At 45.4% G+C, this 57,671-nt stretch carries 49 protein-coding genes (1 of these 49 running past the window's edge); 36 read left to right on the forward strand and 13 right to left on the reverse strand.

What is annotated here, in order from left to right; genetic code table 11:
- The first annotated feature begins 38 nt into the window (after window positions 1-38).
- The 7 genes from J7E78_RS20040 (at window position 39) to J7E78_RS20070 (ending at window position 12,083) form a co-directional block, all read left to right on the forward strand.
- The gene (locus J7E78_RS20040) at window positions 39-569 is read left to right on the forward strand and encodes a hypothetical protein (RefSeq protein WP_215077895.1); all 531 of its coding nucleotides are present in this window, start codon (window positions 39-41) and stop codon (window positions 567-569) included.
- 144 nt (window positions 570-713) lie between these two features.
- Window positions 714-1,802 (forward strand): restriction endonuclease-related protein, encoded by a 1,089-nt coding sequence (locus J7E78_RS20045; RefSeq protein ID WP_215077896.1) that lies wholly within the window; start codon window positions 714-716, stop codon window positions 1,800-1,802.
- Window positions 1,799-4,888: a pPIWI_RE_Z domain-containing protein gene (locus J7E78_RS20050; RefSeq protein WP_215077897.1), complete on the forward strand. Its 3,090-nt coding sequence runs from the start codon at window positions 1,799-1,801 to the stop codon at window positions 4,886-4,888. The genes J7E78_RS20045 and J7E78_RS20050 overlap by 4 nt, the downstream gene beginning before the upstream one ends.
- The gene (locus J7E78_RS20055) at window positions 4,885-7,425 is read left to right on the forward strand and encodes a pPIWI_RE module domain-containing protein (RefSeq protein WP_215077898.1); all 2,541 of its coding nucleotides are present in this window, start codon (window positions 4,885-4,887) and stop codon (window positions 7,423-7,425) included. The genes J7E78_RS20050 and J7E78_RS20055 overlap by 4 nt, the downstream gene beginning before the upstream one ends.
- Window positions 7,426-7,607: 182 nt before the next feature.
- Window positions 7,608-10,022 (forward strand): dynamin family protein, encoded by a 2,415-nt coding sequence (locus J7E78_RS20060; RefSeq protein ID WP_215077899.1) that lies wholly within the window; start codon window positions 7,608-7,610, stop codon window positions 10,020-10,022.
- Window positions 10,019-11,002: a YjcZ-like family protein gene (locus J7E78_RS20065; protein WP_215077900.1), complete on the forward strand. Its 984-nt coding sequence runs from the start codon at window positions 10,019-10,021 to the stop codon at window positions 11,000-11,002. The genes J7E78_RS20060 and J7E78_RS20065 overlap by 4 nt, the downstream gene beginning before the upstream one ends.
- Entirely contained in the window at window positions 10,986-12,083 is a 1,098-nt protein-coding gene (locus J7E78_RS20070) for a patatin-like phospholipase family protein (protein ID WP_215077901.1), read from the forward strand. Before J7E78_RS20065 ends, J7E78_RS20070 begins: the two co-directional genes overlap by 17 nt.
- 156 nt (window positions 12,084-12,239) lie before the next feature.
- Here J7E78_RS20070 and J7E78_RS20075 read toward each other — a convergent pair whose 3' ends face one another.
- Window positions 12,240-13,067 (reverse strand): helix-turn-helix transcriptional regulator, encoded by an 828-nt coding sequence (locus J7E78_RS20075; RefSeq protein ID WP_215077902.1) that lies wholly within the window; start codon window positions 13,065-13,067, stop codon window positions 12,240-12,242.
- Between the two features lie 411 nt (window positions 13,068-13,478).
- On the opposite strand from J7E78_RS20075, the gene J7E78_RS20080 reads away from it, so the two are divergent.
- Both J7E78_RS20080 and J7E78_RS20085 read left to right on the forward strand, forming a co-directional pair.
- A complete protein-coding gene (locus J7E78_RS20080) occupies window positions 13,479-14,255 on the forward strand; it encodes a sugar phosphate isomerase/epimerase family protein (protein ID WP_215077903.1) in 777 nt (258 codons plus the stop codon).
- A gap of 55 nt (window positions 14,256-14,310) precedes the next feature.
- Complete coding sequence (locus J7E78_RS20085) at window positions 14,311-15,330, forward strand: Gfo/Idh/MocA family protein (RefSeq protein WP_215077904.1); 1,020 nt, start codon at window positions 14,311-14,313, stop codon at window positions 15,328-15,330.
- A gap of 261 nt (window positions 15,331-15,591) precedes the next feature.
- Here the strand turns inward: J7E78_RS20085 and J7E78_RS20090 are convergent, their stop codons facing one another.
- Window positions 15,592-16,539 (reverse strand): aldo/keto reductase, encoded by a 948-nt coding sequence (locus J7E78_RS20090; RefSeq protein ID WP_215077905.1) that lies wholly within the window; start codon window positions 16,537-16,539, stop codon window positions 15,592-15,594.
- A 20-nt stretch (window positions 16,540-16,559) separates the two neighbouring features.
- Window positions 16,560-17,564, reverse strand: a complete 1,005-nt coding sequence (locus J7E78_RS20095) for a Gfo/Idh/MocA family protein (protein ID WP_215077906.1) — start codon at window positions 17,562-17,564, stop codon at window positions 16,560-16,562.
- A gap of 118 nt (window positions 17,565-17,682) precedes the next feature.
- On the opposite strand from J7E78_RS20095, the gene J7E78_RS20100 reads away from it, so the two are divergent.
- From J7E78_RS20100 to J7E78_RS20110, 3 genes are all read left to right on the forward strand, one after another.
- Complete coding sequence (locus J7E78_RS20100) at window positions 17,683-18,522, forward strand: helix-turn-helix transcriptional regulator (protein WP_215077907.1); 840 nt, start codon at window positions 17,683-17,685, stop codon at window positions 18,520-18,522.
- Between the two features lie 106 nt (window positions 18,523-18,628).
- Window positions 18,629-19,036, forward strand: a complete 408-nt coding sequence (locus tag J7E78_RS20105) for an RrF2 family transcriptional regulator (RefSeq protein ID WP_215077908.1) — start codon at window positions 18,629-18,631, stop codon at window positions 19,034-19,036.
- A 211-nt stretch (window positions 19,037-19,247) separates the two neighbouring features.
- The gene (locus tag J7E78_RS20110) at window positions 19,248-19,697 is read left to right on the forward strand and encodes a nuclear transport factor 2 family protein (protein ID WP_215077909.1); all 450 of its coding nucleotides are present in this window, start codon (window positions 19,248-19,250) and stop codon (window positions 19,695-19,697) included.
- Between the two features lie 195 nt (window positions 19,698-19,892).
- Here J7E78_RS20110 and J7E78_RS20115 read toward each other — a convergent pair whose 3' ends face one another.
- Window positions 19,893-21,272, reverse strand: a complete 1,380-nt coding sequence (locus J7E78_RS20115; RefSeq protein ID WP_215077910.1) for an MFS transporter — start codon at window positions 21,270-21,272, stop codon at window positions 19,893-19,895.
- 205 nt (window positions 21,273-21,477) lie between these two features.
- Between J7E78_RS20115 and J7E78_RS20120 the strand changes: the two genes are divergently transcribed.
- A complete protein-coding gene (locus J7E78_RS20120; protein ID WP_215077911.1) occupies window positions 21,478-21,801 on the forward strand; it encodes an ArsR/SmtB family transcription factor in 324 nt (107 codons plus the stop codon).
- 272 nt (window positions 21,802-22,073) lie between these two features.
- Complete coding sequence (locus tag J7E78_RS20125) at window positions 22,074-22,265, forward strand: Spo0E family sporulation regulatory protein-aspartic acid phosphatase (protein ID WP_215077912.1); 192 nt, start codon at window positions 22,074-22,076, stop codon at window positions 22,263-22,265.
- Between the two features lie 45 nt (window positions 22,266-22,310).
- Here the strand turns inward: J7E78_RS20125 and J7E78_RS20130 are convergent, their stop codons facing one another.
- Window positions 22,311-23,189 (reverse strand): carbohydrate ABC transporter permease, encoded by an 879-nt coding sequence (locus J7E78_RS20130; RefSeq protein ID WP_211084928.1) that lies wholly within the window; start codon window positions 23,187-23,189, stop codon window positions 22,311-22,313.
- A gap of 34 nt (window positions 23,190-23,223) precedes the next feature.
- A complete protein-coding gene (locus J7E78_RS20135) occupies window positions 23,224-24,189 on the reverse strand; it encodes an ABC transporter permease (protein ID WP_397330599.1) in 966 nt (321 codons plus the stop codon).
- Window positions 24,190-24,463: 274 nt separating this feature from the next.
- Here J7E78_RS20135 and J7E78_RS20140 point away from each other — a divergent pair, with 274 nt between their 5' ends.
- The 3 genes from J7E78_RS20140 (at window position 24,464) to J7E78_RS20150 (ending at window position 29,564) form a co-directional block, all read left to right on the forward strand.
- The gene (locus J7E78_RS20140) at window positions 24,464-26,224 is read left to right on the forward strand and encodes a sensor histidine kinase (RefSeq protein ID WP_215077913.1); all 1,761 of its coding nucleotides are present in this window, start codon (window positions 24,464-24,466) and stop codon (window positions 26,222-26,224) included.
- A complete protein-coding gene (locus tag J7E78_RS20145; RefSeq protein ID WP_215077914.1) occupies window positions 26,199-27,791 on the forward strand; it encodes a response regulator transcription factor in 1,593 nt (530 codons plus the stop codon). The genes J7E78_RS20140 and J7E78_RS20145 overlap by 26 nt, the downstream gene beginning before the upstream one ends.
- A gap of 120 nt (window positions 27,792-27,911) precedes the next feature.
- Window positions 27,912-29,564 carry an extracellular solute-binding protein gene (locus J7E78_RS20150; protein ID WP_215077915.1) on the forward strand — a complete coding sequence of 551 codons (1,653 nt, stop codon included), beginning with the start codon at window positions 27,912-27,914 and terminating at the stop codon, window positions 29,562-29,564.
- A 224-nt stretch (window positions 29,565-29,788) separates the two neighbouring features.
- Here J7E78_RS20150 and J7E78_RS20155 read toward each other — a convergent pair whose 3' ends face one another.
- Window positions 29,789-30,031, reverse strand: a complete 243-nt coding sequence (locus J7E78_RS20155) for a DUF7662 domain-containing protein (protein WP_215077916.1) — start codon at window positions 30,029-30,031, stop codon at window positions 29,789-29,791.
- Window positions 30,032-30,223: 192 nt separating this feature from the next.
- On the opposite strand from J7E78_RS20155, the gene J7E78_RS20160 reads away from it, so the two are divergent.
- The 3 genes from J7E78_RS20160 to J7E78_RS20170 all read left to right on the forward strand — a co-directional run bounded on the left by J7E78_RS20160 (window position 30,224) and on the right by J7E78_RS20170 (window position 35,262).
- Window positions 30,224-31,939 (forward strand): DUF6138 family protein, encoded by a 1,716-nt coding sequence (locus J7E78_RS20160; protein WP_215077917.1) that lies wholly within the window; start codon window positions 30,224-30,226, stop codon window positions 31,937-31,939.
- A gap of 89 nt (window positions 31,940-32,028) precedes the next feature.
- Window positions 32,029-33,081, forward strand: a complete 1,053-nt coding sequence (locus J7E78_RS20165; RefSeq protein WP_215077918.1) for a hypothetical protein — start codon at window positions 32,029-32,031, stop codon at window positions 33,079-33,081.
- Between the two features lie 222 nt (window positions 33,082-33,303).
- Entirely contained in the window at window positions 33,304-35,262 is a 1,959-nt protein-coding gene (locus J7E78_RS20170; protein ID WP_215077919.1) for a hypothetical protein, read from the forward strand.
- A gap of 75 nt (window positions 35,263-35,337) precedes the next feature.
- Here the strand turns inward: J7E78_RS20170 and J7E78_RS20175 are convergent, their stop codons facing one another.
- Window positions 35,338-36,036 carry a stalk domain-containing protein gene (locus J7E78_RS20175; protein ID WP_215077920.1) on the reverse strand — a complete coding sequence of 233 codons (699 nt, stop codon included), beginning with the start codon at window positions 36,034-36,036 and terminating at the stop codon, window positions 35,338-35,340.
- 203 nt (window positions 36,037-36,239) lie between these two features.
- Window positions 36,240-36,446, reverse strand: coding sequence for a hypothetical protein (locus J7E78_RS20180; protein ID WP_017692174.1), 207 nt, complete (start codon window positions 36,444-36,446; stop codon window positions 36,240-36,242).
- Between the two features lie 335 nt (window positions 36,447-36,781).
- Between J7E78_RS20180 and J7E78_RS20185 the strand changes: the two genes are divergently transcribed.
- The 11 genes from J7E78_RS20185 (at window position 36,782) to J7E78_RS20235 (ending at window position 48,734) form a co-directional block, all read left to right on the forward strand.
- Entirely contained in the window at window positions 36,782-38,398 is a 1,617-nt protein-coding gene (locus tag J7E78_RS20185) for a copper amine oxidase N-terminal domain-containing protein (RefSeq protein WP_215077981.1), read from the forward strand.
- 187 nt (window positions 38,399-38,585) lie between these two features.
- Window positions 38,586-39,035 carry a disulfide oxidoreductase gene (locus J7E78_RS20190; protein ID WP_215077921.1) on the forward strand — a complete coding sequence of 150 codons (450 nt, stop codon included), beginning with the start codon at window positions 38,586-38,588 and terminating at the stop codon, window positions 39,033-39,035.
- Between the two features lie 19 nt (window positions 39,036-39,054).
- Window positions 39,055-39,498: a FixH family protein gene (locus J7E78_RS20195; protein WP_215077922.1), complete on the forward strand. Its 444-nt coding sequence runs from the start codon at window positions 39,055-39,057 to the stop codon at window positions 39,496-39,498.
- A 92-nt stretch (window positions 39,499-39,590) separates the two neighbouring features.
- Window positions 39,591-40,571 carry a LacI family DNA-binding transcriptional regulator gene (locus J7E78_RS20200; protein WP_215077923.1) on the forward strand — a complete coding sequence of 327 codons (981 nt, stop codon included), beginning with the start codon at window positions 39,591-39,593 and terminating at the stop codon, window positions 40,569-40,571.
- A gap of 161 nt (window positions 40,572-40,732) precedes the next feature.
- Entirely contained in the window at window positions 40,733-42,058 is a 1,326-nt protein-coding gene (locus J7E78_RS20205) for an ABC transporter substrate-binding protein (protein WP_215077924.1), read from the forward strand.
- Window positions 42,059-42,200: 142 nt separating this feature from the next.
- Complete coding sequence (locus J7E78_RS20210; RefSeq protein ID WP_215077925.1) at window positions 42,201-43,085, forward strand: carbohydrate ABC transporter permease; 885 nt, start codon at window positions 42,201-42,203, stop codon at window positions 43,083-43,085.
- Window positions 43,082-43,912: a carbohydrate ABC transporter permease gene (locus J7E78_RS20215; protein WP_397330600.1), complete on the forward strand. Its 831-nt coding sequence runs from the start codon at window positions 43,082-43,084 to the stop codon at window positions 43,910-43,912. The genes J7E78_RS20210 and J7E78_RS20215 overlap by 4 nt, the downstream gene beginning before the upstream one ends.
- Before the next feature lie 42 nt (window positions 43,913-43,954).
- Window positions 43,955-45,511, forward strand: coding sequence for a glycoside hydrolase family 32 protein (locus J7E78_RS20220; RefSeq protein WP_251035160.1), 1,557 nt, complete (start codon window positions 43,955-43,957; stop codon window positions 45,509-45,511).
- Window positions 45,512-45,595: 84 nt separating this feature from the next.
- Complete coding sequence (locus J7E78_RS20225; protein ID WP_215077926.1) at window positions 45,596-47,086, forward strand: alpha/beta hydrolase family protein; 1,491 nt, start codon at window positions 45,596-45,598, stop codon at window positions 47,084-47,086.
- Between the two features lie 25 nt (window positions 47,087-47,111).
- Window positions 47,112-47,513 (forward strand): MerR family transcriptional regulator, encoded by a 402-nt coding sequence (locus tag J7E78_RS20230; protein ID WP_215077927.1) that lies wholly within the window; start codon window positions 47,112-47,114, stop codon window positions 47,511-47,513.
- A gap of 165 nt (window positions 47,514-47,678) precedes the next feature.
- Window positions 47,679-48,734 carry a serine hydrolase domain-containing protein gene (locus J7E78_RS20235; protein WP_215077928.1) on the forward strand — a complete coding sequence of 352 codons (1,056 nt, stop codon included), beginning with the start codon at window positions 47,679-47,681 and terminating at the stop codon, window positions 48,732-48,734.
- Window positions 48,735-48,864: 130 nt separating this feature from the next.
- Here the strand turns inward: J7E78_RS20235 and J7E78_RS20240 are convergent, their stop codons facing one another.
- The 4 genes from J7E78_RS20240 to J7E78_RS20255 form a co-directional block, all read right to left on the reverse strand.
- Complete coding sequence (locus tag J7E78_RS20240) at window positions 48,865-49,542, reverse strand: M14 family metallopeptidase (protein ID WP_215077929.1); 678 nt, start codon at window positions 49,540-49,542, stop codon at window positions 48,865-48,867.
- Between the two features lie 96 nt (window positions 49,543-49,638).
- On the reverse strand, window positions 49,639-50,607 hold the full coding sequence (locus J7E78_RS20245; protein ID WP_215077984.1) for an ABC transporter ATP-binding protein: 969 nt from the start codon (window positions 50,605-50,607) through the stop codon (window positions 49,639-49,641).
- A gap of 22 nt (window positions 50,608-50,629) precedes the next feature.
- Window positions 50,630-51,430 (reverse strand): ABC transporter permease, encoded by an 801-nt coding sequence (locus tag J7E78_RS20250; protein ID WP_215077930.1) that lies wholly within the window; start codon window positions 51,428-51,430, stop codon window positions 50,630-50,632.
- Window positions 51,427-52,203 (reverse strand): ABC transporter permease, encoded by a 777-nt coding sequence (locus J7E78_RS20255; RefSeq protein ID WP_215077931.1) that lies wholly within the window; start codon window positions 52,201-52,203, stop codon window positions 51,427-51,429. Before J7E78_RS20255 ends, J7E78_RS20250 begins: the two co-directional genes overlap by 4 nt.
- 312 nt (window positions 52,204-52,515) lie before the next feature.
- On the opposite strand from J7E78_RS20255, the gene J7E78_RS20260 reads away from it, so the two are divergent.
- The 5 genes from J7E78_RS20260 to pssA form a co-directional block, all read left to right on the forward strand.
- Window positions 52,516-53,367, forward strand: coding sequence for a DegV family protein (locus tag J7E78_RS20260; RefSeq protein WP_215077932.1), 852 nt, complete (start codon window positions 52,516-52,518; stop codon window positions 53,365-53,367).
- A gap of 408 nt (window positions 53,368-53,775) precedes the next feature.
- On the forward strand, window positions 53,776-54,588 hold the full coding sequence (gene thiD / locus J7E78_RS20265) for a bifunctional hydroxymethylpyrimidine kinase/phosphomethylpyrimidine kinase (RefSeq protein WP_017692191.1): 813 nt from the start codon (window positions 53,776-53,778) through the stop codon (window positions 54,586-54,588).
- Window positions 54,589-54,839: 251 nt separating this feature from the next.
- Window positions 54,840-55,520, forward strand: coding sequence for a response regulator transcription factor (locus tag J7E78_RS20270; protein WP_215077933.1), 681 nt, complete (start codon window positions 54,840-54,842; stop codon window positions 55,518-55,520).
- Window positions 55,517-57,265, forward strand: coding sequence for a sensor histidine kinase (locus tag J7E78_RS20275; protein ID WP_215077934.1), 1,749 nt, complete (start codon window positions 55,517-55,519; stop codon window positions 57,263-57,265). The genes J7E78_RS20270 and J7E78_RS20275 overlap by 4 nt, the downstream gene beginning before the upstream one ends.
- A gap of 21 nt (window positions 57,266-57,286) precedes the next feature.
- On the forward strand, window positions 57,287-57,671 hold the 5' portion of the coding sequence (pssA, locus tag J7E78_RS20280; RefSeq protein WP_215077935.1) for a CDP-diacylglycerol--serine O-phosphatidyltransferase. Its footprint extends 161 nt past the window's final position; the window shows 385 of its 546 coding nt (coding positions 1-385); it begins with the start codon at window positions 57,287-57,289; its stop codon lies off the right edge, out of view.

Consider the following 57,671-nt stretch of genomic DNA (forward strand, 5'->3'; position numbering starts at 1 on the left):
CACTTTGAAGACACACCCTAGATCGAGTATCAAGTTATTTGGATAAAACGTTTAAAAAACAAATTGATGATTTAATTGAACGCCGAGGCATATACGAACAAGATAATGATGATAATCGTAACGGTGCCTTAATTAAGCAAGTTGATGCTAATCTCATAGACGTGGAAATGCGTAAGGAGCGGAGGTTGTCTCTAGTGCAAAGGCAAAAGAATATTGGGATGAAACCGCCAAAACGCATTGCTCAACTGGAAGTAATACCAAGAGGAAGATCCCAAAGAATTATTTGCGTAGATTACGTAGACATTATTCAGGATTACGAGCGACAAAATGGGCGGGGAAATACTAAGATTTTTAATCCATTCTCACTTGTTGACTTCTACAGTGAAAGATTTAATGGGGAACCACGATTTATTATCGGAACTGAAAACCAGGATTATCAACCATCTGAAGAATACCTTGAAGACTTAACTGATATCGTAGATTTTACGTATATGTATATCATTAAGGATAGGACTATACTCCGTGAGAAGAAACTGAGAGAAGTGATTCACAACTCTTTGGTAAATTAGAATGAATGTTTGGCTCCGACCATTATATATGGGAAGGGGCTTTTAAATTTTTTTCCGAAGCGAACATACATTCGAGACAGACATCTGTCACTGAATTCTTATATCTTTATATATAAAGTGATATCGGATGGGGTGAATCAAGACTTGGAAAATGTTAATGATAATTCAATGGACGATACAAGGAATGTGCTACTTTTGTTAGTCAGGGGTATTGCTGCTTGGCAAAATAACTATAGCAGGATACCGGACGAGTTATACGAAGGGATGATGAGGTTTATAGCTTTATCAGCCTCACCCCACACTAAGCCTCCTGTAGACATTTACCAGTTAATTCGTTTACTACATAAGCCCTCCAACGAATGGGGTATCCCCAACATCCAGAACTACTACCCAGAGAATGCTCCCCTGCTTGAAGAGTTTATTGGATTAACCGCCGAAGCGGATGAATTTCTTAATATGTACATCTCTCCGCAAGATGCTGAACAACAGTGCATGTTCAATATTCTCAAGTTTTGTCGCCAGAAAGGGACTGAGTTGCAACAAGATTATGTGAAGATTCGGACATTTTTTTCTAATTCACGAAATGCTGTACTCACCTTTTATGATTTATCTACCTTTGCTGCGGCATTTCGCCATGCCGAATTAACAGAGATGATCCATCAATGCTATGAGGATGTTACTGAAAGTTTAGTCAATTATAGAATATGCCCGCACTGTGGCTGGACAATGGAGTACAAGAAGGATCAATGGCGTTGCAACAAAGAGGATATTTGTCACTGGCTCGCTGACATGGAAAATTTGAAAACCTTTGATTTTAACAGTAATCGGGTGAAACGACTTCGACCTGGTATTCAGCGATATGTGTTGTTGCCGGGAATCTCTGAACTCCGTATAGCAGAGCGCTTGCTACGTAGGGGGTATGAAGTAGAACTTTACCCGAATCTGGATGAGTATGACTTATCCGTTAGGAAAAATGATCGACTAATCTATCTGGATGTGAAAGATTTCCGAGATCCCAGTACACTCGCGAATTTTTTCAATAGCCAGTCTGCTTCTTATTTGGAGAAGTATCATGAGAAGTGTTATATCGTGGTTCCTAAATATAGAAATGACCGTTATCCAATGTATGTCGATCGTAGTATGAATCGTTTGATAGAACCAGCGAAGGACTTTATTCGCATGATTACGGAAAAGGAATTAAACGTAATGCTTAAGGAGGCTCTATACGGATGAGGCAGACTTATTGGGATTTATCCGAGGGGATAGTCAAGTTATTTGAGTCGTTTTCGTTAGAGAAGTCAGATATTGCAGTGCTCATCAGCATGGAACTATTCATAACAGGGTGCCATCAAATTGATAGGAATTTATCTATTCAAGATGCCTGGTCGATCTTGGTGGGGTATAACGAGCCTGTACTGAAAGCGATGGCGCCCAAAGATACAGTGAATCGTTTGCGGATTTTGTTTCCGGAATTGAGACATAAAAGGACCCTTCACAAGCGATTACGAGCATACAGCACAATTAACGAGCAATATCGTCTATATCACCTGACGGAAGAAGGAAAGGCAACCCGATGTGAGCCACGTTTCATGAAGGAGCGTACTATCAAATATGAGGAACTATTAAGCCAACCAATTTCACGTCGTTTTAATACAATGGAATTCCCCAGTGAATCCAATCTCAAGTATTCTCGGAAGATCCGAGGAGGGAAATCCCAAAGTTACTCTTTTAGGATTCCTGAACCTCTTTTGGATTGTGTACCGGTACCTTTACCTGTTTATCGTGAAAAAAAGGCGCTTCAGTTATCTTTACCTTACAATGCTGTTGACATTGGTCGTGAAATGGATATTAGACTGCACCGTGAATCTTCTATGTGGGAAAGAAGAGCGCAAACTGTCACCTTACAGCCATTAAATAGAAGAGAAGAAAAGTTGAACTATAAAGGCAACGTTCATATTGGTGGGGGACTAGCTTCAGGAAAGTCAACGTTCATGATGTTGGAAGCCTATCGTTTAGTCAAGCAAGAGAATGCTACAGTTGGTTTTATAGAAGGAAGTGTGCCTCAAGTTCTGAAGCGAGTTCAGGAACTGCGCAATCTAGGTATTTATGCTGTTCCAGTGATTGGGAGGTCTTCAAGAAGGCACCATCAACAAAACTACTTACTGGCTAATAGTGAGAAGATTTTAGAGGTGAGTGACTGGGGGAACTCCGAATACAGTTCATTAGAACATTTATCAGATGTGTGTATGATCAAATCATTTGCCAAAGACTATGAGCCTATAGCAGATTATCCTTGTCTACGATTGGAGCAAGACTCATCATTGCGAAAATGTCCTTTGGCTGGGATGTGCGGAATATATCGTGACTTAGCAGATCTTAATAAAGCTGAGGTGTGGGTGACCACAACAGCTAGTGTGTTGAAGACACATATTCCTGCTATGCTCGACCCACTAGAGAGGACAATATATGAAGCAATGTATGATTTGTTAGATGTCATTTTTGTGGACGAAGCAGATCAGGTACAACAACAATTCGATGAAGCCTTCCTAACAGAATACAACGTGTTTGGATCACCGGATGATATCTTTGAGAAACTGCGGCGTGAATCCTATGAGTTAACAAGTGGCAACTACGGACAATATGCTGGGGATTCCATTATTAATGAATGGAATGATCGATTGCGAATGTTAGATTTGATGGTTTGGCGTATTTATACCAAGTTGGAGAAATCCCAAACTTTACGGCGAAAAATTCGAAACGAGCTAATTCGAGTTGCTGCACTTGCTAGTGAGATTAGTGATAAATTAGCAACGACGGATACAACTCAGAGACAAATTTTCAATATGTTGACGGCATATGCTCTAGACCCATATAAAGACCCCTTACTATCGGAACTTGCTAATCAATTGATAGAAACAGAAGACCATGCAGATAAAGAAGCCTTATTGAATGAACTCATTCAAAAAGTTGGGGGGCAGATGAAACCTAGAATAAAAAAGGAATTACTGTATGCTCAATTGGAATTCTTTCTTTATTTATCGCGTGCTGAGGAAAGTATTAAATATGTACTAACTGCCTTTCCTATGGTGCAGGCAAAACTTGGATTACGTATCGATTTTTCACCATTGTTCACGATGCAAAAAGATTTTCAACCCTTTATGAAAGAAGCAATGACTGGTATTACTCTGGGCTATAAATATGACCTTCCTGATGGGGCAAAGACGGGGAAGTTTAAATTGATAGAGTATACAGCGGTCGGCAGACTGTTATTACATGAGTGGAATCATCTCTACAGGGATAGCGATAATAAGGAGGGTCCTTCCGTTGTGTTTTTGTCGGGAACAAGTCACGCACCAGGGTCGGCACACTTCGATCTGTTCACTCCGACGAATTGGTTGCTGCAAGCCGATCGCAAAAGATCAAATATTGATATTTTCTATAAACCGGTATTGGATATGAATCGTGGAGAGTTCTATTCCATATCTGGAGAGCAAGACCAAGAAAGAAAAAGAGAAGCACTGAATGGTATGGTTAGGCATATTAAGCAAGATATTGAGTACGAGTTGCAGTATTGGCGTACGAAAGGGGCAGCCAGAAAGATTCTCTTAGTTGTTAACTCATATGACGATGTGGAAACAGTAGGGGCAGCATTCCAAAACGATTCACGCTGGACTGAGAGATATAAGCTACTTTCGAGGCAAGGTGATCTGAACGAGGATCAAGTTTCCAGGGTTCTTATTGAGTCCTTTAAGGATGAGACGGCAGAGGTACTAATCGTACCTATGTTGTCAGTGGGGAGAGGTTACAATATATTAGGAGAGGATGGGACTGCTTTATTTGGATCCGTTTTTTTTCTAGTTAGACCATACCCGATCCCTCATGATCTAAATTATCTGGTGCAGATGTTACATGCCTCTCTACCAGAGTATCTGAACCGTATTCGAATCCAAGGTTTGCATTATGACAAGGCAATGAACAACTTACGACATAAGAGTAGCTGGAGATTGGAGCAGATGTATCTGAAGCCAGACTACTGGTCTCTTTTAAGTGATCAAGATCGAATAATCATGGGATGGTACACCTTCGTACCCACATGGCAAATGATTGGAAGGCTGTTACGTGGTGGATTAGATGCTCGTGTATTCTTTTGCGATTCTAAATTTGCTGCTGAACCTACAGGTAATTCCGAAGGTCTATCTATGCTTGGAGTATGGCAATTTATTATGCATGATCACCAAGAAGATAGTTTATTTCAAAGTCTATACGGTTCTTTTATAGATGCAATAAATCGACTAGATTTGGGGGGAGAAATCGAATGAAAAGCCTAGAATTATTTGCACTAGAAATTAATGAAGACACTTTTTTTGATGAAACAGTTTATGTCATGTATATGCCTGACAGTTGGCGTAACTATTTTAACACACAAACAACAGCGGGAGGGTATAAGCTCGCCAGTAAAGTAGATTCACTTGGCAAGAAACTGCGAAGCATTTTTCCAGAGATTATTACAGGAAATATTAATTATAAAGTGCTTCAACAAAATATCCCTTGGATTGTTTCTACAAAAGAAATACCAGAGAAGTACATTAAGCAGTTAACATTAGGATGGTTTGCCTCGTTGCGGAAACAGTCCATTGCAGAACTTCCACCGGAGATTTCTAATGCGGAACTAGCATGGTCTATGAATACATTTGGTGAAATACATCAAAATGTGCAGAAATATGATTGGATTCCCGGCCTAGCAGCAGTTATGTTCTGCCAGAACCCCAGAGTCGTTGAACTGGCACCTGGGTTAAAGGAGGAATTACATTTCCATCATACATTCTTTAATGGAAAACATGAATGCGTGACTAAACCAATAATTAAATCATCATACTATGATCCATTTTCGTACGTAATTCAAGTTAGTCTACAATATCGTGGTGGGAAGTCGGATCAGTTACTTTTGGTGTTGAAGATAGGTAGAAGACGTTATTTGAAAAAACCTCAGATTGATGTACACAAGAACGAATGTTACTTGAAAAATAATCACGCTTGTTCTGTATTAATCTCAGTAGAAGACCCATATTCTATACATTCAAGCCGATCCTTTTCTCAATTTCAATTCGAACGAAAAAAGAAATTGGATGACAACAAAGAAAATAACAAATTTACCTCTTGGATATCGGATATAGATCGTATCTATTGGGACGTCATTCATGGCCAAGTTTTTGAACCGGATTTGATTTTGCTAGACCCACAACGTTATTTGCAGGGTTCTGAACAGATAACAGCTTGGGTAATTAATCATAATTCGTTTAACGGGAAAGGAAATTCGGTAAAACCAGGTTTGGGGCTTTCAGAAAAGAGCGGTTTATTTAACTGTTTTGCAGATTCTTTGTCCAAGCTTCAAATTATTCCGTTACCTCACGTATCCGAAATAGAACGATCAGGTTCTAAAATGAACGATCAGCGCCTACCGGCAATCGTGCATGAACAAGGGAAGCTTGTTATTGAGTTTTATGGGAGTAAGGAAATGTTCAATAGGATGGAAGAGCTATATATATCACAACAACAATCATTAGGCAAACATGCTAAATCACCTGAGGCCATATTTAATCAACACATTTCAAGTAATACGTATCTATTAAATAGTAATAACAATCTGATTATTGAGTTTGAGCATTATGCTGCTGATGAGATTGTTACTGAACTGGAGATAGACAGATATACCAAAGAAATGGCATATAATAAGCGAGTGAATCAAATTTTGAAAAAAATAGGTAATAAGAGCTATGGATCGGATATACGAACATTAGCCCTAGTGGAAATCAATAAAAAAGAAGAATTCCGAGACGGAGCCGATCCCAAACTTGCTGTTCGAGAAGCACTGAGAAAAGTTGGTAGATTGACTCAATTTATTCATCCATTGACGGACGAAAAAAAGATGGATGATTCACGTATGTTAAGTTCAATTTTGGATTTATATAATGATGTAGGGATATTAAGTAATAATGCAACCAGGCTTCCTGTGGACAAATGTGTCTTATCTTTTGATTTAATAAAATTGAATAATAAGTACTATCCTGTAGCCTCTAGAATGACAGGTACCGAGGTTTGTATGAAGATGCTGGGAGTAGAATCGTGGACCAGGCTAGGCGACGCTCCATTCTATGTTGACCATATCAAATCGTTAGACAAGCCAAAAAAAAGTAATAATACTGGTGCGATATTCTATCAATTCATGATATCTATACTAGAGGAAGAGTTAAGGTACTGGACTGGTGAGATTGTTGTGCTGTTAAACGCTTCTCTGAGAAATGGCTGGCTATCTTCGATCACTAACAGCAGAATTATTTACGATGAAACTCCCTTTTTGGATGGGCGATTACAAAACGAAACTCGCCTAAAATTTGTTCGTATCAATACCAATGAGGATGTGCCGCAGTATCGGATCATTAATACAACGAGAAAAGAAGCATTTAATAAGGAATCTGGAATTTTCAAAGACGCAGTAGGCATTTACTATGGGATCGGCGGAAGGCCCACGGCATGGTCCGGGGTGAAAAATAAAGATATCAAGTTCACTGCACCTTCTAAATTGCTATTGCAGCAGACCGCAGTTGAGTATATTCCACTTGGTCCATTCAGTGAGGAAGAGCGAGATCAATTAGCTATTTTGGTCGATCAGTTAAGAAGAATTGGTCTTACTTATGATAAGCATACGAAGTTACCTTATACGCTTAGAATTGTAGAAATTCTCAAGAAATACATGCATCATGATGAATGGAGATTTACTGCATCGTTAGATGAAGAGGTTGAAGTTGAGGCTGATGACGGAGTTCTGGTTACCAAAGAACTTGTTAATTTGGATTAGTATTGAGCTAGCCTCGCAATATGCGAGGCTTATTGTAATATTCACTGATAAAATAAATAGAATGTATGTTCGAGACAAGTCGTTGTCAAAAAGATAAGGTATCATATAAATATAAAAGATAGTGATAGTTATATTTACCCATTCACCTGATATAATAGACCTACAAATGTTTGGGGGGAAAGATGATGTATACCAATACAATGAATGCCATCGTCCAAGAAGTGATCAGACTTCTTAACCATCAGAGAAATCTATTGAAGGATATGTTGGACCAGGAAGAATTGTTGAAGAATGGACAGAGCCAAGAGCGTTCTGTGGATGTGGCACTGGCAGAACAATGGATAGAAACGCTTGAAGATGAAATAACCAAGGTAGACGGGCTGGAAATGACGCTGGCTGTAGTAGGCACGATGAAAGCAGGCAAATCAACCACAATCAATGCGATTGTGGGACGGGAAGTGTTGCCGAATAGAAATCTTCCTATGACAACGCTCCCCACCATCATTCGCCACAAAGTTGGTCAGACTACTCCGACCATCATGCTACCTAAACTAGAGCCTTTTAATCGTGCCCTTAGTTCTTTGCGTGCAGCGATGGAGCGTTTACCCGAAGGTGAAGTGAATCAGCTTTCATTTGCTTCTACGGAAGATGGCAAAAGCTTGATACAAGAAATTTTGACAGGGGATTTAAAGGAGCTTGAACCTAGTTATTCGGGCGCAGAAGGAATTTATTTATTCTTGAAAGTTCTTAATGATATCTCCCGTCTGTGTAATGAAGAGAAATTAAATGTAACCTCTCCGATCATAGAGTATTCATCGATTACTGAATTCCCGGTCATCGAAGTGGAATTTCACCACCTGAAGGGCAAGGAACAACAGTTGCAAGGAAGTTTCGCCTTAATTGATACTCCGGGACCTAATGAGGCAGGGCAGGGGCATCTTAAAAAAATTCTCCAAGAACAACTGCAGAAGGCTTCGGCGGTATTGGCTGTTCTAGATTATACTCAATTGAATTCTGAAGCTGATGCAGCAGTCAGACAAGAAATTGATTACATATCCAGTTTTTCCAAAGATCGATTGTATGTGCTGGTCAATAAATTCGACCAAAAGGATCGCAACTCCATGGATGCTTCTGAAGTGCAACGGTATGTAGGTAAAGAACTGTTTGAAGAAGAAATCCCATCTAATCGGATTTTCCCTGTTTCAAGTCAATTTGGTTATTTGGCAAACTATGCGCTGCATGAACTTGATTCAACTGGAAATTTGCCGACTCCGGAAGAAGCCAAGTGGGTAGAGGATTTTGGACAGCGTGCTCTTGGAATTGATTGGGAGGAAGATATAGAGGACGCTGACTTGGCAAGAAGAGGGGCACAAAAGTTATGGAAAAAAAGTAATTTTTCCGAGCCTTTGGAACAGGTGATTTCAGAGTCATACAGCAAGGCGGCATTCGTTTCCCTTTCATCCGCGGTGGACAAAATGCTTCATTATGACAATGAGGTGATCGACTACCTGAAGATGCGCAGCGGCAGCGTTGCGATTGGCATAAACGAACTGAAGAAGCTGATCGTAGAGCTTGAGCAAGATATTGAACGAATTGCTCAGGCGAGTCAGAGAGCTGACGATCTGTCCTCAAAAACGTTGGGGAAACTAACTTCCATGACCAATGATCTTTTTAGTGATGGTGAACGTACGATAAAACACGTTATTGAACAGTTATTCGATCATGGGAAGCGTTTAGAAGACGCACGCAATCAGGCTGAGACAGAAGGGAGACGCAAAAAGAGGGGAACGGGTACTTCTGTGTTCGATACGCTTAAGTCTATTCTCAATGCGCCTAGACAAGATTTCATTACTTTAGAAACAAACGGTCCCAATGTGTTTTCCAGCAAAGAAGAGGCAGAAGACTTTATTACGAAAATCAATAAAGTACTTGAAAAGGATATGGGAGTCATTTCAACGGTGATCCAGTCTCGTGTGACCCAAATTATCCAATCCCTAGAGCGTGACATAAATAAGGAAGTACAAATTAATGTTTCCAACATTTTGGAGCACGCCGCAGATATTTTAAATGAATTCTTTGATTTAAATCTATCTTTTGAAAATCATAAAATAAAACCGATCAAAGTAGATTTTAATCAGCTTAGCAGTAAATTTACGGAAGAGAAGACCGTGGAAAAAACCAGAACAAGATATGAGAGAAAATGGTATACACTTTGGTTAAAAGAGCATGCAGTCTCTTACAAAGTCAGCAAGCAAGAATATCACGTGGATACTAGAGAAATAGGCAAGCAAGCTGTGAAAGAATTAAAAAAAGCCCATCAGCAACTTCATAACGATTTGAATGCATACGTAACGAAAGAATTAGGCGGTAACGTAAATTCGTACTTTGATGGACTTAAGCAATATCTGGACAAATACTGTGGGAATATTTTAGATGGCCTTTCTGACAAGCAAGCGGATGAGGAAGTGTTGGGAAAGTTATTAGCGGCTATGAAACAGTATCTATCAGTAGCCGAGAATCACATTGAAGATGTTACTCCCGTGCATTTGGAGTTGAAGCATATAAATCATCCTGCCAAGGAGGTTGTACAAGCATGACGACTGTCACGGATAACCATCAACGGGAATTGGAAGACCTCCTGGAGAAAATACCCGTGCTTCATGATAAACATATCGTCGATTTAGTGAACGGCCTGGAAGTGGCCAAAGATCATATACGGGTACGAGAGAGTTCCAACAACAGTTTCTTTCAAAGGATGGTTGATTCGTTCTCTGGAAAATCGGCATTACGGCAACAACGGATCGACCAGAACCTGTCGACAGGTCTGGAATCCGCCGTGGTGTGGCTTGAGCATCTTCAAGCCCAGCAGATCCGCAGCGATCGTGCGCTTGCTCATGTGACTTATAAACTTACTGAAACCAGGGCGGGAGTGCAAAAATTGGCTTTACGGCACCTGGAACTGCGGGAAGAGGTTAGCCTCATCTGCGAAAGAATGGACGAATTGGAAGAGAGATTTCTGGGGCAAATGAAAGAGTTCAATCTGCGGTTGGATTCTATCGATATGAGACAAAGTGCTATGGCGCAAATGCATAAGGAGTTTGATCGATGGGAAAGTGGCAGCTATGCAGGATTTTCTCCCCTGGCTCAGCTCACGATCGTGCTGGAAAGTCTTAGCTGGGGTGCCTTTGGAAAATATGACGAGCAGAACTCGGAATTCAGGGAACAACTATTCGATAAATGCGTTATTACGCTAAAGCGGCTTGAAGGGGTTCCCCCGACATTAATCCCAACGAACGAATGGCTGTCCGCCATGAGCCAAGATCGGGCAATAGCTAAAGAATCGCTGGTTTATATGCTTAGTTCGAGAGAGCATTATCATAGAAAAGTTGCTCTGAATACAGCAATAAAAGACACGCTTGAACTTCAACCGGGTGCGCATGCAGGAAAAAATATTGAGATGATTATACAAAATCGGGATCTGCCTTATGTTTTTAATGGAAGGACACTAAGCAAGAGGTTATACAAGGAATCTTGTGTAAGGCTGGAGAGTGAGGGGCTTTATGTCTCGGGTTTTTGATCGGTTTGGATTAGTTTTCTCAGGTGGTGGAGCCAGAGGCGCGTACGAGGTTGGGGTAGCAAAATATCTTGCAGAGAATAATTATGAGCCTAGTGCATATTCAGGTGCCAGCATCGGTGCTCTCAATGCTGTGCTGCTTGGGACAGCGCCGACGTTTCGGGAGGGAATCGCCCGATTGGAACAGATATGGAGATCGATACAGCAAGATGAGATTGTCAAGTTGGACCCTGGAGCTTTTGCATTGGTTATGCTTCACGCACTTGGAGCAAGGGTACTGCATTCCCACCAGCAGTTGGCTATTTTGAGTTTGTTGTACCAGTTGGCAAAGGATAACATTACATTTCTGGGCAATGTTTCTGATGTCAGCAACAAGATGCAGAACAATCCAATGTATGCTTCTTTGCAAAAGGGATTGTTGGATGACGGATTTTTGAGAAAATTATTAAACGATGAGTTGGAGCTCGATAAAATGACCTATCGAGTTCCCATTTGGATATCTGCATACCGTAGTAGAGGGACTTCTAACGATATACTTGCTTATTTGTTATCATCATCAGGAATTAAGGATAATCCGGAATCGGATTATTTTGAGTTTGCAAAGATTCCAAGCGAGGAAAGATTACAAGTGATTCTGGCTAGTGCGGCCATTCCGGTCGTATACGGCAGCCACATTGTGAAGGGAAAGCACTATGTTGATGGCGGAGTTGGAGGGCAGCGTACAGCCAGAGGAAACACACCGTTGGCGCCGTTGGTTCAAAGTGGATTCAAGCAGTGTATCGTTGTGAATCTATCGGATGGATCGATGTTTAACCGTCATGAATTCCCGGATGCGAATGTCATTGAGATCAGGCCTAAGAAATCTCTCCACCCGAAGGGGATCGCTTCCAGCCTTCTTGATTTTAGAGAAGAACGTATTGAAGATTTAATGGCATTAGGATATGAAGATGCAAAAAGGTGCATTTCCAACTCCGTTGCAGCAATGGAACTGGTAGGTGAGAGCCGGAGAAGTGAGGACATGCGGGAAGAGGCGATCAAGGTTCTGGATAGTGACGGTTTTGAAGAAGTGATTGGGAAATTATAGATTTATTTTATGAGCGTTGAATCGTACTAAGGGGTCTCTAACTGCATTACTGATGTCTAATAAAGACTCACATTAGAAATGACGAGATGAGGTGCCGTCAGGTCTAATGTAGATGTGCCTCAAGGCGTAATGCGATTTCTGGCTACCTGAGTTGAATTAAACTTGATTCAACTCAGGTAGCAGACTTTCCTCGGATCCTCGATACTCGGCAGGGGAAGTGCCCATGCGGGATCGGAATACCCGATGAAAATAGGAATAGCTTGCAAAGCCGCATGTTTCGGCAATATGCTCCAAGGTCATATCACTGTACTTCATACGCTCCAGCGCCGCATTCAGACGGATCTCAATCGCATATTGAATCATGGTCTGATTGTAGTGCTCCTTAAATAAACGAACTGCACGTGACAGGCTGAGCCCTGCATAACGTGCCGCTTCCTCAAGCTTGAACGTAACCGTGGCATGCTCCTCAATATAACGTTTTAACTTTAGCGCAGAGGAAACTGCCCGATCGGTCTGAATATTCTCTTTGATTGCCCGATCAATATATAGACATAATCCGCGAAGTAACGCATCCTTGAGCTCCGCATTTTCCTCAAGAGGTCCGCGACGTTTCTCAAGTAACATATTTCTCCACAGGCTGATGAGCTTATCATCAAGTCCAATTCGGCTCACGGTAGATCGATGCTGCCGTTTCCACCAGTTCTCGATCCAGCTGCCCTCGCAGAACAGATAATAGTCTCCACTAGACAAGCGTCCTTCCTTATGTGGTTCATCTACAACGAGATGATAGTCGTCACCAGGCTTTAAGAGCAGCAAATCCCCGCTAGTCATCCTGAATTCCTCATCCTGTACATACACTTTGCACGAGCCTTCGGTCTGCAGACGGAACAGATAGGTTTGCAGCTCGCCCCTCATATTATGTGTGAACGCCTTATAGTGGTATGAGTAGTCACAGATCAGTACAGATGTCTCTAACGTATCCAAATAAAATCCCCCAATATGTACATCCTTTTACATCATAAGTTTAACTTAACATTTACACGAAAACGGAGAGGACAGAAAGAACCTGAAGAAACGAAGTTAAAAGCTTTCTGAAAGAAAGCTGCATCGGAAGCATAAACTTGCCTTTATCTCCGGATTTTATCCTTTTGAAAAGGAAATCAAAAAAATCTGGGGATAACAGCGATCGGAAGGTTGTTCTGTCATCGGAGTGCCAGTGTAAATATCTTCAGTTGAAATGGGCTACATTCAATAGATACAAAATGATGGAAATAAAATTTGATCAGATAGTTCATGTTCTGACTATATTGTATATGTTCATTCTAGCCTGTTTTGCGTTAGGATGATACCAGATAGAGCAATGAAAGCAAATTTGAGAACAGAGGTGTATCCTACATGAAAAAACTTAATATTGGGTTGCAATTGTTTACACTCCGTGATGAAACTGCAGCAGATTTTCGTGGTACGTTGCGTAAGGTAGCGGCTCTTGGATATGAAGGTGTGGAGTTTGCCGGATATGGCGATATTCCAGCTGAGGAAATGAAAGCGCTACTAGATGAGCTTGGACTGAAAGGATTCAGCAGCCATGTTTCACTACATGCGATGCGCGAAGACTTGCAGAAACAAATCGATTACCTGAAAACCATTGGTGCACAATATATCATTTGCCCTTACCTGATGCCAGAAGATCGTCCAGAGGACGCAGAGGGCTGGAACAAGCTGTTCGCCGAATTGCAACAATATGGAGCTGAAGCAGCGAAGCAAGGATTGATCTTCGGATACCATAACCATGACTTTGAATTCCATGGCCAGGTTGGGGATGCCAATGCCTTTGATGCCATGTTCGCTCAAACATCACCGGAAGCGGTAAAAGTGGAAATGGACGTATGTTGGGTACAATTTGCGGGACAAAATCCGATCGAGTATATTAATAAATATGCGGGTCGCTTGCCGCTGCTTCATCTGAAGGACTTCAGCAAAGACGAACAGGGCCAGATGAAAACACTGGAACTGGGACAAGGTTCGGTTGACCTGCCGGCTGTTATTGAAGGGGCTACGAATGCAGGCGTGGAATGGCTGATCGTGGAACAAGACGTATGTCAGAACCCTCCGCTTGAGAGCGTATCCAATAGCTACAACTGGCTGAAACAGAACTACTTGAACCAATTCTAATGGACCATCGAACCATGAAAAATGCTAATCTATTTGTCAAAGGAGACTTATGTACATGAGTAAAATTAAAGTTGCTGTATTCGGCTGTGGAGCCATTGCCGAGCGCAGACATATTCCAGAGTACGCTGCCAATGAGAACGTAGAACTTGTCGCTTTTGCCGATCCGATTGTGGAGCGTGCGGAGAAGATGGCCGAGACTTACGGCGGTAAAGCTTATTCCAGTTACGAAGAATTGCTTGCAAACGAAACGGTTGATGCCGTTAGTGTGTGTACACCAAACTATCTGCATGCGCCAATGGCGATTGCTGCTGCCAATGCAGGCAAGCATGTATTGGTTGAGAAACCAATGGCAGTATCCACTGAAGAAGGCGAGCAAATGATCGAAGCTGCCAAGAAAAATGGCGTGTATCTGATGGTTGGACATAACCAGCGTCTGATGCCTCCTCATGTAAAAGCAAAAGAAATTCTCGACTCCGGCAAACTCGGTAAAGTCCTTAATTTCCGTACATCATTTGGTCACCCGGGTCCGGAAGGATGGAGTGTGGACGGAGCTGAAAGCTGGTTCTTCCGTAAAGAAGAAGCAGTTATGGGCGCTATGGGCGACCTGGGCGTGCACAAATCAGACTTCATCCGTTATTTGCTGAATGATGAAGTATCTGAAGTGGCTGGTTTCATCAGCACACTGCACAAGGAAGGTACTAAAGTTGACGATAACGCAACTTGTTTGCTGCGTATGAAGAGCGGCGCGATCGGAACGCTGGTAGCAAGTTGGACGCAATACAGAGCTGGAGACAACAGTACAGTGCTGTGGTGCGAGAATGGTGTTATGAAGATCGGAACAGTGGAAGGTGATGAAGTGATCGTTGAACTGACCAATGGTACAGTTGAGACGTACAAAGTTGGTGCCATGGCTACCAACGAGAAACAAGTGCCGAGTGGTGTAATTGACGCATTTGTAGAGTCGATTGTAACCCAAACACCTCCAGAGATTTCCGGGGAAGAGGGCTTGCGTTCCCTCCAAGTGATCCTGGCAGCATTCGAATCCGAGAAAACAGGTCAGATCGTTAAACTGTAATCCATACGAAGGACAAAGCAATTTCTAACATTCTATATGGTTTAATCTATGATATAAGGGACTTATCTTCAGAGAAGTGTTCTGGGGTAAGTCCTTCTTTGGTTGTTCCAGTCAAGTGGGGAACAGTGATACGGTAATTGTGCAACAAGGTTAGAGCATCTAATCCCTTGTGCAGAACAGAAAAAGGCTGACATCTCGCGTTATCGCGGAATATCAGCCCCTTAGAGTCATTAAAATTAATGATCGAATGATTAATTTTCTTTAGATGCCAGCCGGTACATCACTGCCCAGATCCAGCCATGTTATTTCAGCAGGAGTCAGCGTGATACGGGACCCTTCGTCACAGGACAGCAGTTCCGCTTGATTCTGGGCACCAATCAGCGCACAGGTTGGGAACGTCTGATTCAATACATAAGCGAGTGCAATCTGAATGGGTGATGTTTTCTTCGAATTAGCCAATTGTTCAGCCCGGCGTAACCGTTCCCAGTTGCCATCACTGTAGAATACACGCACCAGATCTTCGTTATCGCGAACTTCAGGTGTGAATCTTCCAGTGAAGAAACCACGCGCTTGGGAGGACCAGGATAGCAATGGCAGCTTGGTTTGTTCATGCCATGCGAGCGTCTCTGCATCAGCTGACACACAGCCTTCCCAGAAAGGTTCGTTTGCTTTGGCGAGACTGAGATTTGGACTGCTGAATGTGAAGCCCTTCAAGCCATTTGCGGCAGCATATGCATTAGCTTCCTCGAGCCGCTGCCAGGTCCAGTTGGAGGCGCCAATTGCGCCGATTTTGCCGGATTCAATATGTTCGTTCAATGCTTCAAGAATAACACTGACAGGGGTATTGGGGTCATCCCGGTGCAAGGCATACATCTCGACGTGATCTGTCTGAAGACGCTCCAGACTTTCCATCAAGTCACTGCGGATGGCATCAGCGTTCACGCGTGGTCCATTCTGGTCATGATGTGCTCCTTTGGTGAGAATGACGATCTGGTCGCGGTTACCACGTTCCTTCATGTAACGACCGAGGACTTCTTCACTCTGTCCACCACAATAGATATGTGCTGTATCGACGGTGTTACCGCCAATCGATAGAAAAGCATCCATGTTCGTAGCTGCTTTATCGTAGGCATCATGGACGAAATAATCGGTTCCTTTAATCAATCTGGAGACGCGTTTACCTGCACCAGCAATTTCGATATATTCCATAAGTCAGTTCATCCTCTCAATTATAGTGTAATTCGTGTACGTTCTTCCGCTGAACGAAGGCAAGCTTCCAGTACTTTCATATTAGCTACCGCATCGGAAGGGGCGAAGCGCAGATCCTTACCTTGAAGTACAGCACGTGCCATATCATCTCCCTGCAGAGAATAGTGGTTCACTTGCGGGACTTCAATCTCTCTGCGTTCACCACCAGCCGTTACATAGAAGTTGGAACTGCGGTCCTGTCCGCTGACAAATGCGGAAGGGACTTCAATAATCCCGTCGGATCCCAATACCTCCAGCGTGTTTCGGAAGGCTGCCCACATGCTGCTGTCAAACGTCACACCAACGTGATTATCGAATTCCAGCAGTCCGGAAGCCATCATATCGACCTGATCATGCTGTGAGGAGAACATGCCGATAACGGTAACTGCACTTGGTTCTTGACCAAGCAGTAGACGTGCTACGCTGATGGAATAACATCCGATATCATACAGTGCACCTCCGCCCCAATCCCGTCGAAAGCGGACATTGCCAGATGCATTGGAGTTATTAAATGAAAATGTGCTGTGCATACCGCGGATCTCACCAATCTCACCGCTGGCAATGATATCCTTGATCTGCTCATAACGTGGATGATGGCGGTACATGAATGCTTCCGCGAGATGCACACCTGCATCTGAGCAAGCCTGAACCATCTCCTGAGCTTCCTGCTCTGTCAGAGCCAGTGGTTTTTCGCACAAAATATGTTTGCCTGCTTCAGCAGCCCGGATCGTCCATTCGCGATGCAGATGATTCGGCAGCGGGATATATACGGCATCAATGGAATCATCAGCGAGCAAAGCTTCATAACTGCCATAAGCCTTGTCGATCCCAAGTTGTTCGGCCGTCTGCTTGGCTTTATCTTCGTCACGACTGGCAATCGCGGTTACTTCATTCAACTCGGATTGCTGCAGGCCTGGAATGACGGATTCCACAGCAATGCTAGCGCTACCAAGAATGCCCCAACGCAATTTTTGAACTGAATTCATGTGTTGTATCCTCCTGTGTATAAATGTATATTGTGATTATAAGGAATAGATGATCGAATTAAAATGATAATATATTGAATTTAGTTAACACAATATTGTTGATCAAGGAGAACCGGCTATGATGAGACAAACCGTATTGCTTACCCTGCAGGATATTCCATATTTTTGTTATCCCGAGTCCGTTGGACATTATATGGATCACGTCCAGCATTCCGTGTTGCGAGAGGCAGGTGCACTGAACAATTTTAATATTCACTATGTCGCTGCGGGCAAAGGATACGTGGAAGTGGACGGGGTGGTGCATGAGCTTCGCGCAGGTCAGGCTGTTCTCTATTTCCCGCAGCAGCGGCAGCATTATTATAGTAGTGAAGATGATCCATGGGATGTACGATGGGTTCATTTTTATGGTGAACGTCTGCATGATTATATGATCGAGCGGGGGTTACACCGCAATCTGCTGTGGACGCTACGGCAGCGTAGCTCGTGGGAAGAGGCTCATCTGGCCTTGCTCACTGAAGCGGAACAGAACACGATGCTGCGTCCGGCTCAGCTATCCACATTGACCTATGCCGTACTCGCCGAGTTCGTGCAGCATGCCGTACCTTTAAAGAGCACACGTACCACAAGTAAGTTGGAGAGTCGGGTTCTTGCACTTCTCCCACAGATGCAGCAAGAGGCCTGTCAACCTTTCCTGTTACAGGACTGGGCAGATCTTGCAGGTGTGAGTTCGTATTACTTTTGCAAAATGTTCAAGAGTGCTGTGGAGATGACGCCCATGGAGTTTATCACTCGTTCACGACTACAGATGGCGAAGCAATGGTTACTCGAACGGCCTACGGCCAACATTGGACAAATCGCGGAGGAAGCGGGGTATCCCAATGCCAGTTATTTTAACCGCCAGTTCATGGCCCATGAGGGGATGACACCTACGGAATACCGCGGATTGTATCACAATTAACCCGGATCCTTTCGATGTTGCGGGCGCTTGAAGTGTAGTGGTTTGACAGAGAGCTCAATCAAGTCTATTATGGATAAATTAAATCCGTGTATATTGAGGTGCCCTCATGAAATATTCAAAAGCGACAAATTATGCTTTGCATACGATGCTTCATCTTGTAAGCACTGCCCCCGAACAGCTGGTTAGTGTACACCAACTTGCAGATTTGCAGAAGGTGTCACCAACCTATCTGTCCAAAATTTTAACCAAATTGGTTAAGGCGGGCATGATCGAATCGACTTCTGGTGCCAATGGTGGCTACCGGCTTAGTCGTAAAAATCCGGATCCTTCTTTCCTGGAGATCATCCACGCCATTGAAGGCCGGGCATCACTGTTCGAATGTTCGCAGAATCATAACGAAGGTTGTTTGATCCAGCAGGTGATGGTTCAGGCCGAGGAAGAGATGGAGAGTTATTTGAACAATAAGAAAATGTCAGAACTCGCTTCCCAAATGAAGGGTGCGCACTCCCTGTAACTTGCAGCTAGAAGTGAAGCTTCAATCAGCGTACTTCACTCGTCTGGCCCATAGGTATATCCAGATCTTTCCCAACCTCGTAAGAGGTAAGGAAAGATTTTTTTGTATCGTTGTACCTAATAGAAGTCGGATGGTACAATAAGGAAGGTATAGGTCCATACATACTTGATCCAATCTTACATCACATTTTACATCTCTGGAGGGACAACACATGAGCCAATCAACGATCACAGGACTGGAACAATTGCTCGCGCTGGAAAACATTCGGAACACCAAGGCGCGTTATTGCCGCTATATTGATACGAAACAGTGGGATACCTTGGGTGACGTATTCGCTCCGGATGCAGTCGCCGATTTCAGCACAGAAGGCAATCCGATTCCGGTATTAACAGGCCGTGATACGATCGTACAAGTATTCCGTGATCTGGTGGATGTTGCCGTAACCGTGCATCATGTTCATAGCGCCGAAGTTGAATTTGTATCCGATAACGAAGCAAAGGTCATCTCCCCAATGGAAGATTGGGTCACGTTCCCGGAGGGCAATGAGAACAAATCCTTCCATGGTTTTGGACACTACCACGAGACTTTTGTCAAAATCGACGGCCAGTGGTACATCAAACATACAAGTCTGAAACGTCTTCGTCTGGACCTGTTTGAATAGTATAATCAGTATAGAAGAATATAGAAGTCAGCAACATTAGAGAAATAGCCCCGGGAGCCGTGATGAATGCGTCCTTGGGGCTGTTTTGTGTTTGTGGCAGAGGAAGGCTGACGTATGAAAAGAAAATGGGATAGCAAAAAGCCAGGTTCAGAACCCGAGGGTTCTGAACCTGGCTTCTTTTGGTTAAATGAGATGTTAGATCCGGCTACTTGATTCCGTGATTTTCCGTGACTGCATTCTTAGATACACCTGAGAGAAAATAACGGATGCCAGTGCGACCACAGTCATACCCCAGAAAATATTAGTGTACGCTGAGGACAGCGGCATGTTTTGCATCGCCGTTAATGCTACGCCAGTAACAGCAACACTGAAGGCACCGCTGAAGAACTGACTAAGTTGGAACAGTCCCATACCTGCGCCCACCTGATCCATGGTCAGATTGCCAGATAACTCATTAGATACGCTGGTTGTCAGAGAAGAGAAGCCTACGCTGAGCAGGACATACACGGCCATGATGGCGTAGATACTATTGTCTGCAAATAAGGCGAATAACCCGGCGGCGGCCAATAGCAGCCATGGTGCAAACTTCAACAGCAACGTATTGCCGTGTCGGTCAATCATTCGGCCGATTCGGTTGGACAGTAGCATCGACACAACTGCACCCGGGAAGATGACAAGCCCGGATTGAGCAGGTGTCAGCCCATACAGATGCGCCAAAATTTGCGGCAAAAGGAACAGCGTTGAGAAGTTATTGATGTATGATACAATTCCCAGCGAGCTGAGCATCATATATTTTTTGTCTTTGAACAAAGCAGGTTGAACAAATGGATCTGCCGCGCGCCGAATTCGGAGCCAGAACAGAAGCAGTGCCGCAGCACCGATAACAAGTGTGAACCACTGACGGGAAGTCAGGAATAACAGCACACCGGTAGTACCGATGGCGAGAAGCACGGCACCCAGCAGGTCAAATGAACCTTTTTGCGGTGTTTCCCGAGGAAGCAGTTTGAAGAATACAGGAATCAGGAATAACGTTAATCCCGTAACGATAAACAGATCATGCCATCCCAGAAACTGAGTAATACTTCCGCCGATGACGGGACCAAGTCCAAGCCCCAGTGAACTCGCGGACATGATGACAGCCATCGATTTACCCCGGCGATCATGTGGAATGTAACGTGTAATCAGCACAATGGCGAGCCCTGGAACCGAAGCAGCACCCGCAGCCTGAATCAGACGTGCAATGAGCAAAATGATGAAATGATTACTGAAGAACCCGAGAACGGATGCTGCACCAAGTAACGTAAGCCCGGTCGTGAATAATGTACGAATGGGTATGAAATCCGATAGACGTGAGAACGTAATTGAGGAAATGGCAAATACAATGGAATACCCTGTAACAATCCATGAGGAAGCGACAGATGTAAGCATAAAATCGGCTGCAATTTTAGGCAGGGCCAGATTAAACATCATTGTATTCATAACAACGAGTACAACGGTGAAGCCAAGCAAGCTTACGATTAATCCTTCCTGTATTCCGGTCCGTTCCCCTGATGATGCGGTTGCGGTGTTGTTCATAAAAACCTCCTAAAGTGATGTGTATTTCGCAACATTTCAGAAACGGTGTGTAACATTTGCAAAATGGTGTATGATGTCAATCCCATGCCTGACAGCAGGGGTTACATAACGAAATGTTTGAAGTTCGATTGGTGTCGAACATTAGAAATATATCATGGATCTGTGTTAAAATACAATGGATAGTCTGAGAAAAGGAGACTACAGTATGAAAATTTTACATCATCCACAGGTGTCAGATATTGAACTTTCCTCCGTACTGTATGCGTTAAGCGACCCAACCCGTCTTGGGATTGTTGCGGAAGCAGCCAGAAGTGGGGAGCAACCGTGCAGTCATTTTCATGCACCTGTTGTGAAGTCAACGATGTCGCACCACATTCGAACTCTGCGGGAAGCCGGAGTTATTCGGGTCAGAGTGCAGGGCACACAGCATTTTCTCACCCTGCGATCTGATGATTTGGAAACGCGCTTTCCAGGACTCTTGCAACCGTTATTGCAGGCCGCATCTCAGTCGAGCACAGATCTTTCCTAAATGTTGTCCTTTCTTCAGGTCGAAGAGGGGACATTTTTTATTTCTGAATCGAGAAAGACCCCTATACGGGTCCAACCGTTTAGGGGTAGCAATCTAAGATCATTCACTTCAATGAAGCTTCAGATCGGGACGGCACGTAAATCAAACCAGTCATAACTTTTATAAGAAAAAATAACCAAAATTTTAATTTTGGGGTAATCCAAACCTCCTCTTGTTCCGAATATTATATTAGATGGTCTTTTTTGGATGATGGATAAACAGGGGGCGGGAGTATGGTACATAATCCGGAAACCATTCAGGAATGTATCGAACATGCACGGCAAAGACTCTACCAGGTTGCAGCTCAATATCCGGAACTATGGCATCCGGAGGTTATTCGCCAATCCATGGTGCTGGATGAGTTGATTAATGAATATAACAACGCAACTCGCGGGAGAACGTACTCGAAACAACTGAAATCATGACCTTTCAGAACAAAGAATTCCAAGAAGGGATTCCGTTTGTTTGCCTTACTCTTTTACCGCCCCGAGCACAATTCCCTTTACGAAGAAACGCTGCAAGAACGGATATACGAGCAGAATCGGCAGAGCGCCAATAAAGATTTGAGCCGCGTTCACCGTACGTTGAGACATGTTCTGGAGCTGCGTTGCATCGACGTTCATGTTGGAGAAATCCTGCTGTACGATAATGGTCTGCATTAACGTGGCGAGTGGATATTTGGAAGCATCATTCATATAGATCAACCCGTCGAACCAAGAATTCCACTGACCTACCATCGTGAATAAAGAGATCGTCGCAATGGCGGGCATCGATACAGGCAGATAGATTTTGAACAGGGTCGTGATATGGTTGGCTCCATCGATGAATGCAGCTTCTTCCAGCTCCTTTGGCACGTTACGGAAGAAGTTCATCATGAGAATCAGGTTCCAGACAGCCACCGCTCCTGGCAAAATGAGAGCCCACATCGTGTTCATCAGTCCAAGCTTCTGAATTAAAATATAGGACGGAATTAATCCCCCGCTGAACAGCATCGTGAAGATGAAAAACCACGCATATAACGAGCGCCCCTTGAAGTGCAGACTCTCCTTGGATAACGGATAAGCTGTCAGAAAGACAAGTGTCATACTGAGCAGTGTGCCCAGAATAGTACGTTGAACTGAAATCCAAAGCGCGCTGAGAAAGTTACTGTTACCAAATGTTTTGGTATAGGCGTCCACCGTAAAATCAATCGGCCATAGTGTCACCAGATTGGCGGATGCTGCCGCTTTACCACTGAAGGAAACCGCCAGAATATGGACCAGCGGCAGGATGCACAGGATGGAGACGGCCGCGATGAATATCAGGTTGAAACCATTGAATATACGGTACCCGGTTGTTTTGTGATACACCTTGATTCCTCCTTAATGCGTTATGCTAACCCTTTTAGAAAATACGATAATTGGCGATTTTGTACGCCATCCGGTACGCAGAGATGACCAGGAACATCGCGACAAATGATTTGAATAGTCCAACGGCGGTCGCAAAGCTCATTTTGCCATTCAGAATTCCCATCCGGTAGACAAAGGTATCGATAATATCACCTTTCTCATATACCAGCGGATTGTACAGGTTAAAGATCTGGTCAAAGCCTGCATTCAGGATATTGCCCAGCGATAACGTACCTACCACGATAATCATCGGCACGAGTGCAGGCAGGGTAATGTGCAATGTCTGTCTAAGTCGTGTTGCCCCATCTACCTCCGAAGCCTCATACAGTGCCGGGTTAATGCCTGCAAGTGCTGCCAGAAATACAATTGTACCGAATCCAAACTCCTTCCACACATCACTGACAACCACCGTGACACGGAACCAGTCACCATCTCCCAGAAAGAAGATCGGTTCAACACCAGCCGCCGCTAACACCTGGTTTACCAGCCCACCTTCCGGTGATAACATATCGAGCAGAATGCCGCCCAGAACAACCCAGGACAGGAAATGGGGCAGATACACCAAGGTCTGTGAGAAACGTTTGAACGTGGAGTTTCGAACCTCATTTAGCAAAATGGCAAACACCACGGGGGTCACAAGCCCGGCCACAATTTTCATCGAAGCGATCAGTACCGTGTTCCAGATGACCTGAACGCTGTCGGGATATTCGAACATGAATCGGAAGTTATCCCAGCCCACCCATTTGGAGCCAGTGAACCCCAGCCACGGTTTGAAGTCCTGAAAAGCAATAATAATGCCGCCCATGGGCACATAGGCGAACAGCAATGTGAGCATTACAGCAGGCAGCAGCATCAGATGCAGCGGCCATGTGCGTTTGAAATTCCAGCGGGTACGTTTGCGTGGATGGGGTGTCTTTTTTCGCACCGGCGTATTGGTTGTTAACGGTTGTTCCATAGCCATCAAGGTCCCTCCTTTATCTCGTCCAAGCCCTGGCATCATGAGGCGAGCAAGCCTCAGCACAGAGTGGAGCAACTGAATTATAGCAATGGAAAAGGGCGGACTATAGAACAACATTTCAATGCGGATGTTGAAATATTAACTTATTGATGGGAACAGGAGATTTCAAGTCACAGGAAAACGAGAGAACATAAAATCATATAGAAATGTAAGGGTTTTCAATATAAAATAGGACTTCGGTGTAGAACAACTTCAAATTCAGGGACAGGGTGAAACGATGAAATTCACAGTATTTGCGAAGACGGTCATTCTTCTAATCTGCCTGCTGGTACCCATTCTGCTGCTGTATACATACGCGAACCAGGCAAATGTGAACATGGTGGTAGAGGAGAAACAGCAGTCGAGTCTGAACCAGTTCAATTATTTCAGTTCCCAGGTGGATAAAAATATCGAGCAGCTCTCTCTGTATGGCCTGACATTGCTGCGAGATCCGAGTATCCTGCATTACCGTTACATGACGGACTCCACCAGCCAATATGAGAAAAACAGCATCTATCTGGATATTCTCGACAAATTATCATTGTACCAGTCCACCAGCCGCTGGAAGAATGATATTACCATTGTCCTGCCACAAGCGGAACTTGTGTTATCCACCATGTCCAGCCGGACGGTCTACGATGAGAAGATGTTGACGTTTCCGCAACCGGGCCAATGGCAGCTGGAGCAGGGGAGTTTCACCTACTTTTTCACAGATAACTATGAGTGGAATGAAAAACCGGTGAACACAGGTGTGCGAACGGTGATGGAGATTAATTTTGACCCGATGAACGTGGTTGCCATGTTGGATGATTTCAAAGAGACACAGGGAGGAGATCCTTTCTTGCTAGTACCAGGTAACGATCCGTTGCTGAACCGTACGGCAGACCCCGAACTGGTCGAAGCGATCATGCGTGATATCCCCTTTAACGGACCGGAGAGGGAAGGCAATCATCAATTGGAGGTGGGCGGTAAACAATATCTGGTCAGTTACGTGCACTCCAAACAACTGCAAGCGGTATACGTGAACCCGGTGGTATTGGATGATTTGTTAACCCCGATGGACAAGAGCCGAAATATGTTTATTACCTCCATTCTGTTACTGCTGGTGCTGAGTATCGGGGCTGCACTGCTTTTGTATCGAAAAGTTCAGGTGCCCATCCATCGTTTGATGAGAGGGCTGCAACAGATTCGCAAAGGCCAGCTGTCCACACGGATTTCGGTCGATCACTCCCGTGATGAATTCACTTACCTGACCCAGAGTTTCAACCATATGGCAGAGCAGATTCAGGAACTAATTGAGAAGGTATACGAGGAACGCATCCGTTCACGGGAAGCCACATTGAAACATCTGCAATCACAGATCAATCCGCATTTCCTGTACAACTGCCTGTTTTATATCAAAAATATGACCCAGCTCGGCAACCGTGAAGCGGTTATTGCCATGTCGCTAAGTCTGGGAGACTACTATCGCTACATTACGCGGGGCGAGAATGACATGACAACAGTGGAAGAAGAGATCCGACTGCTGGACCATTATCTGTCCATTCAACAGATGCGGACCAACCGGCTGACCTACGAGATCGCTGTACCGCAGCAACAGATGCAGCTCCACATTCCACGGCTTCTCATTCAACCGATCGTAGAGAATGCAGTGATCCACGGCATCGAACCGATGGAAGGCAGTGGGCATGTCGTCGTAACGGGGATGGCGGTACCCGAACATATTGAGGGACGAAAATATACAAGATACAGCCTGTTTGTAGACAATGATGGTGTCACACTAACAGCGGAAGAGATTGCCGAATTGGAACGGGAGATCAATGAACCGATGGGCGAAGAGATTGGAACAGGCACGTGGAATGTGCACCAGCGTCTCGTTACGCGATATGGGCTGTCGTCCGGGCTTCATTTTGGAGCGATTCCCTATGGGGGACTTAGTGTAGAAATTCGATGGTTTGAGGAGGAACAACCATATGATGAATCTGATGGTCGTGGATGATGAACACTCGGCAGTAGAGTCGATTGCTGTCTCGATACCCTGGAGAGAACACGGGATTGGTCAGGTATTCAAAGCCTATTCGGTCAAAGAGGCTCTGGAACATATGGCATCACATCAGGTCCATATTATTATCACGGATATCCGCATGCCGGGTCTGTCCGGTCTGGATCTGGTCAGTCATATCCGGCAAAAGTGGGAACAGACCAAATGTATTATTTTATCGGGGCATGCTTCCTTTGATTATGCGAAGCAGGCGCTCAAACATGGGACAGTCAGTTATCTGCTCAAACCGGTCCGGGATGAAGAACTGATCGAATCCGTACAACAGGCCGCAGTGCAGATTCGCCTGGAGGGTGAGAAACAAATGCTGCATCAGCGGGCCATGTATTCCGTGAGGGAACATCTGCCGGAGAAGCGGGCGGAGTTGATGAAGGATGTACTGTTAGGACATAAATTTGCGGATGCTGAACTTGAAGGCAAGCTGGAGCAATTGGAGATCGGGTTCCGTCCACAGGATAAAATGCAACTGTTGCTCATCCGGTATGATGACCATCAACCTACACATAAAGCGTTTCGACTGATGAAGTATGCCATCTCAAATGTGGTGGAAGAGATCTACGGCAGTACCTATTATCTCTGTCATACGGATGATGCCTATGATGATCTGGTCTTCATGGCCAGTCCCAAACCAACCCAAGCCGAACCGGAAATGTTAATGGGCCGACTTGGAGAGCGATTGATTCACAGTGTGAGGCAGTATCTGAACGCGACCATTTCCCTATCCGTTAGTCGTATGGGACGTTTCCCAGATCAGGTGCCGCAGCTATATCATCAAGCCGTGAGTGCACTTCGCAAGCAGGCCGAGGCTGGAAAAGGATTACATCTGAATGCGGCGGCGGGAACCAATGGGGCCACGTTGAAGTCTCTTGCAGCACTGTATGAACCGCCGGGTCTGACGACGTTACTGGAAGCCGGGCGCATGGAGGATGCACACCGTAAGATTGATCAGATCTTTGCCGAACTGTCGAACAGTGTGTTTCCGGAACATGTGTATGTGGCTTTTCATTATCTGGCGGCTGCATTCTCCTATATGGCTCATCGGGAAGGAAGACAGTTAGCCGAAGTGCTTGGCGAGCAGTACCAGCAGCTGCTCAAGGATGGTTATGGCATTTCGTTGCGCAGTCTGGAAACGTGGACTCGGTCTGTAATGCAGCAGTGGGCAGAGAGCACAATTGATGCGGGACAGGATGCCGGATCAACGCTGATTCGGCAGGTGCAGCAGTGGATTGACCATCATCTGGGCGACGATCTATCGTTGCAGGTCATTGCCGGAGAGGTGCATCTGCACCCGGTATATCTGTCGAAAATGTACAAACAATCCACGGGTGAAGGCATTAGTGATTATATTATCCGTTCCAGAATGGAACGTGCGGTTCATTTGCTCAAGCATACAGCGATGAAGATCTATGAAGTCGGTCAGGAAGTGGGGTACAACAACACGCCTTATTTCATTCAGGTGTTCCGCAAACATTATGGACTGACCCCGCAGGATTTTCGGAACGGTTAACAAATCAATATGAACATTGAAATTGTGATATATGTTTGCCTCCCCGGCTGCACTATCCTTTTCATGTAAGGTGCATTTGGCACATTAGGGTATCCAAGTTACCTGAGGAGGGGTTAGTTCATGTATAGAAAAATGATGACGGCATTGCTCGCAATCACGATGGTTGCCGTAACGGCATGTAGTTCGGGGGCCAAGGAAGAACCGGCGAAGGAAGCCGCTGCACCACTTGCTCTGCAAGACGGGAAGTATGAACCTGCGGTACAAATGAGTTATTTGCGGGCCTGGAATGATGATACCAAGTTCAAGAACGGGGAAACGGCGCAGAACAATGTGCATACGAAATGGGCCAAGGAACGACTTGGCATCGATCTGACCACACCGTGGGCCGTATCGGTGACCAATGATGCATTTTACACGAAATTGCGCCTGTCCCTGTCGGCTAACGAGGAACTGCCGGATATCGTCTCCATTCGGGGGGACTACAATCTGGTGCGGGAATTAATTGAATCCGGTAAATTCGCGAATGCAGGCGAGTTGTTTGACCAATATGCTTCGGACACATGGAAACAGGCTTCTGAATCGGCACCGGAGGAATGGTATCCGTACATGTATGAGGGCGAGCGTTATGGCATTCCGATCTTCGATTATGCGTATAACGGTGATTCGGTCATGTTCATTCGGGAAGACTGGCTGAAGAAGTTGGGCCTGGAAGAACCGAAAACGATCGATGAACTGGTTACGGTCATGGATGCTTTTACAAATCAGGACCCGGATGGGAACGGCAAGAAAGATACGTATGGTCTGACCGTGGGCATGAAAAATGCGCTCAATACCTGGATGACGGAATCGGGCTGGATCTTCGGTATGTACAACACCATGCCTGGACAGTGGAATGATGTGGGAGACGGAACACTGCAATATGGCTCCATTCACCCAGGTGTGAAGGAAGGCCTTGCAACGATGAAAGATTGGTTGTCCAAAGGTTATCTGCCCAAAGAAGCAGGCGTCTATGACGAGATCAAGGCAGCAGAACTATTCACCGCAGGCAAAGCGGGCATTATCGTGGGACCACACTGGATGCCAAACTGGCCGATTGATGATGTGAAGAAAAATGTGGATGGTGCCACATACAAGGCCATTGCATTACCTACGGGGCCAACAGGCGAGAGCCACCAACATGGATCTGGTGCAAGTAACGGCGTTGTGCTGATTAACAAGGACATGGCGAACCCGGAGATTTTCTTCACATATCAAAATTATCTGTTTGACAACTTTGCCAACCCGGAAGTGGGCAGCGAGTTCGAACATGGTTTCGCGCAGGGATATGACTATGACATCGTGGATGGCAAAGTGGTTGGTGAAGCTGAAGTGAAGGATGGCGTATCACCACTCAAATATTCGATTACGTATGATGGTGCACGGATTCCGAATCTGATGATGGATACGCTGGCGGAACTTGCGAAGGGCAAAGAGCCGGAGACTCCTTTTGAGAAAAATACGAAGATTGCCAACAAACCTGAAGTATTTGCGGCCGCTGAAGTGGTCGTTACGAATAAAGATAACGCGATTAAGAACAAGTTCACGGGAGCACCAACCGAGACGATGAAAATGAAGAAGGACGCGATCGACAAGCTGGAAAAGGATACATTCAGCAAGATCATCTATGGTCAGGTGGGCATTGAGGAATTTGATGCGTTTGTGACGAAGTGGAAGTCCATGGGCGGGGATGATATTACAGCGGAAGTGAATGAGTGGTATAAGACAGTCAATTAATATCAATGCAGGGTAGAACGGATGAAGAATTCATCGGTCTACTCTGCTTTTTTAGTAGGCATTTTAATGACAAAAAACAACAAGGATAAGAAAAATAGAGCCTTTGAAGTTGTAACCAATAATCGGATTCCTTCACCCGAGTCTTTTATACCGAACAAAACATCTATTAAGGACACTGAACCTGAAATGATGAGTACAATCAGTGCAAGTAAGTACATGATCAACTATGACTCGCAGCGCACAAAAGTTACGTGTTTTCCTAAAATCACATTCTCCACCTTCCATCCGGCATTTAACCAGGATAGTGCCTGTGTATGATTCATGGAATTATTCACCCACCATTGTTCGCGATTATACGCTGTAGGGGGTAACGTAAATCCGAGAATCTCCTCAAGCTCTGCATATGTAAGGGTGATTGAAACCTGATTCAGATAGTTTTCCAAGGGGAAGTATTTGCTGTAGCTCATTTAGTCGAACCTCCTGAAAAGGAATACAATGATTATACAACGTGGGGATGATGATAGCGAGAGCTAGCCAACAACCGTGCGTAAGCCTTATTGTTCCGATTGTTCTTGAGAGAGTAAAATAATAGGTAATATACGAATGTTAATACGTAGTTATAACATAGACATTAGATGCATGGGAAGGCAGGAGATTAAATGAGTACACTTTATGATCAGGCGATGGAAGAGATGATTACGACGATCCATGAATGGTTTGATGAACAGGAAAAGCGGGATGACTTGGAGAGTGTTGTGAAGCGAACCACGCTGCAAATGGGTATTTTCAATGATATTGTACTGGATTACAGACCTGGACGGACCACGGTAGACAGCCTGGATCTGGGTTTGGATGATGGTTTGAAATCGAAGCAGGCAGGGTCCTTTACCGAGGAACAGGTACGTAACGAGATTGGGCCTAAGCTTGTTGAGGTTGTTCAGGGAAGATTGGACAAGCTGGCAGATACTCCGTTGATTGACTACCGCTTCACCTTCCGCGGGAAATTTCCAACAACCGAAGGTAAGCTGCAACTGACATTGCTGGAATATATTAATGAAGAGAAAAGACAACTGCTCCTTGAGCGTATTCATACCTATATAGGCAAGAAACTGGAAAACGGTACATACCCAACGAAGCCATTGGAATCCTTCTTTTTGACGAGTCATCTGCTCGATCCAAAGCTGTTCCCGGAGCTCGATGTAGCATGGACGATCAGGCAGTATGACCGGATTCAAGAGTTGAATCAGGGTCGTCCGGAGTCACTTGCGGAACATCGTCGTGAGATTACTCGTGCAGTGACGACATGGGCGGAGAATCAGTTTTTGCCACAGTATTATGATGTTCAGTCTTCGCCTTATCGTACCAATGAATATTCGCTTAAGCCCGGAGCAACGCTTCAATCGAACATTGAAACACAGACAGGCCAACATTTGGACGAGCATGGGGTGCAGCAAACATCCGGGACTCAACCAATCGATCTGCTGTTATACGCGGCGGTCATGATTCTACGTTTTGAGCCGAGTTATAGCAAACCCAAAGGTGTGACTTTTCTGGAACTTGCGAAGCAACTCGGTAGCAAACGTGCGGCACGTATGATGACAGAAGGTAGCGGTACGTATGCGAAGGAAGATATTCATGTGAAAACGGAAGAAGTGGAATGCAAAGCAAATGATGTATTTGCTCTGATGACCATTCACATTCGTAAGGAAGAGTCAGGTGCCTATCAACAGGCACTTACCTTTATCACTCATTTATTGAAACAGGACTTTCCGAAAGGTTATAAGATCAAGCTCAAGTCCAGCGTAAAGCAGTATTTGCCGATCAAAGGGCTCGCGAAGTCGGATACCCACCGATTCTTTGCCAATGCACTGGCGTACCCGGAGCTATATCCACTCCTGGAAGAGTATGCGCGTGAGGCTATCCAGGAGTTTGAGTTCTACGAGGATACTGAGGGAGAGAAAAGCTGTATGCCGGGCAGTTATGCAACCTTTGGGCTGGGGCTCGTGGATGAGCGGTATTTCCCGCTGGTTGAATATTACATGGGCGAAGTGGATGATGAGCATCAGTTGATTCAGGATAAGTTCATTGCGGCATTTGTAGAAAAACAGGGTGTAACGGCCAAGTCCATACCTGCGTTAGTTGCCAGCTTACGTCGTTCGACGGACAGTCTGAAGCTGAAGATTCAGCCCGAGCTGGAGAATGAGGAAATACTCGAACTGTTGGTTAGACAGATTCAAAAACTTGAGTATTATGAAGCGGAACGTGTACTCTATCCGATCTTTGGCAAGGTGGAGAAGCTCACAACGCTCGCTCGCAAGGCTGAGGGAAGACGGAAGGAATTATTGCTGGAACTGTTGCAGGCCGCAGGGAAATAAAATGTAAGCAACACAAGTAAGATTGTGCTGTGCCAGCCAGTAAAGCATTTTAGAGAAGTGAAAGTGTATAAGGAAAGGTGGGGGAAGTTGTGGAGTCGTTGAGACGAGACATGTGGCAGACGTTGAATGCTCAGGACAAAGAGGCATGGATGCGTAAGCTTGTTCGTCAGTTACCAGACGGTATGGTATATGAGGGTCTCGAGACATTTGAACGATTCGGTCAGCGGATGGAGACAGGTGTATTTACGGAGGATGGGCTGAGATTTGTGTTTGTGCCTGGGGATCAAGTAACACTCGGCTGGGATCGTTGGCAGCATGGTATGAACGAAGAGACCTCAGCCGACCTGCATGAAACGGTCAGTGAGTATGGTGTGGAGGACGTGGATTCGTTTCTGGCGAGTCAGATGTCACCAGTAAGAACGGTCAACATTGCGCCGATGCTTGTTGAATGCGAACTGATCTCGCTTGGCTGGATTGAAGTGTCCAAGGAGGAAGCATTTGCGCAGGAAAATCCTGATTTCCCGTCAGCACTGGAGCAGTTTATGCAGTCAGATATACGTGAATATGAATTGTATCAACAATTCCGTCTGATTCGCCATAGTGAGAATGAAGTCCGAATCCTATGGTTCAACGAAGGAATAGAGTTGGAAGACGTTGTGAGGGAGGAAGCTGCGGCGGGTTTTGGTTTGCTGACCGAAGACGAATGGGAGTATATTTATGGCGGCGGTTGTCGCACGTTATTTCCCTGGGGTGACAGCTTCGACTATACGATGAGATTGAAGCACTTTGGAAGTCTGGAAGGCGTGGATGAGATTGTGGGTGGATCGGCAGAGATGGCCTCTTCACGGGTTGAAGAAAAGGATGATCGTCCTTATGTTCTGGAAATGCCAAATTTCTTCGGAGTGCAATTTGCCGGAGACCCCTACAAGTATGAACTTACGCTCGGTTCGTCTGGGGATGTGATGCCCAAAGGCGGAGACGGCGGTAGCCTGATATGTGGTGGTACAGGGCCGCTGGTTGGTTTCTTGCCTGCTGCTGCGGTCTATTATCGAGACGTTAATGCCTCTGAACTCGACTGGGAGGATTTGATGGATGCGATGATGTATCGCAGGGTTATTCGTTTGGCTGAACTAAAGGTTTGATGGGTTAACCGAAACAGCTATTAAGTGGTAGCATCCCATACGTAGAAAGAGATTTAGTGAATTCTAAAGGGCAGTTGACAAATAAATGAATAGATGTGTCGCTGTCCTTTGGAATGTTCCATTAGGGCCAGAAGATGTAAGAAAAAGTAATGAATATTTAGATCAAAAGTTCTATACTTAACGAGTCTCAACCAAATCCATTACACAGAGAAGGAGTTAAGTATGTCCAGAATATCCAAATGGCTCATCGTCAGTTTAGTTTCAATTTTTATACTTAGCATGTCGCAATTCACAGTCTCAGCGTCCACTTCAATAGTTCAAACCGCACAGAACGCAGAGCGATCCATTTCATCCAAAGATCGTGTGCAACACAACATTCGTTTTGCAATCAGAGGCACGGAGGTGACCGTGACTACACTTCGAACAAGTTTTGATACTGGTGAACTCAAAGAAAATGAGTACCATTTTACCGATTCAGCTATTCTCCCTAGAATACATACCGGTCTGACGACAACTTCCCATCAGTATGATCCTATCGTTAGTGACACACCAGCAGGGTTAAAAGGATACATAACTTATTATGCCACGGATGATAAGGAGTATTATTACGTTTTGTATGAGTATGATTATCGCTCGAACACTCTTCGCAAGGTGCATGAGGGTGAAAACCGTATCTACTTGGAACCTCAAATCGGAATATATTATACGATTTACGAGAAAAACGTACATAAATCCAACTACTATTCCATGGTCACAGGAAAAAAAATATACACTCGCGGAAATATTTTGCTAGAAAGGGATTTGACAGATACCAAATATGTGGTATCACCAATTCCACAAACCCGTAATTTTGGGGTATATTGCACAGATACTTTAGATTGCCACTATCTTGAATATGGCGGTATAAAGGGGAAAAAGGCCAAAGTAAGTGACTTGTGGATGAAGCCTGACCAGAAGACAGGCTTGTCTACTAAAGCTTTTCAGGTAAGTGCAGATGTTCATTTAAATGTTTCTCAAGGTAACACGAGGGATCGGAAATCAGACTGGACCGTGGTTGTAACCAAGAATGGTAAAAAAACCACACTGATTAAAGAGCGAGTGGGCTATGTGCATTCATTTATCTCTCCCGAAAGAAAAACATTGGTTTTGGTCACGGAGAATGGTTTGGATAGTAAGATGGAGTCTTCCAAGGTGCAAATATATGATTTGAAGACCCTGAAACGGATTCGATCCTATGATTCTCCATATCGCGCTCGTACCCAAAGTATCCAGTGGATTACTGAGGATGAGTATATTATTGAACAGTATTTTTCCAATCCGGGCTCTTACCCGCCATCCTTGTATATTATTTCAGAAAATAAACATCTTAAATTGAATTATAGTACGTACAGTGACTGGAAAAAATATTGGAATTCTTTTCAGTTCTCTAATGTGTTTTTCCCGATGGAACCTGTAGCTATTAAGTCTGATCAGGGTGTATTGGAGTATAAAGGGCAGCCCACCTTCTATATGGAAGGGCAGCATTTTGTTCCTTTAGAAGAATTCACTAAAGCATTTCATATTCAATATAATCTCGACAAGGATCGGATTACCTTCACTCGTGGACAGCGTTCTTCCAGTGTGAATCAACCTTCAAAACAATTGTTGACGCTATACAATCAGACCTTTATTCCTTTAGGTCAGTGGAGTAAGGACTTGGGGCTCAAAGTATCGGAGACAAAAGGAAGCAGGTACAACAAACAATTAAGCATGAGCGATGAAGAAAAGGGAACTGATCTAGCCATGGATCCCAAAATTCTTCCTTTTCATGCAAGAGCACTATGGATGGATCGGGTAGGGGACAGTTACCAATTAGATCCGGTAAATACAAGGCCGATGGAATCAGCTGCGCCAGACCGAATTGATGGTGTAGTGCTGAATTTTGATCGAACATTGACCATTTCCTCCTCTAAAGATTCAATTACAGAGTTGCTGTTCACCAATCCAGACTACACTTCGGTGCTCGGGAAAGTATCTTTAACGGACATACCTGAGAGGAAGTGGGGATTTAGCACAGTCAAGATTCCAGAAAACATGTTACAAGATGGTGTGCTTAATATGATTTTTCCCGTGAAAGAAGGAAAATCAACGATGGTGTACTCCTTAAAGCTTCCAGAACCATTTGATAAAAATAAATTCTAAAGATTCAAAATAAACACACATCAAATCAGCCCCAGCTCATAGAGGGGGACCGAAATGATGTGTGTTTATTTTTGTTTATTTCACTTTTTGTACGGATACCGCCATTTGCTCCAGTTGAGTGTGAGTCAATTGGTTATTCGGTGAGCTGATGGTTACATAACGATCATCCAGCTTGAATGTGAGCATATCCGTTTGATCTGGTGTGTACCATTTGGCGGTAACACCATTGGACAGTTTCACGTCTTTGCTCGTATAACCGTCCGAATAATCTCTTGGAGACACATCCACTTTCATATGGTTGAAAACAAAACTGACGCCGTCGCCACCCGCACCTACACTTTTGAATGTGTCACCTGCGATCATCTGCTGAGGTACATAAGCGGTCTCGAACCCATCGAATTGTGCAAAAGCCTTTTGAATCGCCTCTTTTTGTGCTGCGCTATACGTTACATTTGTCAAAGCTGATGGGTTGCTGGTAGCTTGGCCGATCATGACCTGTCCTTTTTTGCCGTCATAGGATACGGGTACATGCAGTGCATCGGCAAGCGCTCGTACGGGCAGATAAGTAGAGTTATTATAAGTAATTGGCGCAAGTTTGTTGCCATTGCCATCCGTTGGTGAGTAAGCCGCGCCATCGACATTAAAGCTGATTCCATGGTTAAGGTATGCAGAGATTTTCTCCAGCTGCGTTCCGGCAAATACGCCCGTTGCTCCAGTTAATGTCATGCCCAGTACCATCATCGTTGCTACGGATTTCTTCATGTTTTTTTTCATCGTATATCTCTCCTTCAAGTTGGGGTTTAGTTTTGTTTAATGGGCTCGCTGTCCCTTATGGCTTTATATTAAACCCCGAACATATCCAGAATAATTCTGAATTATCTCCAACTTGTAAACATGTGTATATATACGGAGAATGTAGAACGAAAACTGAAGCTGCTAGGCATGTTTGAACGTATTCTTTGCCGAATCGAAACATTTTAGTTAAAAAGATAGAGGATTAGTCCGCCAAACCCAAGTACAATCGCACCAACGTATACATAGGAAAGTTTGCTAAGGTTTTGCTTTGTGCGTCGATCATATTCTGGATTACTGGTCTGATTGGCTTTGGAATTTCCGATGATCATGGTAGCAATACCTCCAAACAAGGCGATACCCACAATTAAAACATAAGGCAACCAGGTCATGAATGGACCTCCTTCGCGAATAAGTTGATATGTCTTTATTGTACTTCAAGTTAACCTTTGATGTAAGCTTCATTTGATAAAATAAGGGAAATGAAGTATCTGTCTTACAGTATGTATGTGGTCTTGGATCGAAAAGATCACTACAATTTTATATTTTTTTAATTCAAAAAAACCTTGATACAACAGGCGTTCGCAGCTTTCTTCACTGAAAGCTGTGAATTTTTTTTGCCCACAAAGTGATCCAGATTAGAGAACCCTGCGTTACACCCTATGAAGACAACGACGAGGAAAAAATTATACACAAAACATAATCGAGGAGTGAACACGTAATGAAAATGAAGATGAAGAAGTTTATCGCACCTGTACTTAGCTTGACACTGTTGATGCCGGGAATCGCTGGAGCAGCTTCCGCACCACAGACACCGATGACAATGATGAAAGCATCCGTGAACACACCTGCGGCTGACCTGAGAGCGAACCTGGACCACCTGTTGTCCGAGCACTTTGCACTCGCAGTAATGGCAATGGCGAAAGCATATGACGGAGCAAAAGATGCAGATGCAGCATATAAAGCACTCGACCAGAATGCACTGGATATGCAACCAGCAATCGCTTCCCTATACGGTGAAGCAGGTGCCAAAGAATTCGAACGCATCTTCCGCGCTCATAACAAATACACAGATGATCTGGTGAAAGCAACCAAAATGGGCAACCAGGCTGGGATCAAACAAGCACGGGATAACATCAATGGTTTCGTGGATGAGTTCTCCACATTCCTGAGCACAGCTACCGAAGGCAAATTGCCAAAAGCAACAGCCAAACAGGCGCTGAAAGTACATGAAGATCTCGTGCAAAACGTATTTGATGAGTATGTAGCTGGAGATTACGCTGATGCATACAAGGCTTACCGTGAAGGTTTCAAAGAAATGTTCGACGTAAGTAAGGCACTCTCCACGGCAATTACGACACAAATGCCTGAGAAATTCCAAAATACCAAAGCGGATACAAAAGCAGCTGATCTGAGATCTGCACTCAACCACTTGGCTTCCGAACACTTTGCGCTTTCGGCTCTGCAAATGCAAGAGGAATTTGATGGACGTACAGCCGCTTCCAACGCACTGATTACAGCTGAAGCTGGAAACACAGCTGATTTCAAAGCAGCGATTGCTTCCGTTTACGGTAACGATGGTGCCAATGCTTTCGAGAAAATTTGGGTAACCAACCACGTTAATGCACAAAGCGACTATGTAAAAGCCGTTAAAAACAACGATGCTACCGCTCGTGCAGCAGTAGAGAAACGTATTGACGGATTTACAACAGAGTTCGCTACATTCCTGGATTCGGCAACAGCTGGCAATCTGCCAAAAGCAGCAGGACAACAAGCACTGACAACGCATGAGAATCAAGTACAAAATGTATTGAATCAATATGCAGCAGGTAAATATGATGCTTCGTACACAACGAATCGTGAAGGCTTCAAAGTGATGTTTGGTGTAGGTCAAGCCTTGGGTAACGCCATAGTGACTCAATTTAACGACAAATTCCAAGAGCCAGCAACACCTGCACCAGAAATGACAACAGTATGGATGCAACTGAACAGCAAAATGTTGAAAATTAACGATAAAACAACCAACATGGATACCACACCAGTGCTTTGGAAAAACACAACATACATTCCACTTCGTTTCCTTAGTGAAGGTATTGGCGCAACGGTGAAATGGGACAAAAAAGCACAGCAAGTAACGGTAATGGCTGGCGATGATACCCTTGAATTCTGGGTGAACAACAACGTTATGGAAGTGAACGGCGTGAAGAAAAATGTGGGTGCAACTGTATTTGTAAACAAAGATGGACGTACGCAAGTACCTCTGCGCTTCATTGCTGAACTTCTGAACTGGGACGTGAAATGGGCACAAAAAGATGGTTCCATTACGCTGACTAAATCGATGTAATATAAAGTTTTCATATGAATCAAACAAAAGAGCTGCCCCATACGGCAGCTTTTTTGTATTCACCCAAAAGTTCAAATATTTGGTATAATCATCGAGTAATGACCTACATAACAGCTTGAATAGCCGATGGAGTCTAGAATGATGTATGATAATTTGGTATAAGCAAAATGAAGAGGGGGACAGAGGAATGAGTACATCATCAAAATCGGAGCGCCAAGCGAGAAATGTGGATACCCGGTTATTTGTGGCTTGGGCCGTTTCCGTTATCGCAACAGGGGGCAGTCTCTATTTCAGTGAGATCAAGGGATACCTTCCATGTGATCTGTGTTGGTACCAGCGCATATTCATGTATCCACTAACGATTTTGCTGGGCATTGCCTACTTTAAGGATGACGTGGGCATCACGAAATACGTACTCCCACTGAGTTTCGTCGGTGGCGGCATTTCGTTATATCATGTAACGATCCAGCGTATTTTTTCCGCTACAGGTAATGCCGTCGCATGCGGTAAGGTTCCATGTTATACCGACTATTTGAACTGGTTTGGTTTCATCACGATTCCATTACTGGCACTGATCGCCTTTATTATCATCATCGTGATGCTGTGGGGTATCGGCAAAACACCAAAATCTTCTTAATAAGAAAGGATAGATGGTGATGAGCGGACAAGCTCGTTGGTTCCTGCCCTTCCTGGTGCTAATCCTTATGGTCGCTGGCTGTTCCTATGAGGAACAGTCTGCTTCCGGGGAGATGCCGGAGATGATCAAAGTGAAACTTGACGTTCCAGAGAAGGCTGCTCTTCATAAACCAACACGGTTGCAGGTGAAGCTTACACAGGGAGATGCACCGTTAAGCCATGCCGATCATGTGCAATTCCAGATCTGGAATGAGCTTGATGATCCGCCTTCTGTATCTCCGGAACAAGGTATGATGACAGCCGACGAACTGGAGAATCAGGGGGCTATTACTGCTACTGAGGCAGAGGAAGGGCTGTATGAAATCCAGCATACCTTTGAAGAACCAGGCACGTATGTGGTACAGGTTCATGTTACACACGGAGCTATGCATAGCATGCCCAGAGCAAGAATTGTAGCGGAATGAAGCAGCAGGCGGGTACCAAGGGTCTGGTTCAGGGTTAGCAATAGGTTTATAATATTAATGGTATGAAGAATGTTGTAGGAAAAGAGGGTGTTATGGCAACTATTCATGATGTTGCACTCAGGGCAGGAGTTTCTGTAACTACCGTCTCGCGTGTATTAAACAACCGGGGATATATCAGTCAGAAGACTCGGGACAAAGTGTATCAAACCATGGACGAACTGAATTATCGACCCAATGAAATTGCCCGTTCTCTTCTGCGTAAACAATCCAATGTGATAGGTTTGATTATTCCCGATGTATCCCATCCGTTTTTTGGAGAACTGGCTAGCTATGTTGAGTATCATGCTTACCAGAATGGATTTAAAATTATGTTATGCAATTCCCACATGGACCCTTCCAAAGAGCGTGAATATGTGGAAATGCTCAAGGGTAATCGCGTGGATGGCATTATTATGGGAAGTCATACACTGGAAGTTGATGAGTATATGAATCTGCATTCCCCAATCGTGACCTTTGATCGTAAGATCGGTGAAGACATCCCGTTTATCTCATCTGATAACTATCAGGGAGGGGTTATGGCTGCTGAATTGCTGCTCGCGAAGAACAGAAGACATTTGGCACATATCTGCGGTAATTTGGAATTGCAAATGCTGTCCAATCGCCGGACGACAGGTTTCGTTGATACCTTGCAGGCTCATGGCGTCAAACCGGTCATGATTCATGAAACCGATCTGAATGTGTTTGATCAGCATCAGTATACGGAATTGGTGGATAAGCTGCTTGCACAACACCCCGAGGTGGATGGGCTCTTTGTGACGAGTGATCTGATGGCGGTGCATGCGCTGAAGCAGATCGTGTTAGGTGGGCGCAAAGTGCCCGATGATATCGCTATTATAGGTTATGATGACAGTCGTGCGGCATCGTACACGGTGCCTGGTATTACAACGATCAGGCAGCCGGTGGAGGCTATGGCCAAGCTAGCGATCGATCTGATTCGACGCCAACTCGCGGAAGAGGAGATCGGGATGGAGCATATTTTGCCGGTTACCATCGTGGAGAGAGAGACGACCTGATACAGGTCGTTTTTTCATATTCGTCCTTTTGCAACGGAAAAATCAAGCCACGTTATTTTTTTTAAAATAGTATGTCAAACGATTGACATGTCAAACCTTTGACATTATAATTCGATTTGTAAGCGTTTCCTTTTAAACTATTGATCGGGGGACATAACAAGATGAAAAGAGAACAGAGATGGATGAAATTATCGGTATTGTCTTTGATTATGATGCTTGTATTGTCGGCATGTGGAAGTAAAGCAGCAACGGAGTCCAACTCCTCCTCAGAGGGAAGCAGCAGTGAGAGTGTCAAAATCACGATGCTCAATTCCAAGTCGGAAATTAACAGTCAGCTGGAGCAAGCGGCTAAAGACTTCCATGCCGAAAATCCAAATATCACACTTGAAATTGTACCTGTAGGCAGTGGACAGTCTCCGTTTGAAAAAGCGTCTGCCTTGTATGCCTCCGGTAGCCCTACAACGATGATGATGCTGGATACAGGGGATGTCGAGAAATTCAAGGATCGTGTTCTGGATCTCACATCCGAGTCTTGGATGAAGGATGCTGTGGAGAACAGCACAGCGGCTACAACGTTTGATGGCAAAAATTATGCCTTCCCTTTCTCTATTGAAGGATATGGATTCATCTATAACCAGAATGTTCTGGATCAGGCGGTAGGGGGAACATTCGATCCAAATTCTGTACAGACCACTGCACAGCTTGATGAGCTGTTCCAAAAGATCGCTGCTACTGGAAAATCACCTCTGATTGTATCACCGATGGATTGGTCGCTTGGTGCGCATTATCTGGGGCTTGCATATGGTGGGCAGTCATCGGACCGTGCGAAGGTGGATCAATTCATTACTGATCTGAAGGCTGGTCAAGTGGACCTCGCTTCCAATGCCGTGTTTAATGGCTTGTTGGATACATTTGATCTGATGAAAACTTACAATATTGACAAGGCATCTCCACTGTCCGGAACCTATGAGCGTGGACCTGAGGTGCTTGGTAAGGGGGAGGTTGGCATCTGGTTCCAGGGCAACTGGGCATGGCCGCAAATTTCAAGCTTTGATACAGCAGATGGAAAATATGGCTTCCTCCCGGTACCTGTGAGCAATAACCCGGATGATTTTGGTAATACGCAAATCTCTGCTGCCGTATCCAAACGAATATTGCTGGATAAGGAAAAGAGCACACCAGCACAGCAGGAAGCAGCGAAGAAATTTCTGGATTGGATCGTTTATAACGAAAAAGGTCAGGATTTCCTGGTGAATCAAGCCAGCATTATTCCGGCATTCAGCAACATTACACTGGAGCCAACCGATCCACTTGGCAAATCCATTAGCGAATACATCAAGGCAGGCAAAATCGAAGAATCAATGAGTACACTTCCTGCGGATCACTGGTCCAAATTGGGTGCATCCATGCAGAAATATTTGGCTGACGTCATTGACCGTGCCGGACTTGCCAGTGAAATTCAGGCATACTGGAGCAACGTGAAATAAAGAATCTTAGCCCTGTGCATCACATAGAGAGAAACTTGCGGTACGCCGGAGATGATGAACGGACAGCTTCCACACGAGGTCTATCCGACATGTTTTCGGCTTAACCGCCACGCTAATCATTTGGACAGAGTGGAGGATGACAATGCTGACCGAAAAAGGATTATGGACACGTCTGCGCACTCGCCTGATCTTCACTGGCCCGACATTATTTGCGTTTGCTACAGTGATGATTATTCCGTTTTTGTATGGTATTTATTTGACGTTTACGAACTGGGACGGTATTGCAGTCGATCAAAATTTTGTTGGTTGGGATAATTACATCGGAGTGTTCAAGGACACGGTGTTCTGGAAATCGTTCGGGATGACGCTGGAGTACGTATTTATTACGGTTGTGCTGACCAATGCTTTAGCCTTTTTGCTGGCTTACGTAGTAACCAGGGGAATGAAGGCACAGGGCTGGTTTCGGGCCGGATTTTTCCTGCCGAATCTGGTGGGCGGAATTGTGCTTGGTTTCATCTGGCAGTTTATCTTTAATCAGGTACTGGTCTTTGCAGGACAGAAAATGAACCTTACTCTGTTTTCCACCTCCTGGCTGGCTGACCCGGACAAGGCGTTCTGGGCACTCATTGTGGTGACCGTCTGGCAGTATGCGGGTTATATGATGGTGATCTACATTGCTGGACTTATGAATGTGCCGAAGGATGTTATGGAAGCAGCCAGCATTGATGGGGCAAGTAACCGCAAAATGCTGGCGCGAATCGTATTGCCGCTGATGGTTCCTTCGTTTATTGTATGCATCTTTTTGTCATTGCAGCGGGGATTCATGGTATACGATCTGAACGTCTCCCTGACCAGTGGCGGGCCCTTCAAGAGCACAGAGATGGTATCCATGCATGTGTATGAGCAGGCCTTTCTTGCTCGTGACTACGGATTGGGTCAGGCAGAAGCCTTTGTTCTGTTTATTCTTGTAGCCGCCATTACATTGCTCCAGGTCTATTTCAGCAAAAAACTGGAGGTCGAGGCATGATGGCTGGACAATCGCGCATTCTCAACTGGATGAAGTTTAGTGCATTAATCGTTGTGATGATTTTGTTTGTATTTCCTTTTGTACTTCTGATCGTCAATTCGTTCAAGGCTAATCAGGCAATTACCTCCGATCCGCTGGGGTTGCCAAGCTCCTTTCAATTCGATAATTACGTCAATGCGTTTGACAAAATGGGATATGTATCTGCCTTCAGCAATTCGTTGCTTATTACCATTGCAGGTGTATTACTGATTGCTCTTTTTGCGGCGATGACAGCCCATTACTTTGTTCGTCACAAAAGCAAGCTGAATCAGTATCTCTTTTTCCTGATGGTAGCTGCGATGATTATTCCGTTCCAGGCCATTATGATTCCACTGGTTAAAATATACGGCTCGCTTAGCCTGCTGGATAACAAGTGGTCTTTGATCTACATGTATATTGGCTTTGGCAGTCCGCTCGCTGTATTTATCTACCATGGCTTTATCAAAAGTATTCCCCTGGAGCTTGAAGAAGCGGCTCTAATGGATGGTTGCGGCAGAGTGCAGACCTTTTTCCGTATCGTACTGCCGGTGTTACTGCCAACAACCGTAACGATTAGCGTGCTGAATGTATTGTGGATATGGAATGATTTTTTGCTGCCTTCCCTGGTGCTGACTTCATCCGAGCAGCGAACGCTGCCACTATCCACGTTTTATTTTTATGGGACATACACCGTGGACTACGGTCCATTGATGGCTGGTCTGGTGTTGACCCTGCTGCCTGTCCTTATCGTTTATCTGTTTGCGCAGAAGTACATTATTCAGGGGGTCATGCAAGGGGCAATCAAATAAGTTCAGTCGGGTGATATAGAGAGAGACAGGAGTGAAGGACATATGAACCAGGAACGATACGAGAAGCAGGATATAGACACAAGGCAAGAGACAGATCTTGGACTGACGAGTTCTTCGACTCAAACAAAGGAGAGTTATACACTCGCCCGGGCCAACGCATATATCAAGGCGCATCGACATCAGGTTGATCCAACCTATCGAATGGCCTATCATTTGATGCCAGAGGTGGGCTGGATGAATGATCCCAACGGCTTCATATACTTCGGTGGGATGTATCATATGTTCTATCAGCATTATCCCTACGAACCGGTATGGGGGCCGATGCACTGGGGCCATGCGGTGAGCCGTGATTTGGTTACGTGGTCTTATCTGCCTGTTGCCCTGGCACCCGATCAGAGCTACGACAGTGGAGGCTGCTTCTCTGGAAGTGCAATCGTGCAGGATGGCAAGTTGGTGCTGATGTACACGGGACATGTCGTGACTGGACCCGACAAGGATAACGATTACTTGCAGACACAGAATATCGCTGTCTCGGACAATGGAATTGATTTTGTCAAAAGTGCGATGAATCCGGTCATTCGGCTAGATCAAATCCCAGAGCATACCAGTCCGAAGGACTTCCGTGATCCAAAAGTGTTTGAACGAAACGGTGTGTACTATTGCGTCCTTGGATCGAATGATGCTGCGGGCAAAGGTGTCATTCTGTTATACCGTTCAACAGACTTGCTGGATTGGAGTTATGTCAACATTATGGCCAAGAGTGACGGGACGCTTGGTGACAATTGGGAATGTCCAGATCTGTTCACACTGGATGGCCGAGATGTGCTGATCATGTCTCCGCAGCGCATGCCTGCACAGGGAGATAACTATCGCAACTTGCATTCGACCGTTTATATGATGGGAACGCTGGATGAAGACCAAGGTGTGCTGAAGTACGAGCAGTACGTTCCGCTGGACTGTGGCTTCGACTTTTACGCACCTCAGACGATGGAGGATGCACAGGGACGACGAATCATGGTGGCCTGGATGGATACGTGGGAAACGGAAATCCCGACACAACAGTCCCATGCGTGGGCTGGAGCGATGACTTTGCCGAGACAACTAATTCGTAGGGGAGAACGCTTGATATTCCAGCCGCTTCCCGAATTTAGACAGTACAGGTCGGAAGGCACTGAGCTTTATGGTACACGTTTAAACGATGGCGAACATGATCTTGGAGTCAGCGGAGACCGCTACGAACTATATGCTGTATTTGAAGCGGAACAGGCACAGCACTTCGGTTTGAAGCTGCGCACGGGTGAGGATGAAGAAACGTTGATTTCCTATGATGTAGAGCAGCGTCGTTTATGCTTCAATCGCGAGCAGGCCGGACAAGGGCCGGGCGGAGAACGAGCTGCGACAGTGGAACTGCTTGACGGGAAACTGGAACTTCATATTTTTATGGATGTCAGCTCCGTTGAGGTGTTCATTCAGCAGGGAGAGCAGGTCATGACAGGGCGGATATATCCTGGACCAAACTCGACAGGTATCAAAGCTTTCTCGTCTGGAACGTGTACGTTGACCGAACTTCGCAAATGGGATATACGAATTCCTCGATAAAATCTTTTCTAAAATACAGCCTTGACCTTGAAGTATACTTCAAGGTTTATTCTTTTTTTATCAAGGAATAATGGAGGCTGAAAAATGAGAATTTTAGAATGGATTTTAGTAATCGTGACAGTTATTAGTGCAGTGGTCATGTTGGTTGCTCCCAAACGCCGGGTAGTGGGGGGCGGTACGTTGTTGGCACTGGCGCTGGCTATCCTTTTGCATGGGGTAATAGATCATTTTCGTGTGCAGTTGCTGCCTACCTATATCGTGGTCCTTGTTTTACTGATTGTATTGTCCGTTCAATTATGGAAGTCCGGACGCAATATTCAGAATACACAGAAACAGAAACAGAAACAGAAAGGTCGATCGTGGTTCAAAATCATTTTGGCATCCATTCTGGTGCTGGCTCTTAGTGCAGGTACCATTGTGCTGACTTCGTTTTTCCCTGCATTCACGATGCCCGAATCGACAGGTTCATTTGCCATAGGAACCTTTTCGCAGCAGTTAACGGATGATTCCCGGGAAGAGACCAAATCGGATGAAACGGGAGATAAGCGAGAACTCATGATCAACGTCTGGTATCCTGTAGATCAGGAAACAGCCAAAGGATTGTCGTTAGAGCATTATCCTGCCGAGTTGGGAGAGGCGATCAGCCTGGTATTTGGCATTCCACCAGTGGTATTCAGTTACCTTGACACGATTCCGACGCATGTTGTTAAAGGTGCCGAGGTATCTGCTGCACAGAGCAAGTATCCTGTATTACTATTTTCACCGGGGATACGTTCTACTCGCTTTCAAAGTATGACCGCGATCGAGGAGCTCGTGAGCCACGGCTACATTGTGGTTGGTATCGACCATCCGTATACATCTGCACAAGTTACATTCTCGGATGGCCATGTCGCTTCTTATCAGCCGGACCCTGACTTCCCAACCTCCAAAGAACTATATCAATATAATATAAAAGGGATAGGTATCCGTGCAGAGGATGCAAGCTTTGTACTGGACACGCTCACGCAGTGGAATTCACATGATCCGAATCAATTGCTCGAAGGCAAGCTTGATCTGGATGCTGTCGGTATCTTTGGTCACTCCTACGGCGGTGCAACCACGGCGGAAGCGCTGGCTCAGGATGAGCGTTTCAAAGCAGGACTTAGTTTGGAAGGCGGATTCTGGGGTAAAGTATCCACGGCATCCTTGAAACAGCCGTTTATGTATATCATGTCAGGTGGGACAGCCAAAAGTCTGGACCCGGACGCCACTGCCATGGATAAAGTATTTTATCCCGAGTTTGAGCCTGATCTGGATCGGGTGATGACAAGCAGTCTCAATGACACCTATTATCTGACCGTAGAGAATTTCTTTCATCAAAGCTTTACGGATATTTCGTTAATTTCACCAAAAATGTTTGCCAGAGGCATGACGCCAGAACATAATGTAGATATCACCAGATCATATACGCTGGCCTTCTTTGATCATTATTTGAAGGGGGAGGAGCAACCATTGCTGCAAGGCCCTTCATCCAAATTTCCTGAGGCCACTTATGACACCAAGTATACTAAGCTACGTCACCAAAAAGCGGAATAACCCCGCAGAAGGATGGAGGGTATCTATGGCAACCATGACAAGAGGAATGTTGGCCAAGCGTACCGGTGTGAGTATGGCAACCCTCCGTTATTATGAGGATAACGGGATTCTTCCTGCTCCCCGTCGTTCATCCAATGGATACCGGGTGTATACCGAGGATTATCTGGTTAAGATTAAGTTCATTAAGGATGCCCAGTCGCTGGGCTACTCCTTAAAGGAGATACAAGAGACTCTGCAACTGCTCAGCCAGGAAGACATGGAAAAGGATACATTAAAAACACTCGTCCGTGACCGAATCGCTGATATTCAGAAGCATATTGAGCATCTGGAACAGATGCAGATTCATCTGGCACGACTGTTGCATACACCGGAGGACGATATCGACAATTATATTCAATCGTTCAGGGTGCAAAAGAAAGAGCCGTAAATGCGGCTCTTTTCCTGTTTAGGAGAAAACAGGCATGGACTAACGAGCAGGGAATCGGAAGTTTTAAACGAATACATAGTGAAGTTTGCCAATACATAATGGTGGTTAACGTGATTTCAATATTTCAATAATGAAATTCACACCATAAAAGGAGTAATATTTTCTATGCGAGATTTACAAGGTTTTGTATCCGATTACATCAAAGGAAAGAAACATCTGCATCTTGAGATTGGCATGATTACAAAGGGAGATATCGAATATCATTCATTCGGCAATCCCCAAAAGAAGAGCGCGGCTGCTGCTGAACACAGGTTGTTCGAAATCGGCTCTGTGACCAAACTTTTTACATCTATCCTTCTATTAGAATTGGAACGTCAAGAGCAGCTTTCCACGGATGACACGGTTGGCAAGTACATACACAACGGTAAAAACGATTATTTGAATAAGGTTACCTTAAAAAGTCTTGCGACGCATACCTCTGGATTACCCGGAGTTGCCACAAACCTGTCTTCGAAGAAAAATCGATACAATCCGTACTCGAATTATACGGAGGATGATTTACTTGCTTTTTTATCGGATGCTGACTTTACGGATCAGATGGGTTCATTTGAGTATTCCAATACCGGCGTGGGCTTACTTGGTTATATCCTATGTAAAGTATCAGGCAGTACATATGACGATCTGCTAAAAAAATATATCACAGGTCCATTAAACATGACCGAGACAGCTGTTATGCTGAATGCAGAACAGAATGACAGATTTGTGGATGGACATACGTCAACGGGGAAAAAAATGCCTCACTGGGATTCTGCTGTACATGAGGGGGCAGGGGGGATCAAGTCATCTCTTCACGATATGTGTTTAGTTGTGCAGGCCAATCTGAATGAAGATCATCCTGCAGCCTCTGCAATACAACAAAGTCACACGCCTGTAATGATTGGAGATTCAACTCATCATTACGCCTGGTTTAGTGACAACATCTCAGATCAGAATATTCTTTGGCATAACGGCGGTACATTTGGTTTCAGCAGTTATTTGGCTATAAATAAGGAACAGGGTATAGGCGTTGTATTATTGTCTAATTATTGTTTTGGATCAGCCTCCATTGTGGATGAGTATCTGGACGCGATATTCAAATTTATAACTAAAAAAGACCTTTATCCACTCATGTCGCTGGATCCTGTGGGTAATAAAATACTGGAAGCCATGATGCAGAGATAAACGCAGAAGTGTTATTAGAGTAATGGGAAATGAGGAACAAAATGTAACACCTCTAATAGAGAGTCCCTAAAGATGTACTTCGGGCGCTCTCGGTTGGAGGTTTCTTTTTGTTCTATCTTAATGGTCTCAATCATGACATGCCAGCTTCACCTAGAAAATGGTGCACAATTTCCGTCTGATACTTGATGCGGGTCGCGCGTTTCAGACTCCAGCAGGTCTCCACTGTAACAGAACGGGCTTGTAATAGTCTTGAGGCCGCTGTACGGGCAGATCCCGGCAATTCATGCTGCTTGAGGTTAAAATGACGATCACGAATGGCAATCGATCGATTCATCCGTTCGATAACTCTTCTGCAAGCCGGAATCGTCCGACTGCCGGGATTGGTAATGAGCGTCTGTCCAAGCACTCGCGAACTAAGCTGTGACAGCCCGTTGGCTTCATGCAGATCGAGCCACCAGTCAGCCCGATGTTCACGAGCCAGCTGAAAAACCGCTGCAGCCAGTGGATGCTTGGCCTTGCCTGACATACGACGTGGAAACGTACGATTCAGATCTGGCTTGCCTCTGATTTTTTTTGCGTAGGCTTTCTGGTTCACACGTGGCACAATAATCAGCAGCCCTCGCTGAATGGCGCGGCGACCCGTCGCAATATCATCTGCGAGTTTTTGCGCAGCGGCCATACTCGCCGTTTCATTCCCGTGAACCCCGGATGTAATGAACATTACCGGTCCCGGCATCATACCACGTACGATGAAGTAGGGAGTAGCGTGTGTGCTGGATGCTACAAGGACATGTTTGGTTACAAGCATGACGCTTCACCTCCGTTATTACAGTACGCCATGTCCCTCTTTCATGTAACGGCGTAAGAACAGATCTTCATCCTATTTCCTCACAAAATGGGCCGACTAATACACACGATGAATGATATCTTCAAAATCGGGTTCTTTCATCTCTACATCTTCAATCTCACCCCAGTGCTCCAACTGTTTCAGAATGTCCATTGTGCTCCATTCCTTCCGGTTCACTTCGACGGTGACGATTTGCCCTTCCACTCCAGTAATATGTATCGCGGACGACACAACATCCGGGATATGAAACGCTCCTCGGAACGTTACCCGGATCAGCGTGGGCAGTCCAATCGTTTCGCGAAGTGACGAGATCGTGCCGTCATATGTCAGTTGACCATGGTTAATCACCATGACCCGGCTGCATAACTGCTCAATGTCATCCATATCATGGGTGGTCAGCAAAATCGTTTTGCCAAACGTTTCATTTAATGTACGTAGAAATTGACGAATGTTCCGCTTTGCGTTCACATCCAGTCCAATCGTTGGTTCATCGAGAAAAAGCAGTTCCGGATCGTGCAGCATGGAAGCTGCGAGATCGGCACGCATGCGTTGTCCAAGCGAGAGCTTGCGGACAGGCGTGGCCCAGAACGATTCAAGGTCCAGCAGCTCGGCGAACTGGGACAGCCGTCTCTTTTTGTCCTCGGCACGCACGCCGTACATCTCGGCCAGAATATCATATGAATCTTTCACGGGCAGATCCCACCAGAGCTGGCTGCGCTGTCCAAACACAACGCCGAGTCGACCAACGGTTCTGCGCCTGTCCTGATGCGGATTCATACCGTCAAGCCGTACCTCGCCCGAGGTGGGGTGCAGGATACCTGTCAGCATTTTGATCGTTGTAGATTTGCCGGCCCCGTTTGGACCGATGTAACCTACAAACTCACCGGGGCCGATATCAAAACTGATATCGCGTACCGCTTCCTTGGACACATACTCACGTGAAAATAACGTACGTAGACCTGAGAAACGTCCTTCACGAATAACAGGTGTTTTGAATTCCTTTTGCAGATGCCGTGCTGTGATCATGTTCATGATTTGTTACGCCTCCTTAGCTACCTGTACTTTGATATTTGGTCATGCCGAATTGCCAGAAACGCAGACTTGCAGCCAAGCTCAGTACGGCAACAGCCGCAACAGCTACAAGAACCCACGCTCCTCCTTCACCTCGCAGCAGGTAAAGAGACGGAATATAGTTGACGAAGCCCACGGGAATCACCGTCAGCAGAATGCCAGACATCCATTTGGGATATAATGTTAGCGGATATTGGGCAGCCGTTCGTGCTGCATCTTCAGTGATCGTCTGTAATTCCTCGATACGTGTGGTCCAGAATCCGAGTGTGGCGGTAGCAAGTCCGATGGAAAAGAGAATGACTGCGCCCGTCAGGATAATGAGCAGGGAGAAGGGAATGGCTATCCAGCTGATCTGCCCGCTGTGCATCATGCCTGCCAAAGACCAGCAGAGGATGAACCCGCCTTGCAGGACTTCCCCGGCCATGATGCGGAAGTTTTGCGGCAGCAGTGCCAGCAATACGGGCATGGGACGTGTTAACAGTTGATCAAGCTCACCATTAACCAGATATTTTTCCAGATGGTGAACTTCGTTTCCGAACGTTCGATACAGTGTTTTGGATAACGTCATGATGGCAAAGAGATAACCGATCTCATGGAGGGACCAGCCTTTAATTGCTCCGAATTTGTGCAGCACGAGAGCAACCATCAGAAACTCGGAGATCTGAATTAAAGCGGCCAGTACGGACGCCATGATGAAATTGAACTTGTATTGCATCCGGCTGCGGATGCTTGTTTGAATCAGCATTTTATATAAATTGAACCAGGAAGTTCGCTTCATCCGCCCTGCACCTCCACTTTACGACGTAACACTTGGGTAATCGCAAGACAGATCAACGTCATGAAGACACACCAAAGCAAGGTTCCCCATAACAAGGAGCCATCTTCGAAACCAAGATAGATTCGGGTAGGTACATAGAGCAGGAACGGGTAGGGTGATATCCAGGCAAGTTGTTCAAGCCAGTTCGGTAGCCATTCCAGCGGAATGAAAAAACCAGCCAGCAGATTCATCATCGCGTGATTGCCCCAGTGAAGCCAGGAGGACTCCGTAGTCCACATCGATGTGGCACCAATAATGTAGTTCATACAGATGGACAAGTATGCGGCGCCGGCAAGACCAAGTGTTGCATAGAATAGTGTTGAAACGTCTGAGGGCCAATGCAGGGAAAAGACAATGGAGAAGAGCAGGTAGATTGGAATACTTTTGTATACGAACTGGTAGGCAATCTGCCCCCATTCGCGTGCCATCAGATGCGTGAACAGATGAACAGGCCTCATCAGATCCAGAGCGATCTGCCCTGTCCTGACGGATAAGGGAATACCTAATCCGTTCGTGAGAAAACCCGAGATCCAAAGAGAGGATTGCGTGAACGCAATGTAACTGATCATCCCCTGTGTCCCGTATTCCCCGAGCGTATGGTCGGCCCCGATGCCGATCCAGAGGCAGGCGTACATGTAACCAAACATGGCGCTTGCCAGGTTATGTACCATGTGTGCCCCGCGGTATTGCAGGTTCCGGGAGTAGGCTTTGGAAGCCAGAGTGAAATAAAGCATGTGACACCTCCGATAAGTGGATTGAACGGCGTTTCCGTTCACTTCAGTCAAGGCGAAAAAAGAGAGAAGGACAACAGCATACCAATTTATTCCTTCACAAGCAAGACATTTTTTTGGCATATACCGGAAGAAATAGGGCTGTTCAACAATGCGCCACAAGACAGCGGTTTGTCCGTTCCTTTATAATTGGGAAGAAGGTCGCAAACGTTTACAATATGAACTATTCAAATTTTAAATAAACTGCCGGATTTGCCTGACGATTGAGGATACAGAACGACCAGAACGACCAATTCGGCAAGAAAGAAGGAAGTCATGAAGAAAATGGCATGGGTCACCGATAGTACCAGTACACTGGACCCCGATTTTGCGAAGCAAAATCATATCTACATCGTACCGCTGCGCATCGTATTTGGAGAAGAATGTTACAGGGAAACCGATGACATTACATCTGAAACGTTCTATGAGAAACTTGCTGGGGCTTCACGTGCGAGCAGTTCGCAGCCACCTATTGGCGAGTTCATAGAACTGTATGAGTCGCTCAAAGATCAGTACGATGAGATCATCACGATTCATTGCTCTACTGCACTTAGCGGAACGCTGCATACTTCCATACAGGCTGCAGAGATTGCAGGGGTGCCGGTCACCGCAATTGATTCAAGGGCAGGCGCTTATCCTCTTCGCGAGATGATTATGCAAGGACTGGAATGGCAGAAGCAAGGCTGTACGGCTGCCGAGATTAAAGTGAATATTGAACAGATGATTGATAACATGTCCTTTTACCTCATCCCGGCCAGCCTCCAGCATCTTCATCGCAGTGGTCGTGTATCGGGCACGCAGCTTATTATTAGTCAACTGTTGAAGATTCATCTGTTGCTCAGATTCGAAGAGGGCAAAGTGGTCGTGAATGAGAAAATTCGTACCTTCAAGCGCACGAAGCAGCGTATGCTGGATATGCTCCAACTGGACATGGGGAAAGTAAAACACGTATGCATCATGCATGCCAACAATCAGGAAGAAGCCGTCACAATTAAAAAACAGATTGCAGCTCTGCTGCCTAGATTAAAGACCGAAATTATGCCGTTTATCCCTGTGGTGAGTATTCATGCAGGTGCAGGAACCATTGGACTGTGCTGGATCCACAGCGAGAACGGATATAGAGATTAGCTGCATCAGCATTGATCTACAGACTCTCATAGACCTGGCAGGAAACACACTTGATGTCAAAGTGGTGCTCCTGTCAGGTCTTTTCATATGTCATTGCCAATTCAAACAAACGGTGAGGTAATAAAGAAAACTGTTCATGTTGGAGGGAACCATTGAGCTGGAGATACCTGATGGTGATATCTTCGTGCAAGCGAATGAAGAAGCATTGAACCGTGTGCTTTATCCCTCTCACCCTTGGAGCTATAGGGATATGGATTGCTTCGATGTCCATGGTTCGTCTGGAGACCAAAGATGTGAACTGAATCATCCTATAAAAGCATGCTCCGTATGGCTTCAGATGCCATTGACATCCGCTCGTACAAGGGATAGGATAATGTCAACTGAGACACGAAGGAGAATGCAACGATCATGACGATTCCAAAAACATTAACAATAGCTGGTTCGGACACAAGCGGCGGTGCAGGTATTCAAGCTGATTTGAAAACTTTTCAGGAGCTGGGTGTGTATGGCATGACCGTACTGACTACGGTTGTGGCAATGGAGCCCGAAACATGGGATCACCAGGTCTTTCCTGTTGAATTAAATGTGGTTGAAGCGCAGCTTCGCACTGTTCTGGACGGCATCGGTTTCGATGCAATGAAGACAGGTATGCTCGGTTCGGTAGATATTATTGAACTGGTAGCGAAGCATATTCGCCGCAGCGGCTTGCCGCAGATCGTTATCGATCCGGTAATGGTCTGCAAAGGTACAGATGAAGTACTGCAACCGGAAAATACGGAAGCGATGATCGAATTCCTGTTGCCAGGTGCTGATCTGGTTACACCGAATCTGTTCGAAGCATCCCAACTGGCGAAGAGTGGACCGATTCGCTCCAAGGAACAGATGGAAGCAGCGGCAGCAGCAATTCATGCCCATGGCTCGAAACATGTTCTGATCAAGGACAGAGGTGTAATTAGCCCGGGTAAAGCAATGGATTTACTCTATGATGGAACGAACTACGAATGGTTTGAAGCCGATGTTGTCGGCTCCGGATATACGCATGGTGCGGGCTGCACGACGTCTGCAGCGATTACTGCAGGATTGGCTCGTGGTCTTTCAGTGAAAGAGGCTGTTCGTGAAGGTAAAGCCTTCGTGACCAAAGCGATTGCCGGCGGATTCCCGCTGAACCGTTTTGTTGGACCGACACTGCATGTGGCACACCGTCTGGAGCAACAACGTTAAGTGTTGCCAGGGAGCGCGCAGTAGTGCATCAATTCTGGATAACACACTTCGATTTCATTCAAGTAGCTGTCAATGAGCAGGAGCTTGCTCGTTGATGGCTTCTTTTTTTATGCGAATTTTTATAAAATTAGTAACTTTTGGCTTATATTAATCGTATATATCATGGGAGCACTCCAAAAACATGTATGGACACATGGACGACACATGGAATAGGTATGTTATCATCAGAAATTGAAAAAGGAGAGTCGGCCATGATCAGAACAGTGCTTCTGGTGGAAGATGAAAGCCGCATCCGTGAGATTGTGGCCGATTATTTCATAAAAGAACAATGGAACGTCATAGAAGCAGAACATGGAGTGCAGGCACTGGAACTGTTGGCTATGCATGAGGTGGATCTGGTTATTCTGGATGTTTTGATGCCTGAAATGGATGGATGGACGTTATGTGGGCATATTCGATCCCAATCCACCGTACCTATTATCATGCTGACTGCACGGTCCGAGGATGACGATAAAATTCATGGGTTTCAGCTGGGCGTAGACGATTACGTCACCAAGCCGTTTAGTCCACGTGTGCTGGTTGCACGTGCAGAGACATTAATGAAGCGTGTTGAAGGTGCATTAGGACGAGAGCAGGGTGTGATTCACTTCGGACAGGTAACCCTTGATCCATGGGCCAGACGCCTGGAGAAGGACGGAATTGAAGTGGAACTTGCACCAAAGGAGTATGATCTGTTGCTTTATTTGGTACGTAATGCAGGCATTGTGTTGTCCCGGGATGCCATTTTGAATCGGATCTGGGGATTTGATTTTGAAGGGGACTCACGTGTTGTGGATACCCACATCAAGAAGTTGCGCAGCAAATTGGGTGATGAAGCCAAGTGTATCCGGACGGTGATTGGCACTGGATATCGTTTCGAGGCAGAAGCATGAGAAGAAATGGCGTAACGATGAAGCTTTTCCTGGTCATGGCAGGATGTCTGGTACTTCTATATGGGACGACGGTTTTTGCCCAGTTGGTCTGGTTCCCCGACTTCTATCAGCATCAAAAGGTCAGCAGTATGAAGAAAAAGCTGTCCAAGTTCGAACAGCAATATTCCAATGGACATTGGAGTGATTTGCAGCTAGCCAAGGAGACCGGCAAATTCATGCGTCAGAATCAGTCACATCTGGTTATTCTGACGAATCAAGGAAGACTGGTTAATGACCCGTTCCACATTACGTTGCTTCAAGAGGATGGGAGTCACGTGAAGGTGTCCTTGTCCTTGTTTATCAATAGTGAAAATGCTGGCTGGATTACATCCCACCTGAAATATGGGCAAGAACTGACGGTGAGAGGTCCGGCCAGCGGGTCCATGGTCTATCCATTCAAAATCCAGGATGCCACTTCTGCCGCATGGGGAACAGAAAGCTTTCAGGAATCGATTGAACCGGTAAAGGAATGGTCAGGCGTATTAACCGAGGTCGTTCTTCCCAATCTGGCAACGTGGAGTCAGAGGCAGGGACTGCTGGTGCAAGCACTGGATCGCCGGTTCCCATTATCCACCGAAGACCAACTGGCCTTGGCGAATGGCAAAATGCTTAATGAAGAATGGATGGATAACTGGAGCGGTGTTCGCAACGTCATCACCATTGCTCCAGTGCACCGTTCCGGACCCGAGCAACAACTGATCTTCTCGCTCACTTCTCTACAGGAGATGAGGGAAGCGAATGAGGCAACACGTTTGTTTTATGCGTATTTTGGCATAGGGGCATTTCTATTGATTCTGTTGCTGGCGTTACTCCTGTCCCGAATTGTAACGAAGCCGCTCTTGGCCTTGAATCATGTCGCGAAGAAAATGTCTACGCTGGATTTCACGGTGAAATCACCCATCCGGCGTAATGATGAAATCGGCAGTCTGTCTAACAGCCTCAATGCTTTATCGGGAACCTTGGGTCAGACACTGGAAGAGCTGAGGCAGGCCAACACGCAGATGCGGACAGATATGGAAATGAAGCAGGAGATTGAACAGCGACAGCGCAAGTTTTTTGCCGATGCATCACATGAACTTAAGACACCAATCAGCATTATTAAGGGATATTCTGAAGGGCTGAAGGATGGCGTGAGTGAGAGCAAACGGGAGCGTTACATTGAGATCATTGCCGATGAGGCGATCAAAATGGAAACGATGGTTGAAGAGATGCTGGATCTGGTGCGACTGGAATCCTCAGCGGTTCAACTGAATACGGATGCTGTTGCACTGGCTGACATGATTGAAGATATCGCCGGCCGTCTGGGTCCGCAACTGAAGGACAAAGGATTGGATGTGGTGCTTGTATCCACAACAGAACAGACGGTTGAGGGTGACCGAAGCAAGCTGGAGCAAGTTATTTTCAATATCATGATGAATGCTATACGTCATGCGATACCACATACCGATATAACTATTGAGATCAGCAGGCGTGAAGGTTTTGTCCATATTTCCATTGAGAACAAGGGCGAGCAGATAGCTGAAGCTGAGCGGCAGTATATATGGGAGAGGTTCTATCGGGTAGAGCGCTCACGTAATCGTAAAATGGGGGGGACCGGGCTCGGTCTGGCCATTGCGAAGCAGATTCTTGATCTGCATGGGTGCAGTTATGGAGTGGAGAATACACCGGATGGAGTCCGTTTTTATATTATTTTTCCTAAAGCCTAGTACGAAAGGGAGTCAAATCTTATGAAGTCTTTACCATCGATTTTAACCTTGGGGAATCTGAGTTCAGGCATGCTGGCAGTCATTATGGCTATTCATGGTGAATTTGCCCTGGCTGTGATGATGATATGGGTAGCGATGTTCTTTGATCTGTTCGACGGGTATGCGGCTCGTAAATTGCATTGTGAGGGTGAATTCGGCAAGTCCCTGGACTCACTTGCGGATGTAGTTTCATTCGGAACAGCCCCGGTGCTGATTCTGTACCTGAATTCCATGATTGAAGTGAATGTGCTGGGGATGGCACTGACCGCATTATTTCCGGTTTGCGGTGCTTTGCGTCTGGCCCGTTATAACTGTCAGAAGACAGCAAGCAGTGGTTTTGTTGGAATGCCGATTACCTTTGCCGGAG

Origin of the sequence: Paenibacillus polymyxa (assembly GCF_018614975.1) — a bacterium.
Taxonomy (GTDB): Bacteria; Bacillota; Bacilli; order Paenibacillales; family Paenibacillaceae; genus Paenibacillus; species Paenibacillus polymyxa_E.

Excerpts from the sequence above, each read along its gene's own strand:
- J7E78_RS20085 (WP_215077904.1), top strand. The coding sequence starts at position 14,311 with ATGAGTAAAATTAAAGTTGCTGTATTCGGCTGTGGAGCCATTGCCGAG.
- J7E78_RS20255 (WP_215077931.1), bottom strand. The coding sequence starts at position 52,203 with ATGCTTTATTTCACTCTGGCTTCCAAAGCCTACTCCCGGAACCTGCAA.
- J7E78_RS20050 (WP_215077897.1), top strand. The coding sequence starts at position 1,799 with ATGAGGCAGACTTATTGGGATTTATCCGAGGGGATAGTCAAGTTATTT.
- J7E78_RS20090 (WP_215077905.1), bottom strand. The coding sequence starts at position 16,539 with ATGGAATATATCGAAATTGCTGGTGCAGGTAAACGCGTCTCCAGATTG.
- J7E78_RS20240 (WP_215077929.1), bottom strand. The coding sequence starts at position 49,542 with ATGCTTGTAACCAAACATGTCCTTGTAGCATCCAGCACACACGCTACT.
- J7E78_RS20215 (WP_397330600.1), top strand. The coding sequence starts at position 43,082 with ATGATGGCTGGACAATCGCGCATTCTCAACTGGATGAAGTTTAGTGCA.
- J7E78_RS20155 (WP_215077916.1), bottom strand. The coding sequence starts at position 30,031 with ATGAGCTACAGCAAATACTTCCCCTTGGAAAACTATCTGAATCAGGTT.
- J7E78_RS20205 (WP_215077924.1), top strand. The coding sequence starts at position 40,733 with ATGAAAAGAGAACAGAGATGGATGAAATTATCGGTATTGTCTTTGATT.
- J7E78_RS20185 (WP_215077981.1), top strand. The coding sequence starts at position 36,782 with ATGAAGATGAAGAAGTTTATCGCACCTGTACTTAGCTTGACACTGTTG.
- J7E78_RS20250 (WP_215077930.1), bottom strand. The coding sequence starts at position 51,430 with ATGAAGCGAACTTCCTGGTTCAATTTATATAAAATGCTGATTCAAACA.
- J7E78_RS20245 (WP_215077984.1), bottom strand. The coding sequence starts at position 50,607 with ATGATCACAGCACGGCATCTGCAAAAGGAATTCAAAACACCTGTTATT.
- J7E78_RS20100 (WP_215077907.1), top strand. The coding sequence starts at position 17,683 with ATGATGAGACAAACCGTATTGCTTACCCTGCAGGATATTCCATATTTT.
- J7E78_RS20225 (WP_215077926.1), top strand. The coding sequence starts at position 45,596 with ATGAGAATTTTAGAATGGATTTTAGTAATCGTGACAGTTATTAGTGCA.
- J7E78_RS20140 (WP_215077913.1), top strand. The coding sequence starts at position 24,464 with ATGAAATTCACAGTATTTGCGAAGACGGTCATTCTTCTAATCTGCCTG.
- J7E78_RS20120 (WP_215077911.1), top strand. The coding sequence starts at position 21,478 with ATGAAAATTTTACATCATCCACAGGTGTCAGATATTGAACTTTCCTCC.
- J7E78_RS20145 (WP_215077914.1), top strand. The coding sequence starts at position 26,199 with ATGATGAATCTGATGGTCGTGGATGATGAACACTCGGCAGTAGAGTCG.
- J7E78_RS20080 (WP_215077903.1), top strand. The coding sequence starts at position 13,479 with ATGAAAAAACTTAATATTGGGTTGCAATTGTTTACACTCCGTGATGAA.
- J7E78_RS20195 (WP_215077922.1), top strand. The coding sequence starts at position 39,055 with ATGAGCGGACAAGCTCGTTGGTTCCTGCCCTTCCTGGTGCTAATCCTT.
- J7E78_RS20235 (WP_215077928.1), top strand. The coding sequence starts at position 47,679 with ATGCGAGATTTACAAGGTTTTGTATCCGATTACATCAAAGGAAAGAAA.
- J7E78_RS20270 (WP_215077933.1), top strand. The coding sequence starts at position 54,840 with ATGATCAGAACAGTGCTTCTGGTGGAAGATGAAAGCCGCATCCGTGAG.
- J7E78_RS20105 (WP_215077908.1), top strand. The coding sequence starts at position 18,629 with ATGAAATATTCAAAAGCGACAAATTATGCTTTGCATACGATGCTTCAT.
- J7E78_RS20115 (WP_215077910.1), bottom strand. The coding sequence starts at position 21,272 with ATGAACAACACCGCAACCGCATCATCAGGGGAACGGACCGGAATACAG.
- J7E78_RS20150 (WP_215077915.1), top strand. The coding sequence starts at position 27,912 with ATGTATAGAAAAATGATGACGGCATTGCTCGCAATCACGATGGTTGCC.
- J7E78_RS20095 (WP_215077906.1), bottom strand. The coding sequence starts at position 17,564 with ATGAATTCAGTTCAAAAATTGCGTTGGGGCATTCTTGGTAGCGCTAGC.
- J7E78_RS20055 (WP_215077898.1), top strand. The coding sequence starts at position 4,885 with ATGAAAAGCCTAGAATTATTTGCACTAGAAATTAATGAAGACACTTTT.
- J7E78_RS20175 (WP_215077920.1), bottom strand. The coding sequence starts at position 36,036 with ATGAAAAAAAACATGAAGAAATCCGTAGCAACGATGATGGTACTGGGC.
- J7E78_RS20230 (WP_215077927.1), top strand. The coding sequence starts at position 47,112 with ATGGCAACCATGACAAGAGGAATGTTGGCCAAGCGTACCGGTGTGAGT.
- J7E78_RS20060 (WP_215077899.1), top strand. The coding sequence starts at position 7,608 with ATGATGTATACCAATACAATGAATGCCATCGTCCAAGAAGTGATCAGA.
- J7E78_RS20170 (WP_215077919.1), top strand. The coding sequence starts at position 33,304 with ATGTCCAGAATATCCAAATGGCTCATCGTCAGTTTAGTTTCAATTTTT.
- J7E78_RS20160 (WP_215077917.1), top strand. The coding sequence starts at position 30,224 with ATGAGTACACTTTATGATCAGGCGATGGAAGAGATGATTACGACGATC.
- J7E78_RS20135 (WP_397330599.1), bottom strand. The coding sequence starts at position 24,189 with ATGGCTATGGAACAACCGTTAACAACCAATACGCCGGTGCGAAAAAAG.
- J7E78_RS20220 (WP_251035160.1), top strand. The coding sequence starts at position 43,955 with ATGAACCAGGAACGATACGAGAAGCAGGATATAGACACAAGGCAAGAG.
- J7E78_RS20200 (WP_215077923.1), top strand. The coding sequence starts at position 39,591 with ATGGCAACTATTCATGATGTTGCACTCAGGGCAGGAGTTTCTGTAACT.
- J7E78_RS20070 (WP_215077901.1), top strand. The coding sequence starts at position 10,986 with ATGTCTCGGGTTTTTGATCGGTTTGGATTAGTTTTCTCAGGTGGTGGA.
- J7E78_RS20180 (WP_017692174.1), bottom strand. The coding sequence starts at position 36,446 with ATGACCTGGTTGCCTTATGTTTTAATTGTGGGTATCGCCTTGTTTGGA.
- J7E78_RS20110 (WP_215077909.1), top strand. The coding sequence starts at position 19,248 with ATGAGCCAATCAACGATCACAGGACTGGAACAATTGCTCGCGCTGGAA.
- thiD (WP_017692191.1), top strand. The coding sequence starts at position 53,776 with ATGACGATTCCAAAAACATTAACAATAGCTGGTTCGGACACAAGCGGC.
- J7E78_RS20260 (WP_215077932.1), top strand. The coding sequence starts at position 52,516 with ATGAAGAAAATGGCATGGGTCACCGATAGTACCAGTACACTGGACCCC.
- J7E78_RS20125 (WP_215077912.1), top strand. The coding sequence starts at position 22,074 with ATGGTACATAATCCGGAAACCATTCAGGAATGTATCGAACATGCACGG.
- J7E78_RS20210 (WP_215077925.1), top strand. The coding sequence starts at position 42,201 with ATGCTGACCGAAAAAGGATTATGGACACGTCTGCGCACTCGCCTGATC.
- J7E78_RS20190 (WP_215077921.1), top strand. The coding sequence starts at position 38,586 with ATGAGTACATCATCAAAATCGGAGCGCCAAGCGAGAAATGTGGATACC.
- J7E78_RS20065 (WP_215077900.1), top strand. The coding sequence starts at position 10,019 with ATGACGACTGTCACGGATAACCATCAACGGGAATTGGAAGACCTCCTG.
- J7E78_RS20275 (WP_215077934.1), top strand. The coding sequence starts at position 55,517 with ATGAGAAGAAATGGCGTAACGATGAAGCTTTTCCTGGTCATGGCAGGA.